General features: G+C 65.8%; 53 protein-coding genes and 1 pseudogene (1 of these 54 cut by a window edge). 41 read left to right on the plus strand and 13 right to left on the minus strand.

What is annotated here, in order from left to right:
* Positions 1-66 precede the first annotated feature (66 nt).
* The 5 genes from ADAD_RS0109785 to ADAD_RS0109805 all read left to right on the plus strand — a co-directional run bounded on the left by ADAD_RS0109785 (position 67) and on the right by ADAD_RS0109805 (position 4,681).
* Positions 67-873, plus strand: coding sequence for a 4-(cytidine 5'-diphospho)-2-C-methyl-D-erythritol kinase (locus tag ADAD_RS0109785; RefSeq protein ID WP_010413256.1), 807 nt, complete (start codon positions 67-69; stop codon positions 871-873).
* A gap of 5 nt (positions 874-878) precedes the next feature.
* A complete protein-coding gene (locus ADAD_RS0109790) occupies positions 879-1,604 on the plus strand; it encodes an N-formylglutamate amidohydrolase (protein WP_010413260.1) in 726 nt (241 codons plus the stop codon).
* A gap of 104 nt (positions 1,605-1,708) precedes the next feature.
* Positions 1,709-2,110, plus strand: coding sequence for a hypothetical protein (locus ADAD_RS0109795; RefSeq protein WP_010413263.1), 402 nt, complete (start codon positions 1,709-1,711; stop codon positions 2,108-2,110).
* 10 nt (positions 2,111-2,120) lie between these two features.
* On the plus strand, positions 2,121-3,491 hold the full coding sequence (locus ADAD_RS0109800; RefSeq protein WP_272941325.1) for an NAD(P)H-hydrate dehydratase: 1,371 nt from the start codon (positions 2,121-2,123) through the stop codon (positions 3,489-3,491).
* Positions 3,488-4,681, plus strand: a complete 1,194-nt coding sequence (locus ADAD_RS0109805; protein WP_010413269.1) for a class I SAM-dependent RNA methyltransferase — start codon at positions 3,488-3,490, stop codon at positions 4,679-4,681. The genes ADAD_RS0109800 and ADAD_RS0109805 overlap by 4 nt, the downstream gene beginning before the upstream one ends.
* On the opposite strand, the gene ADAD_RS0109810 is transcribed toward ADAD_RS0109805, so the two are convergent.
* From ADAD_RS0109810 to ADAD_RS0109825, 4 genes are read right to left on the minus strand one after another with little or no spacing between them, the layout of a single operon-like run.
* Positions 4,678-5,460, minus strand: a complete 783-nt coding sequence (locus ADAD_RS0109810; protein ID WP_010413271.1) for a hydrolase 1, exosortase A system-associated — start codon at positions 5,458-5,460, stop codon at positions 4,678-4,680. The two genes, ADAD_RS0109805 and ADAD_RS0109810, sit on opposite strands and share 4 nt — an antisense overlap.
* Positions 5,457-6,158: a hypothetical protein gene (locus ADAD_RS0109815; RefSeq protein WP_010413274.1), complete on the minus strand. Its 702-nt coding sequence runs from the start codon at positions 6,156-6,158 to the stop codon at positions 5,457-5,459. The genes ADAD_RS0109810 and ADAD_RS0109815 overlap by 4 nt, the downstream gene beginning before the upstream one ends.
* An 11-nt stretch (positions 6,159-6,169) precedes the next feature.
* Entirely contained in the window at positions 6,170-6,475 is a 306-nt protein-coding gene (locus tag ADAD_RS0109820; protein WP_010413278.1) for an acyl carrier protein, read from the minus strand.
* 36 nt (positions 6,476-6,511) lie between these two features.
* A complete protein-coding gene (locus tag ADAD_RS0109825; protein WP_237700807.1) occupies positions 6,512-7,480 on the minus strand; it encodes a GNAT family N-acetyltransferase in 969 nt (322 codons plus the stop codon).
* 63 nt (positions 7,481-7,543) lie between these two features.
* On the opposite strand from ADAD_RS0109825, the gene ADAD_RS0109830 reads away from it, so the two are divergent.
* The 13 genes from ADAD_RS0109830 (at position 7,544) to ADAD_RS0109890 (ending at position 24,486) form a co-directional block, all read left to right on the plus strand.
* Positions 7,544-9,064, plus strand: a complete 1,521-nt coding sequence (locus ADAD_RS0109830) for an acyl-CoA ligase (AMP-forming), exosortase A system-associated (RefSeq protein WP_010413284.1) — start codon at positions 7,544-7,546, stop codon at positions 9,062-9,064.
* A complete protein-coding gene (locus tag ADAD_RS0109835) occupies positions 9,061-10,311 on the plus strand; it encodes a pyridoxal-dependent decarboxylase, exosortase A system-associated (RefSeq protein ID WP_010413288.1) in 1,251 nt (416 codons plus the stop codon). Before ADAD_RS0109830 ends, ADAD_RS0109835 begins: the two co-directional genes overlap by 4 nt.
* 177 nt (positions 10,312-10,488) lie before the next feature.
* Positions 10,489-11,130, plus strand: a complete 642-nt coding sequence (locus ADAD_RS0109840; protein ID WP_029140053.1) for an XrtA/PEP-CTERM system exopolysaccharide export protein — start codon at positions 10,489-10,491, stop codon at positions 11,128-11,130.
* A 13-nt stretch (positions 11,131-11,143) separates the two neighbouring features.
* Positions 11,144-12,652: an XrtA system polysaccharide chain length determinant gene (locus tag ADAD_RS0109845; protein ID WP_010413294.1), complete on the plus strand. Its 1,509-nt coding sequence runs from the start codon at positions 11,144-11,146 to the stop codon at positions 12,650-12,652.
* A gap of 10 nt (positions 12,653-12,662) precedes the next feature.
* Positions 12,663-13,733: an AAA family ATPase gene (locus ADAD_RS0109850; RefSeq protein ID WP_010413297.1), complete on the plus strand. Its 1,071-nt coding sequence runs from the start codon at positions 12,663-12,665 to the stop codon at positions 13,731-13,733.
* A complete protein-coding gene (locus ADAD_RS0109855) occupies positions 13,730-15,535 on the plus strand; it encodes a preprotein translocase subunit YajC (protein ID WP_237700808.1) in 1,806 nt (601 codons plus the stop codon). The genes ADAD_RS0109850 and ADAD_RS0109855 overlap by 4 nt, the downstream gene beginning before the upstream one ends.
* Positions 15,536-15,559: 24 nt before the next feature.
* Complete coding sequence (locus tag ADAD_RS0109860; protein WP_010413301.1) at positions 15,560-16,753, plus strand: XrtA/PEP-CTERM system-associated ATPase; 1,194 nt, start codon at positions 15,560-15,562, stop codon at positions 16,751-16,753.
* A 2-nt stretch (positions 16,754-16,755) separates the two neighbouring features.
* On the plus strand, positions 16,756-17,646 hold the full coding sequence (locus ADAD_RS0109865) for an XrtA system polysaccharide deacetylase (RefSeq protein ID WP_029140054.1): 891 nt from the start codon (positions 16,756-16,758) through the stop codon (positions 17,644-17,646).
* Positions 17,643-18,722 carry a FemAB family XrtA/PEP-CTERM system-associated protein gene (locus ADAD_RS0109870; protein ID WP_010413304.1) on the plus strand — a complete coding sequence of 360 codons (1,080 nt, stop codon included), beginning with the start codon at positions 17,643-17,645 and terminating at the stop codon, positions 18,720-18,722. Before ADAD_RS0109865 ends, ADAD_RS0109870 begins: the two co-directional genes overlap by 4 nt.
* A complete protein-coding gene (locus ADAD_RS15825) occupies positions 18,722-19,975 on the plus strand; it encodes a TIGR03087 family PEP-CTERM/XrtA system glycosyltransferase (RefSeq protein ID WP_010413305.1) in 1,254 nt (417 codons plus the stop codon). Before ADAD_RS0109870 ends, ADAD_RS15825 begins: the two co-directional genes overlap by 1 nt.
* Entirely contained in the window at positions 19,965-21,518 is a 1,554-nt protein-coding gene (gene xrtA / locus ADAD_RS0109880; RefSeq protein ID WP_010413308.1) for an exosortase A, read from the plus strand. The genes ADAD_RS15825 and xrtA overlap by 11 nt, the downstream gene beginning before the upstream one ends.
* 12 nt (positions 21,519-21,530) lie before the next feature.
* Positions 21,531-23,426, plus strand: a complete 1,896-nt coding sequence (locus ADAD_RS0109885) for an XrtA/PEP-CTERM system amidotransferase (RefSeq protein ID WP_010413311.1) — start codon at positions 21,531-21,533, stop codon at positions 23,424-23,426.
* A gap of 133 nt (positions 23,427-23,559) precedes the next feature.
* Positions 23,560-24,486 (plus strand): crotonase/enoyl-CoA hydratase family protein, encoded by a 927-nt coding sequence (locus ADAD_RS0109890; protein ID WP_010413314.1) that lies wholly within the window; start codon positions 23,560-23,562, stop codon positions 24,484-24,486.
* Positions 24,487-24,490: 4 nt separating this feature from the next.
* On the opposite strand, the gene ADAD_RS0109895 is transcribed toward ADAD_RS0109890, so the two are convergent.
* The 4 genes from ADAD_RS0109895 to ADAD_RS0109910 form a co-directional block, all read right to left on the minus strand.
* Positions 24,491-25,189 (minus strand): pirin family protein, encoded by a 699-nt coding sequence (locus ADAD_RS0109895; protein ID WP_010413316.1) that lies wholly within the window; start codon positions 25,187-25,189, stop codon positions 24,491-24,493.
* Between the two features lie 71 nt (positions 25,190-25,260).
* On the minus strand, positions 25,261-26,376 hold the full coding sequence (zapE, locus tag ADAD_RS0109900; protein WP_010413318.1) for a cell division protein ZapE: 1,116 nt from the start codon (positions 26,374-26,376) through the stop codon (positions 25,261-25,263).
* Positions 26,373-26,843: a PaaI family thioesterase gene (locus ADAD_RS0109905; protein ID WP_010413321.1), complete on the minus strand. Its 471-nt coding sequence runs from the start codon at positions 26,841-26,843 to the stop codon at positions 26,373-26,375. The genes zapE and ADAD_RS0109905 overlap by 4 nt, the downstream gene beginning before the upstream one ends.
* Positions 26,844-26,845: 2 nt before the next feature.
* The gene (locus tag ADAD_RS0109910; RefSeq protein ID WP_010413324.1) at positions 26,846-27,628 is read right to left on the minus strand and encodes a succinate dehydrogenase iron-sulfur subunit; all 783 of its coding nucleotides are present in this window, start codon (positions 27,626-27,628) and stop codon (positions 26,846-26,848) included.
* Positions 27,629-27,797: 169 nt separating this feature from the next.
* Here ADAD_RS0109910 and ADAD_RS0109915 point away from each other — a divergent pair, with 169 nt between their 5' ends.
* The gene (locus ADAD_RS0109915) at positions 27,798-28,529 is read left to right on the plus strand and encodes an SDR family NAD(P)-dependent oxidoreductase (RefSeq protein ID WP_029140055.1); all 732 of its coding nucleotides are present in this window, start codon (positions 27,798-27,800) and stop codon (positions 28,527-28,529) included.
* Positions 28,530-28,617: 88 nt separating this feature from the next.
* On the opposite strand, the gene ADAD_RS0109920 is transcribed toward ADAD_RS0109915, so the two are convergent.
* Positions 28,618-29,514 carry a haloalkane dehalogenase gene (locus tag ADAD_RS0109920; RefSeq protein ID WP_010413328.1) on the minus strand — a complete coding sequence of 299 codons (897 nt, stop codon included), beginning with the start codon at positions 29,512-29,514 and terminating at the stop codon, positions 28,618-28,620.
* Between the two features lie 66 nt (positions 29,515-29,580).
* Positions 29,581-32,463: an Rne/Rng family ribonuclease gene (locus ADAD_RS0109925; RefSeq protein WP_010413330.1), complete on the minus strand. Its 2,883-nt coding sequence runs from the start codon at positions 32,461-32,463 to the stop codon at positions 29,581-29,583.
* Between the two features lie 472 nt (positions 32,464-32,935).
* Here ADAD_RS0109925 and ADAD_RS0109935 point away from each other — a divergent pair, with 472 nt between their 5' ends.
* From ADAD_RS0109935 to ADAD_RS0109960, 6 genes are all read left to right on the plus strand, one after another.
* Entirely contained in the window at positions 32,936-33,805 is an 870-nt protein-coding gene (locus tag ADAD_RS0109935) for an N-acetylmuramoyl-L-alanine amidase family protein (RefSeq protein WP_010413332.1), read from the plus strand.
* A 73-nt stretch (positions 33,806-33,878) separates the two neighbouring features.
* Positions 33,879-36,371, plus strand: coding sequence for a penicillin-binding protein 1A (locus ADAD_RS0109940; RefSeq protein ID WP_010413333.1), 2,493 nt, complete (start codon positions 33,879-33,881; stop codon positions 36,369-36,371).
* A 90-nt stretch (positions 36,372-36,461) separates the two neighbouring features.
* A complete protein-coding gene (prfB, locus tag ADAD_RS0109945; RefSeq protein ID WP_010413334.1) occupies positions 36,462-37,589 on the plus strand; it encodes a peptide chain release factor 2 in 1,128 nt (375 codons plus the stop codon).
* 55 nt (positions 37,590-37,644) lie between these two features.
* On the plus strand, positions 37,645-38,406 hold the full coding sequence (locus ADAD_RS0109950) for a class I SAM-dependent methyltransferase (RefSeq protein WP_010413335.1): 762 nt from the start codon (positions 37,645-37,647) through the stop codon (positions 38,404-38,406).
* 30 nt (positions 38,407-38,436) lie between these two features.
* Positions 38,437-39,843 carry an NAD(P)H-dependent flavin oxidoreductase gene (locus ADAD_RS0109955; protein WP_010413336.1) on the plus strand — a complete coding sequence of 469 codons (1,407 nt, stop codon included), beginning with the start codon at positions 38,437-38,439 and terminating at the stop codon, positions 39,841-39,843.
* A 12-nt stretch (positions 39,844-39,855) separates the two neighbouring features.
* A complete protein-coding gene (locus ADAD_RS0109960) occupies positions 39,856-40,587 on the plus strand; it encodes a lipase family alpha/beta hydrolase (protein ID WP_010413337.1) in 732 nt (243 codons plus the stop codon).
* Here ADAD_RS0109960 and ADAD_RS0109965 read toward each other — a convergent pair.
* Both ADAD_RS0109965 and ADAD_RS0109970 read right to left on the minus strand, forming a co-directional pair.
* Entirely contained in the window at positions 40,584-41,882 is a 1,299-nt protein-coding gene (locus ADAD_RS0109965; protein WP_010413338.1) for an ammonium transporter, read from the minus strand. The two genes, ADAD_RS0109960 and ADAD_RS0109965, sit on opposite strands and share 4 nt — an antisense overlap.
* A gap of 120 nt (positions 41,883-42,002) precedes the next feature.
* Positions 42,003-43,028 (minus strand): 2-hydroxyacid dehydrogenase, encoded by a 1,026-nt coding sequence (locus tag ADAD_RS0109970; protein WP_010413339.1) that lies wholly within the window; start codon positions 43,026-43,028, stop codon positions 42,003-42,005.
* Between the two features lie 79 nt (positions 43,029-43,107).
* Between ADAD_RS0109970 and ADAD_RS0109975 the strand changes: the two genes are divergently transcribed.
* Positions 43,108-43,578, plus strand: coding sequence for an SH3 domain-containing protein (locus tag ADAD_RS0109975; RefSeq protein ID WP_010413340.1), 471 nt, complete (start codon positions 43,108-43,110; stop codon positions 43,576-43,578).
* Between the two features lie 21 nt (positions 43,579-43,599).
* Here the strand turns inward: ADAD_RS0109975 and ADAD_RS0109980 are convergent, their stop codons facing one another.
* Positions 43,600-44,796, minus strand: coding sequence for an acetyl-CoA C-acyltransferase (locus ADAD_RS0109980; RefSeq protein WP_010413341.1), 1,197 nt, complete (start codon positions 44,794-44,796; stop codon positions 43,600-43,602).
* Positions 44,797-44,870: 74 nt separating this feature from the next.
* On the opposite strand from ADAD_RS0109980, the pseudogene ADAD_RS0109985 reads away from it, so the two are divergent.
* From ADAD_RS0109985 to nuoH, 15 genes and pseudogenes are all read left to right on the plus strand, one after another.
* Positions 44,871-46,322 (plus strand): annotated as a pseudogene (locus ADAD_RS0109985) (coniferyl aldehyde dehydrogenase); the annotation flags it as partial.
* An 83-nt stretch (positions 46,323-46,405) separates the two neighbouring features.
* Positions 46,406-47,563, plus strand: coding sequence for a hypothetical protein (locus ADAD_RS0109990; RefSeq protein ID WP_237700809.1), 1,158 nt, complete (start codon positions 46,406-46,408; stop codon positions 47,561-47,563).
* A gap of 109 nt (positions 47,564-47,672) precedes the next feature.
* Positions 47,673-48,047 (plus strand): NADH-quinone oxidoreductase subunit A, encoded by a 375-nt coding sequence (gene ndhC, locus ADAD_RS0109995; RefSeq protein WP_010413344.1) that lies wholly within the window; start codon positions 47,673-47,675, stop codon positions 48,045-48,047.
* Positions 48,048-48,080: 33 nt separating this feature from the next.
* Entirely contained in the window at positions 48,081-48,659 is a 579-nt protein-coding gene (locus ADAD_RS0110000; protein WP_010413345.1) for a NuoB/complex I 20 kDa subunit family protein, read from the plus strand.
* Positions 48,656-49,504, plus strand: coding sequence for an NADH-quinone oxidoreductase subunit C (locus tag ADAD_RS0110005; protein ID WP_010413346.1), 849 nt, complete (start codon positions 48,656-48,658; stop codon positions 49,502-49,504). Before ADAD_RS0110000 ends, ADAD_RS0110005 begins: the two co-directional genes overlap by 4 nt.
* Before the next feature lie 11 nt (positions 49,505-49,515).
* On the plus strand, positions 49,516-50,061 hold the full coding sequence (locus ADAD_RS15830; protein WP_010413347.1) for a hypothetical protein: 546 nt from the start codon (positions 49,516-49,518) through the stop codon (positions 50,059-50,061).
* An 8-nt stretch (positions 50,062-50,069) separates the two neighbouring features.
* Positions 50,070-51,287 (plus strand): NADH-quinone oxidoreductase subunit D, encoded by a 1,218-nt coding sequence (locus ADAD_RS0110015; protein ID WP_029140057.1) that lies wholly within the window; start codon positions 50,070-50,072, stop codon positions 51,285-51,287.
* A gap of 117 nt (positions 51,288-51,404) precedes the next feature.
* A complete protein-coding gene (gene nuoE / locus ADAD_RS0110025) occupies positions 51,405-52,073 on the plus strand; it encodes an NADH-quinone oxidoreductase subunit NuoE (protein ID WP_010413350.1) in 669 nt (222 codons plus the stop codon).
* Positions 52,067-52,243, plus strand: a complete 177-nt coding sequence (locus ADAD_RS16990; protein ID WP_010413351.1) for a hypothetical protein — start codon at positions 52,067-52,069, stop codon at positions 52,241-52,243. The genes nuoE and ADAD_RS16990 overlap by 7 nt, the downstream gene beginning before the upstream one ends.
* On the plus strand, positions 52,240-52,428 hold the full coding sequence (locus ADAD_RS0110035) for a hypothetical protein (protein WP_010413352.1): 189 nt from the start codon (positions 52,240-52,242) through the stop codon (positions 52,426-52,428). The genes ADAD_RS16990 and ADAD_RS0110035 overlap by 4 nt, the downstream gene beginning before the upstream one ends.
* Positions 52,428-52,571 (plus strand): hypothetical protein, encoded by a 144-nt coding sequence (locus ADAD_RS17125; protein ID WP_010413353.1) that lies wholly within the window; start codon positions 52,428-52,430, stop codon positions 52,569-52,571. Before ADAD_RS0110035 ends, ADAD_RS17125 begins: the two co-directional genes overlap by 1 nt.
* Positions 52,568-53,863, plus strand: coding sequence for an NADH-quinone oxidoreductase subunit NuoF (gene nuoF, locus ADAD_RS0110045; RefSeq protein ID WP_010413354.1), 1,296 nt, complete (start codon positions 52,568-52,570; stop codon positions 53,861-53,863). Before ADAD_RS17125 ends, nuoF begins: the two co-directional genes overlap by 4 nt.
* The gene (locus tag ADAD_RS16995) at positions 53,863-54,312 is read left to right on the plus strand and encodes a hypothetical protein (RefSeq protein WP_010413355.1); all 450 of its coding nucleotides are present in this window, start codon (positions 53,863-53,865) and stop codon (positions 54,310-54,312) included. Before nuoF ends, ADAD_RS16995 begins: the two co-directional genes overlap by 1 nt.
* Entirely contained in the window at positions 54,305-56,359 is a 2,055-nt protein-coding gene (nuoG, locus tag ADAD_RS0110055) for an NADH-quinone oxidoreductase subunit NuoG (protein ID WP_010413356.1), read from the plus strand. The genes ADAD_RS16995 and nuoG overlap by 8 nt, the downstream gene beginning before the upstream one ends.
* On the plus strand, positions 56,356-56,479 hold the 5' portion of the coding sequence (nuoH, locus tag ADAD_RS0110060) for an NADH-quinone oxidoreductase subunit NuoH (RefSeq protein WP_010413357.1). Its footprint extends 923 nt past the window's final position; 124 of the gene's 1,047 nt are visible here — the first part of the coding sequence; it begins with the start codon at positions 56,356-56,358; the stop codon falls past the right edge of the window. The genes nuoG and nuoH overlap by 4 nt, the downstream gene beginning before the upstream one ends.

Genomic DNA, 56,479 nt, shown 5'->3' on the forward strand with positions numbered 1-56,479 from the left:
CATGATGGATTGCAGGCGCAGCACACCCCTCTCCCAACCCTCTCCCCTGAAGGGGAGAGGGCTTTGATGCGCGAAACCGCCTACGCCAAGCTCAACCTTGCACTGCATGTCCGCAGGCGGCGCGAAGATGGCTATCACGAGCTCGAAACGCTGTTCGCCTTCTGCGAGCATGGCGATGTGTTGAGCGCTGAGCCTGCGGAGCGCGACGAGGTGCGCACGGTCGGCGAGTTCGGCGGCAATGTGGGCGATCCGGGCGACAACCTCGTCGCGCGGGCTCTCTCCGAGCTACCGCATCCCGATGGCCTTGCGATCACGCTCGAAAAGAACCTGCCCGTGGCCGCTGGGCTGGGCGGGGGCTCGGCGGACGCAGGCGCCGTGTTCCGGCTGATCGAGCGAGTGCATGGCCTGCCCGACGACTGGCAGGACCGTGCACTCAAACTCGGTGCGGATGTTCCCGCCTGCGTCCGCTCCGAAATGAGTGTCGGGCGCGGGGTGGGGGAGGAGCTTGCTCCTCTCGAGAACGATCTGGCGGGCGCGCCCGTGCTGCTGGTGAATCCCCGCGTCGCGCTTTCGACCGGGCCGGTGTTCAATGCATGGGACCAAGAGGACCGCGGCCCGCTCCCCGAAGGCACCGCGCGCGCCATTGCGATGCAGGGCCGCAACGATCTCGAAGCGCCTGCGGTCTCCATCTGTCCCGTCATCGCAGACGTACTCGCCGCGCTGCGTGAGACCAAGCCGATGCTCGCACGCATGTCCGGCTCGGGCGCGACGTGCTTCGCCCTTTACGACAGCGACCAGGCGCGCGACGCCGCCGCAATCGAAATCGCCACGCACCAGCCGGGGTGGTGGCGGATGGCGAGCGTTCTTAGGTAGGGCGCATGAGCGAGCAACCTTTTATCCGTATCGGAAGTCCCACCCGTGGCGGCATCATTGCGATTGCCGACCATGCCAGCAATCACGTGCCAGAAGGCATGGAGCTGGGCATCCCCGCCGAACTGATGGACCAGCACATCGCCCTCGATATCGGCACGGCAGGGGTCGCAGAGCGGCTCGCGCGCAAGCACGGCATCGCCGCGCAGATCGCGCAGGTGAGCCGGCTGGTGATCGACCTGCACCGCAACGAAGGCGAAGATGCGCTGGTCGTCACCAGCAGCGACGGGCACACGATCCCCGGCAATATCGGCGCCGATATCGAACGGCGCACCGCGCTCTATCATCGCCCGTATCACGAGGCATTCGCGCAGATGGTGGCCGAGGCGCAGCCATCGCTGATCCTCGCCATTCACAGCTTCACCCCGGTGATGGGCTCGACCGGGGAAGAGCGCCCGTGGGATGTCGGTCTGCTGCATAATCAGGATGATCGCGCGGCGCGCATCGCTATCGACCTGTTCGCGGAGATGGGGCTGACCGTGGGCGACAACGAGCCTTATTCCGGCAAGCAGCTGAACGCGACGATGGACCGGCACGCCGAAGCCAACGGCATCCCCTACCTGACCATCGAGATGCGGCAGGATCTGATCGCACGCCGATCGCAACAGGCGGTCTGGGCAGATCGCGTGGCGCTGGTGGCCGACCAGACGCTTGCGGCTCTTTCCTCGGCCTAGCCCTGTCCTGCGCGTAAATCGGAAACGCGTTGATTACCTTTTGCCGCTAGAGCCGGGTGCTCTCCGGGTCGCAGGAGACGGTTGAACCGCGGTTGGGAAAGGCCATGGAAATGCGAATTGCCGATGCAGCGGTCCTCGCAGGCCTCGCATTCGCGATGATTGGTTGCGGAGGAGGGCTTGCGCCGGATGCTGCCGCCGAAGCCGCTGCAGACGAACCCTCGACAGCCTCAAGCGCAGGGCCCGGCACTTTCTCGATTCCCTGCGCGCTGGATGGCGCAACCAGCTTCGACAGCACGTGCGCGGTGGAACGCAGCAAGGTCGACCAGTCGACATTGCTGGCGGTGATCCATCCCGACGGCGGTTTCCGCCGGTTCGAGCAATTGCCGGACGGATCGGGCCTCGCAGCGGTTGCGGGCGCGGACGAGGTGGCGCAAACGCTGAGTGGTGACACACTCGAAATCTCCATCGCCGCAAACCGATACCGGTTCCCCGCCACCGCGCAGTAGCGCGCAGGTCCTGACAACATCGCAGATGCGCGAAGCCGAGGCCGCGCTGATCGACAGCGGCGTGGAGGAATGGGAGCTGATGCAGCGCGCAGGGCGCGGCGCGGCGGAATGGATCGCGCGGCTCGGGGCAGGCAATCAGGTGACGATCCTGTGCGGCCCCGGCAATAATGGCGGCGACGGCTATGTTGCGGCAGCTGCCTTGCACGCGCGCGGCGTGCCCGTGCGCGTGGTCGCTCCGATACCTCCCAAGAGCGAGCAGGCCCGTCGGGCGGCGGACGGCTTCCATGGCGACGTGTACGAAAACGCCGATGGGCTTTCGGGCATGGTCTTCGTGGATGCCCTGTTCGGGATCGGCCTTTCGCGGCCCCTGACGGACGAGCATCGGGAACTGATCGCGCAGCTTTCGGCCTCGCACCGCCTTTCCGTCGCGTTGGACGTGCCCAGCGGCATCGACGCAGATAGCGGAGCGGGGCCCGAGGGGCTGCCCGATTTCGACCTGACGCTGGCCTTCGGCGCCTGGAAACCCGCCCACTTTTCGGGGCCTTCGCTCAAGGCTGTCGGCGCGGCTCGCCTTGTCGAGATCGGGGTGCCGGACCGTGACACGGCGATGCATCTGGACACCACAAGCCGCATCCGCGCGCCCGAGTTTGCTGCGCACAAGTATAGCCGCGGCCTGGTCGCGGTGGTCGGCGGCGCGATGCCCGGCGCAAGCCTGCTTTCGTCGCGCGCCTGCGCCCTGGCGGGTGCGGGTTACGTCAAATGGATGAGCGAGCATGACCATCCCGGTCATCCGCCCGATCTGGTGAAGGACGATAGCGCGCTGGATCAGGCCCTGTCGGACGAGCGCATATCCGCCCTGCTGATCGGGCCGGGGCTGGGGCGCGACGATACTGCGCGCGCGCGCCTGAAAGCCGTGCTCGCGGCGGGCAAGCCGGTTGTGCTCGATGCCGACGCGCTGCACCTGCTCCAGCCCGCGATGCTGGCCGAGGATGGTCCGCCCATGCTGCTCACGCCGCACGAGGGCGAACTCAGCCGGCTGTGCGAGGCATTCGGCGTGGAGGAAGACACCAAGCGGGCAAGGGCGCAGGCCCTGTCGAGCAAGGCAGGCTGCGCCGTGCTGGCCAAGGGCGCCGATACGCTGCTGGCTTCGGGGGGCGTGGTCCGCTTCTTCCCGCCCGCCTCGCGCTGGCTTTCGGTTGCAGGCAGCGGTGATGTGCTTGCCGGCATTGCCGCTGCCCGGTTGGGAGTGACGCAGGATGCAGGCCAAGCCGCATGCGAGGCGGTGCAGCTGCACGGACGAGCCGCACGCTATGCGGGCAAGGGCTTCACCGCGGCAATGCTCGCCGAAGCGGTCCATCCGGCGCTGGCGGATTTCCTGTGAGCGATCCGGTCACGCGCATTGCCGCCAAGGGCGACGGATTGACGGAAGGCGGCCAGCACGTCGCGGGCGGCGTACCGGGAGACGTGCTGGCGGCGGATGGAACGCTGGTGCGCGGCCCCCATCACGTCGATCCGCCTTGCCGCCACTTCCCGCAATGCGGCGGGTGCCAGCTGCAGCATGCCGACGACGCAGCCCTGGCGCAGTTCGTCAGCCATCGGGTGAGCTTCGCCGCCGAATCGCAGGGCCTCGTACCCGGTACGCTTGCGCCGCCGCATCTCTCCCCGCCGCGCACCCGGCGCCGTGCGACGCTGCATGCCGCGCGACTGGGCAAGAAGCTGGTGATCGGCTTTCGGGAGGGCGGATCGCACCGGATCGTCGACATGACCGAATGCCACATCCTGCACCCCCGGCTGTTCGCCCTGGTCGATCCCTTGCGCAAGCTGCTGGCATCATGGGGCGGCAAGCTGGCGGCGGATATTCAGCTGACGCTGGTCGACACCGGTATTGCGGCCGAGATCAAGGGCATCTCTGCCGAGAACCTTGCCCAGACCGAAGCCCTGCTCGATTTCGCGCGCGAGCATTCGCTGGCAAGGCTTTCGGTCGACGAGGGGTTCGGCCCCGAACCCGTGTGGGAGCCCGAACCGGCCACGGTCACGCTTGGTGGTACGCCGGTCGCGTTCCCGCACGGCGCCTTCCTGCAACCGACGGCGGACGGCGAAGCGGCCTTGCTGTCGGCTGCGCGCGAATGGTGCAGCGGCCACGGCATCGTGGCGGACCTGTTCGCCGGCCTTGGCACCTTCGCTTTCGCCCTGGCAGGCCCGGCCAAGGTACTGGCGGCAGAGGCCGACCGCGGGGCGCACCTCGCCTGCCAGGCCGCCGCAAGAGCTTCGGGCAAGCCGGTTCACGCGTTGCACCGCGACCTGTTCCGCGATCCGCTGACCGCCGATGAAATCTCGAAATTCGGCTGCGTCCTGCTCGATCCGCCGCGCGCAGGCGCACGCAACCAGGTCGATGCGATCGCGCAGAGCACGGCGTCACGCGTGGCCTATATCAGCTGCAATCCGCAAAGCTGGGCGCGCGATGCAAGGCGGCTGGCGGATGCGGGCTTCCGGCTCGCGGAGCTACGCCCTGTCGGCCAGTTCCGCTGGTCGACTCACGTGGAATTGGCGAGCCTGTTCCTGCGCGACTAACCGCGCAACGCTTCCAGAACCTTGGTTTCCAGCCATTCGCGCGCCTGCGGCTCCACGAAGGCATGACTGGCCCCTTCGCAGCGCGACACGCGGGGGTCGCCCTTCGGCCATGCGCCTTCGAAGACCTGTGCCGTGCGGTCGGCGCTTGCGAGGAGTATCTGAACCGGTCCCTCGAACCCGTTGAGCGATGTGCGCATGCGGGTCGCCAGATTGCCGACGGGCGGGGCAGGGCGGACCGCGCGGACAAGCCCGCGGCCCAGCTTGCGCAGGTTCACCCCTCCGCTCACCAGACGGGCGACCTCGCGCGGATTGCCGAGCTTTTGAAGGTAACGCGCGCGGATGGCCTGGGGCGGCGGCGTGGTGTCTTCCTCGTCGGTCTCCTCGATGGTCCACGGGTTGCTGAGCACCAGCCCGTCGCATCCCGCGCCACCGGCCAGCATCAGCGCACTGGCTGCGTCGCAATTGCCGATGCCGACCACGCGGTTGACCTGCGGTGCGATGGCGCGGAACGCCTCCATCGCGGCAAGAATATCCGGCTCGGAATGTTCGAAGCCCAGGTTCTCCCCCTCGCTGTCGCCCACCCCGCGACGGTCGTAGCGGAAGACGGGGAAGCCGCGCTTGGCGATCGTCTGCGCCAGTCGCGCCTGCCCGCGAAAGGCGCCCGAGCGGATCTCGTTGCCGCCGCTGACCAGCAGCAGGCCGGTGGTGAGCGGCGCTGTGTCCAGCGTCGCGGCCAGCGTGCTGCCCTCGCAGTTGAAGGTGAGGTGCAGGCGGCTCATTCCGGCTGCCTCATGGCCACCGCGATGATTGCGGCGAGCGCGTCTGCCTGGTCCGCGTCGAAGTCGGGCTCTGCACGCAGCCACGCGGGCCGTCCGCCGATGGTTTCGTGTTCGATTACCGTGACGCCGTCTCCGCGCGTCGCGAGTTCGGCCGCTTCCAGCGCCGCGAACAGCGCGGGGCCGATGTGCCAGCCTGCCAGCGTGATACCCTCGGCGCGGCCATTTGCCTCTATGGCGTCGCGGGTCTCCTCGCTGCCGGCTTCCCTGCTTGCGATGATCCGCGCGCGGATCATGCTGCGCAATGTCTTCGGCCCGTCCTGCGGGGCATAATCCCAGCCGGGCACGTTCGACGGTCGCAGCAGCGCACCGCTACGCACCGTCAGCACGCCGGTTGCGCCGAAGTGCGCCGTCGCCGCCGCTGCTGCCGCCCGCCAGTTTTCCAGCGTCTGTTCCGCGAGTGGTGCAAGGCTTTCGTTGCAGCCGGGAAGATCGGGCAGCACCCCGTCGATCCCCGAGGCGTCGAGCCTGCGCAGCACTTCTACCAGAGTGTGGCGCAGCTTGTTCGCCTCGTCGAACAGCGGTGGGATGACCAGCAGGCGGGATTCTCGCCCACGGTCGAAGACCAGCGCCGCCTCGCTGCGCGTGTCGCCGCCAACGACGGGACAGGGCCACTCGACGAACTTGAAGGGCGTAGTCATTTTCCGAGCCGCTAACGGGTAGCGGTCTTCGCCTCGGCGAGGGCAAGGAGGCCGCCATAGGTTTCGAGGTGATCGCCGTCGATCTCGTCATCCTCTATGATGATGTCGAACCGGTCTTCCATCTCGGTCAGCAGGTCGGCGACGGCCTGGCTGTCGAGCTCGGGCAGGTGGCCGAACAGGCCGCTGTCGGGCGTGAGTTGGGCGGCGCGTTCGCTCGACAGGCCGAGCACGTCGCGCAGGATGGCGCGCAAGGTCTCGTCGATCGTGCTGCGTGCGGGCCCGGTCGGGTCCGTCTGCGCGGAGGTCTGGGCGGTCATATTTACCGTAAAGCTGCCGTAAATCTGGCCGTGGCCCTAGCGCCGGGCCTGCGCGCTGGCAAGGATCGCCCGGACAGCGCGTTTGGCGAGGGGAATCCAGGCGGCGGGCTGGCGCGGGTCGAGCGCATCGAGCATGAAGCGCGGGCGCACCTCTTCCATCCAGTCGCGCTTGTAGGCATCGGAGCCGGTGCCGAAGTCGACCAGCTCCACTCCATCGCGGTCGATCACGTGTTCGAACAGCGCCGCGCTCAGCGTGGTGCCGGGCGAGACAGGCTTGGCGCTTTCCAAGTGCGCGAGCTTGTGGATGTACGCGATGCCGTTCTCGACCGTCCAGAACTGCGCGGCGACCGGCTTGCCATCGGCGCGTGCGATACCGAAGCGGATGCGCCCGGCCGCGCCTTCTGCCTGCGCAAAACGGCGTAGCAGATCGGGCTCGTCCTCGCTCGGCTTCCAGCTTTCGGAGTAGATATTTTCGTAATCCTGCCAGAGCTTTGCGTCGAAATGCTCGACGATCTCGACATCAACCTTCTTTGCCTTGCGCTTGAGCGTGGTGCGCAGCCTGCCGGGGCGCCCGGCCCAGTATTCGGCGAAGCTGCGGCCCTCGACGTGCAGCACATGGTTTTCGTCACACCGGCTCAGCGCGACGGACCATCCCGCCTTGCGGAAGGCGTCGGCCAGCCGTTTGGCCGAGCCATCCTCCTCCGGCAGCGGCCAGAGCGTGACGCGCGGAGCCTCGTGCTTCAGATCCTTCGCAAGCCGCTGGAGTGCGGTCTCGCCGGTCGCTCCGTGCGGCACCAGCGGGCGCCAGGTGAAGGAATACCAGTTGCGAAGCGCCTCCAGCCGGCCATCCGCCCGGTTGAGCGGCATGCTGACTGTCGCATCGTCCTGCGTCGCGCTCGCGGTGAAGGCGCCCGGCCGCGATTCGGCCAGAAGCGCGAACCACTCGGGCCGGTCGAACGGCGACACACGCGTACCCCCCCAGGCTTCGCCATCTGCTGCTTGCACAATGGTAACCTCCTTGTGATAGCCACCGGTTTCCGCGTTCACGAGGCTTGCACTCCCATCTCCATGACCCAGCCCGATCCGACCCCTTTTCCGCTCGACCATGTGATCGAACGCGGCGCGGACGCCGATCCGGCGCTGGCCTTGCGTGACGAGACCCTTAGCTATGCGGACTTAAGAACCCGTGTCGGTCGGCTGGCGGCATGGCTGCAAGCGCAAGGCTTCCCCGCCGGCGCGCGGGTGGCCTCATGGGGCGCCAAGGGTGAACTGACCTGCCTGCTACCGCTTGCGGCGCCTCGCGCGGGGCTGGTCCACGTGCCGATCAACCCGATGCTCAAGCGCGCACAGGTCGCGCATATTCTGGCCGATAGCGGCGCAAGCCTGCTGCTGGGCACCCCCGCAAGGCTGGCGACACTGGAAAGCGGCGATCTGCCCGGCACCTGCGATGCCATGGCCGAAGGCGATGTGCTGGAGGCCTCGCGCGGATGTGACGCCTTGCCGCCTTCGGACGGCGATCCGCAGGATCTGGCGGCGATCCTCTATACGAGTGGCTCCACCGGCAAGCCCAAGGGCGTGATGGTTAGCCATGCCAACCTGTGGCTCGGCGCGGTGAGCGTGGCGCATTACCTCAAGCTCGCGAGCGATGACGTGACGCTCGCCGTGCTGCCGCTGGCGTTCGACTACGGGCAGAACCAGCTGCTTTCCACGTGGTATGCAGGCGGCTGCGTTGCCCCGCTCGATTACCTGATGCCGCGCGACGTCACCAAGGCGGTGGCAAAGCACCAGGCCACCACGCTCGCTGCCGTTCCGCCGCTCTGGCGTCAGCTGGTGGAGGCCAAGTGGGAAAACGGCGCGGGCGACAGCCTGAGGCGGCTCACCAATTCGGGTGGCGCGCTGACCGTGGACCTGATCGACGCCATGCGTGAAACCTGGCCGCAGGCGGACATCGTCCCGATGTACGGGCTGACCGAGGCATTCCGGTCCACCTTCCTGGATCCTGAGCTGGTGGCCGAACATCCCACCTCCATGGGCAGGGCCGTGCCCTTTGCCGAAGTGCTGGTGGTGAACGACGCGGGAGGGCCTGCGTCGCCCGGCGAAGAGGGCGAACTGGTCCATTGCGGGCCGCTGGTCGCGCAAGGCTACTGGCAGGACCCGGAGCGCACGGCGGAACGATACAGGCCCGCGCCCGCGCATTCGCACTATGGCGGCACGGCGGTATGGTCGGGCGATTACGTGAAACGCGACGAGGATGGGCTGCTGTTCTTCGTCGGGCGGCGCGATGCGATGATCAAGAGCGCGGGCAACCGTATAAGCCCGCAGGAGATAGAGGACGCCGCGCTTGCCACGGGGCTGGTCGCTGATGCCGTTGCTTTCGGCGTGCCGGACACGAAACTGGGGCAGGCGGTCTATCTTGTTGTCCGGGGCGAGGGGCAGGAAGAGGCGCTGGCCACAGCGCTGAAGCGCGATCTGCCCAGCTTCATGCAGCCGCACCGGATCGAATGGCGTGCCGAGCTGCCGCTCAATCCCAACGGCAAGATCGATCGGACCGCGCTTTACCGCGAAATTTCGGAAGGGGGCTCGGCATGAGCAGACGCGATCCGAACGCCGCAAAGCCGCTCGGCCCGATCCCACATGGGTTCGAGACCATCGATGGCGAACTGGCCATCGGCGGACGCAAGGCGAGCGATCTGGCCGATGAGGCGGGCGATACCCCGCTGTTCGTCTATTCGCGCAGCATGCTCGACGCCCGAATGGCACAGTTGCGCGCTGCCATGCCCGCGAGCCTTGCGATCCACTACGCGGTCAAGGCCAATCCCCACCCCGACGTGATCCGCCACATGGCCGGGCTGGTCGACGGGTTCGATCTCGCTTCGGGTGGGGAACTGGCGATCCTGCAAGGCGTCGGGATCGACGGCGCGCACATCAGCTTCGCCGGCCCGGGCAAGCGCCCGCGCGAGATTAGCGCCGCTATCGAAGCGGGCGTGACGCTGAATTGCGAGAGCGAGACCGAGGCGGCGCGCGCGCTGGAAATCGGCGCGGAACTCGGCGTGCAGCCCAAGGTGGCGGTGCGCGTTAACCCCGATTTCGACATGCGCGGATCGGGGATGAAGATGGGCGGCGGCGCCAAGCAGTTCGGGCTGGACGCAGAGCGTGTTCCCGCGTTGATCCGCACTCTGATCGAGGGCGGGGCGGACTGGCGGGGCCTGCATATCTACACCGGCAGCCAGACGCTGGAAGCCGACGCGGTGATCGAGACACAAGGCCACGTGCTCGATCTGGCCGCACGCATCGCAGGCGAAGTCGGCAAGCCATGCCCCGCGCTCAACCTGGGCGGCGGCTTCGGCATCCCCTATTTCGCGGGTAACGAACCGCTCGATGTTGCCGCCGTCGGCGCGGCGCTGGGCGAGCGGTTTGCGAATTTGCCAGACGAACTCGGCGAAACCGAAATGGCGATAGAGCTGGGCCGCTACCTCGTGGGAGAGGCAGGGGTTTACCTCGCCCGGATCGTCGACCGGAAGGAAAGCCACGGCGAGATTTTCCTGATCACCGACGGCGGCCTGCATCACCAGCTGGCGGCGTCGGGCAATTTCGGCGCGGTCGTCAGACGCAACTACCCCCTCGCAATCGCCAGCAAGTATGGCGAGCAAGCGGTTGAAATTGCGAATGTTGTCGGCTGCCTGTGCACTCCGCTCGATCGCCTGGCGGACAGGGCCGAGCTGCCACGGGCGGAGGTGGGCGATCTGGTCGCCGTCTTCTGCGCCGGGGCCTACGGGGCCAGCGCATCGCCCATGCATTTCCTCGGCCAGGGCCCTGCGATCGAGATGCTCGTCTAACGCGGCGTTAACTTCTTCCGGCCCCGCGTCCCGCTACGGGACCGGCGCAAGACAGGTCCCGTAGCTAACGGGATATTCACCCTTTTTGGCGAGGAACGATCCCAAATCGTCGGCCAGCAAAGGTGGCGCGCTTCGCGGGCGTGCCATCGGGCGGACATGAATGGAAGGATCGATCCCATGCGCAATCGCGCAACTGCCAGGTTTCTAAGCCTAATTCTCGGCCTTTTCGCTCTCGCCGGGTGCGTTGGCGGAGGCGGCCCGGAACTGCCGCCCGCCGCCTTCGTGGCGACGCAGGAAGGGCCGAGCCAGGAATATGTGATCGGCCCGCTGGACGAACTTTCGATCCATGTCTGGCGCAACCCCGAACTCGGGGCGACCAATATTCAGGTCCGGCCCGACGGGCGGATCACGATTCCTCTGGTCACGGACATGCCCGCCGTGGGCAAGACCCCGGCGATGCTGCAGGAGGATATTCGCCTGCACCTGTCGCAATTCATCGAACAGCCGATCGTGTCGGTGATCGTGACCAAGTTCGCGGGTACGTTCAGCCAGCAGGTGCGGATCATCGGCGCGACCGAGAAGCCCGCCTCGATCCCCTACCGCGCCAACATGACCGTGCTCGACGCGATGATCGCGGTTGGCGGCCTGTCCGAATTCGCGGCGGGCAACCGCGCCAAGCTGATCCGGTTCGATCCGCGGGTCGGCCGCCAGCGCGAGTATTCGCTGCGCCTGTCCGACCTGCTTCGGCGCGGTGACAGCGATGCGAACGTGATGCTCGCGCCCGGCGACGTCATCATCATCCCCGAAAGCGTATTTTGAGGGCGTTGCTCACGTGAACGAACTTTTCGACGAGGTGCGCGCAGCGCTCTATGCCGCCTGGAGCCGCAAGTGGCTCGCGCTGGGCGTGGCCTGGGGCGTTTGCCTTGCAGGCTGGCTGTTCGTCGCCTCCATCCCGAACACGTATGAAAGCCGCGCGAAGATCTTCGTGCAGCTGGATGACGTGCTCTCGAAGCAGATCGGCATCGCGGGCAGCGACATGACCGATATTGCGCGCGTGCGGCAGCGGCTTTCCAGCGCCTCCACGCTGGGCCAGGTGATCGAGTCGACCAAGCTGGGAGAGAACATCAATTCTCCGCGTGCCATGGAAGGCGCGATCACCAGCCTGGCCGAGAACGTGAAGGTGCGGAGCGAGGAGGACAATCTCTTCGAAATCACCGCCCAGATGGGCCGCAGCGATTATACCGATGCCGAGAACGCGAAGCTGGCGCAGGACGTCGTGCTCAAGCTGCTCGAGATCTTCCGGCAGGCCAATGTCGAGGGAACGCGCGGCGAGGTGAGCGATGCGGTTGCGCTGCTCGACCAGCAGCTGGACCTGCGCGCCAAGGACCTGGAGGCAGCCGAAGCGCGGCGGACCGCGTTTGAGGCAGAGCATCCCGAACTGATCGGCGGCTCGGCGGCCATCTCCAGCAAGCTTCAGCAGGCCCGCACCGAAATGCGCGGCGTGGAAGCCGATATTGCAGGTGCGCAAAGCGCGCTCGCCGCGATCAACGGCCAGCTGGCGGGAACGCCGCAGACCCTGTCGGGCGGGGCAGGGGGCGGCAGCGCGCTCGAGCAGGCAGAGGCACAGGTTGCCCAGCTGCGCGCGCGCGGCCTCAAGAACAATCACCCGGACATGCAGGTCGCGCTGCGCCAGCTGCAGTTGCTGCGCCAGTCGGGCGGTGGCGGTTCGGCCGGGGGCATGCCCAATCCGGCTTACAGCTCGCTCGTCTCGATCCGGGCGGAGCGGCAGGCCAACGTGCAGGCGCTGCTGGCGCGCAAGGCGGCGCTGCAGGCCGATATCTCCATGATGATCGCCGATCAGGCGAGCGAACCGGGCCTTGCCGCCGAAGCGCAGCGGATCGGGCGCGATTACGAAGTTCTCAAGAACAAGTACGACGAGCTTCTGCAGGACCGCGAAGAGATGGAACTGCGCAGCCAGGTGGAAAGCGAACGCAGCTCCTTCCGCTTCGATATCATCGATGCGCCCGGCGTATCGAGCCGCCCCGCAGCGCCGAACCGGCCGCTGCTGCTGCTGGCAGTGGCGGTGCTGGGCGCGGGCGCGGGGCTGGGGAGCGCCATCGCGCTCACCATGCTGCGCTCCACATTCTCGACCAGCGCCGGGCTCGCCAAGGCGATCGGCCTGCCGGTTATCGGCACGATCTCGCGCAGCGTTCCGCCGATCCGGAAGGCTGCCGAGGATCGCCAGCTGCGGCTGTTCTACGCCGGAACCGGGGCGCTTGGCGGTTTGCTTGTCATCCTGCTCGGGCTCGAGTTCGTCCAGGTTGGCCAGGTGATGGCGTGAGGAGGCCCGAATGACCGAACATCGCCCCATCAAGCCGCCGAAAGAGGGCGAGCAAAAGGAAGAGAAAAGCTCTCTTCTGGAGCGCGCCAGCGGAGCCTTCGGGCTGAACGATCTGGGCGCGGCCCCGATGCCGCGCAGCTTCGACGACGTGCCGATGAAGCGCGCGAGGCCGCTCCGCAAGCCCGCCAGCGAACCGGCCCCCGAAGCCGCGCCTGCAGCTTCGCCTGAGCCAGTCGGCCGGGATATCCCGGTGGAGAGCGAGATTTCGCAGGCCAGCCTGCCGGTCCCCGCGCCGGCGCCCGCTGCGCCGCCGCACGCTGCACCCCCAGCGGTGATCGATGGCAGTGCCAATGCCATCGCGCTCGCCGGGCAGAGCGTGGAGGTCGATTTCAATCGGCTGCGCGAACGCGGTTTCATCGATCCCAACGGGCAGGCGTCCGGCCTGGCCGAGGAATTCCGCATCGTGAAGCGCCAGATCCTGGAGGCGGCGCGCGCCGCGGGAACCGGCCTGTCGCGCCGCATCCTGATCACCTCGCCGCATGCGGACGAGGGCAAGACCTTCTGCGCCGTCAACCTGGCGCTGTCGCTGGCTGCGGAGCGCGATCTCGAAGTGGTGCTTATCGACGCGGACATGGCCAACCCGTCGATCAAGGAGGTTTTCGGCCTGCCCGAACACACGGGGCTGATGGATGTGCTTGCCGACAGCGAGATCCGCGTCGAAAATCACGTGCTCAGGACCGATATCGACGGTCTCTGGCTGCTGCCGCCCGGCCGCAACGCAAGCCATGCGAGCGAGGCTCTTTCCAGCCGCAGCACTGCCGAGCTGTTCGAGCGGCTGACCGCGCAGGCCCCGAACCGGATCGTGCTGGTCGACAGCCCGCCCGCGCTCGCCGCGTCGCCCGCTGCCGAAATCGCCAAGCATGTCGGCCAGACGATCCTCGTCGCGCGCGCCGACCGCACGGGCAAGAGCGCGCTGGAGGATGCAGCCCAGCTGCTGAGCGCGTGTCCGGACATCAAGCTGGTGCTCAACAACGCGATCTTCAGTCCGAGCGGCCGCCGTTTCGGGAGTTATTACGGATGAGGACTTCCACCATGACCCGCCTGCCCGTGATCGCCGCGCTGCTGAGCGCTGGCGCACTGCTTCCGGCGCCCGCGTTCGCCCAGTATAACTGGAGCGACGATCAGGTGACTGGCGGCCGCGAAACTGCATCCGCGCCCGCATCCACATCGCCCTATGGCGCCGATCCCGGCGGCCAGGGGTACGAGGACGGCGAAGGAGACAGCTACGGCGGCGGCGACGGTTCGCGGCCCAGCGGCGCACCGACACGCCAGCGGCTCCGGATCGATCCCTATATCGAAGCCAACCAGATCGTCACCCAGCGGATCGAGCCCGATAGCGAAACCTCCGTCTACGGTTCGGTGGCAGCCGGTGTCGATGCGTCGGTCCAGGGCCGCCGCGCCGGAGGCTCCGTCTCGCTGCGCTACGACCGGGTCATCAGCTACGGAGACGACCTGTCCCCGAATGTCGGAGACGGCGACAGCCTGTCGGGCGTTGCCCGTGGCTATGGCGCGATTGCGCCGGGCGTAACGATCGAGGCGGGCGGCCTTGCCGCGCGCACCCGCGTCGACAGCGGTGGCGGGGCAACCGTGGCGAGCGGCCAGCCGATCGACGCCGACAACGAAGCGCGCGTCTATTCGGTCTATGCCGGGCCCAATATCTCGACCCGCATGGGCGCGGCGGAGGTCAGCGCGAACTACCGTTTCGGCTATAACCGCGTCGAAGAACCCGCGGTGGGCGTGGTGGACAATACCGTGACCCCGATCGACGTCGCGCAGGAAAGCGTCGTCCATTCCGCCAACGCGCGGGTCGGCATCGCTCCGCAAGCGGTGCTGCCGGTTGGCGTCGGCATCGGCGGGGGCGCATACCAGGAGGACGTTTCCAACTCCGACCAGCGCGTGCGCGATCTCTATGCCCGTGCCGATGTGACCGTACCGGTAGACCCCGGTCTCGCCGTGGTCGGCGGGGTCGGCTACGAGAATGTCGAGGTGTCGAACCGCGATGTGGTGCGCGATACCAATGGCGATCCCGTCCTGGGGGCTGACGGCCGCTACCAGACCGACGAGAACAGCCCGCGCCGGATCGCATTCGAGACCGAGGGGCTGATCTGGGATGTGGGCGTGATGTGGAAGCCTTCGCGCCGGACCCAGCTCGAAGCCCATTACGGTCGCCGTTACGACAGCGATTCCTACTACGGTACCTTCAGCTGGCAGGCGTCCTCGCGCTCGGCAGTCAACGCGGCGGTCTACAACTCGATCAGCGGTTTCGGCGGCGTGATCACCAATTCGCTGGCCAATCTGCCGGTCGGCTTCGAGGCGTCGCGCAATGCGCTGACGGGCGACTTTACCGGCTGCGTCACGGGCACGGGCACCGAAGGCTCGGCAGACTGCCTTGGCGGCGCGCTGTCCTCCGTGCGCAGCGCTGCCTTCCGCAACCAGGGAGCAAACCTTGCCTATTCCACCCAGATGGGCCGCCTGAGCACCGGGCTGACCCTGGGCTATGACCGCCGCGAGTTCTTCGGCGCGCAGGGCACGCTGCTTGAACTGGCGGATGGCACGGTCGACCAGAGCTACTATGCGAATATCAGCGTTGGCGGTCCGCTCGATCCGTTCTCGGGCTTCAACCTGAACGCCTATGCCAGCTATCTGGACAAGGGCGGCAGCGACCTTGCCGATGCGCTTCTGCTGGGTGCGTCCGCCGCCTACAACCGCACGCTCTTCAACAACCTGTCCGCGCGCGCCGCCGTCTCGATCGACAGGATCGACAGCGATCTCGTGGACGAAACCAACGCGTCGGCCCTCATCGGCCTGCGCTACGACTTCTAGATACCCAGGGGACCGCCACAAGCCATGTTCGATCAGTACTACGGTTTCACGGGCCGACCATTCCAGCTCACGCCGGACCCGACGTTCTATTTCGAGAGCATCACGCACCGAAAGGCGCTGAGCTATCTCGGCTACGGGATGTCGCAGGGGGAGGGCTTCATCGTCATCACGGGCGAGATCGGTTCGGGCAAGTCGACCATGGTCGCGCACCTGATGAAGAAGGTGGACCCCGAACAGATGACCGTCGGCCAGGTGGTGACGAGCAACCTCGATGGATCGGAGCTGGTTCATCTGGTTGCGCAAAGCTTCGGCCTGGATGTCGCGGGCAAGGACAAGGCAACTGCGCTCGGCGCGATCGAGACCTTCCTGCACGAGGAAGCCCGCGATGGCCGCCGCTGCCTGCTGGTGGTCGACGAAGCGCAGAACCTCAGCTTCGAAGCGCTGGAAGAGCTGCGGATGATGAGCAATTTCCAGCTCGGTTCGCATCCGCTGCTGCAGCAGCTGCTGCTGGGCCAGCCGGAATTCAAGCAGACGCTCGCCGGGCATGACCGGCTGGAGCAGCTGCGCCAGCGGGTGATCGCCGCGCATCACCTCACCCCGATGGAGGTGCAGGAAATCGCGCCCTACATCGAACACCGGCTGTCGCTGGTGAACTGGAGGGGCACTCCCTCCTTCGATCCCAAGATCTTCCCGAAGATCCACGAGGCGAGCGGAGGCATCCCGCGCCGCGTCAACCAGATCGCCACGCGCCTGCTGCTGATGGGTGCGGTGGAGCAGCGTACGCATATCGATTGCGCGATGCTGGACCAGGTGGTCGAGGAAATGGCACGCGACAACCGCAGCGAGGCGCAGAGCGAACGCAGCCGCCCATTTGCCAATCCCGCAGCAGACATGGCGTCCGCACCCGCACCCGCGCCGACCCCGGCGCCCGCTCCTTCCCCCGCGCAGGAGGCGACGCCGCAGCCCCGGCGCGAAGTTGCGGCCGGCGCGCCGGACAGGCCTGCGGGCGAGGATATGGACGATCTGCGCGCTGCCATCGCCACCTTGTCGCGCGCAATCGAAGAAGGCCCGCGCAAGGGCGATGGCGGGCTTGCGGATCGCGTCGGCGCGCTCGAGGCGCGCCTGGAGGAACAGGAAGAAAGCACCCGCTATCTCCTGCGCCTGCTGATCGAATGGCTCGATGCCGACGGGCGCCAGAAGGAAAACCGGGCGGCGTAACCATGGACCTCGCCCCGGCATCCCAACCCAGACGCATCGTGAATGGCCTGTCCGTCGACGTTGAGGACTGGTTCCATGTGGGCGCATTCGAGAATACGATTGCGCGCGGCGAGTGGGATGCATGCGATTTCCGCGTCGAGCGCAATGTCGATTGCGTTCTCGCGCTGTTCGACAGGGCAGGGGTGAAGGCCACGTTCTTCACGCTGGGCTGGGTGGCAGAGCGTGTTCCGCAGGCTATCCGCGCCATCGCCGATGCCGGGCACGAGATTGCCAGCCATGGGTACGATCACCAGCGCGTGTTCACCATGGATCGCGCCGCCTTTGCGGAAGACCTGCGCAAGTCCCGCGAGATTCTGGAAGATGCCAGCGGCCAGGCCGTCACCGGCTACCGCGCGCCGAGCTTTTCCATCGATGCGCGCAACCTCTGGGCGTTCGAGGAGCTGGCACAGCAGGGCTATGCCTATTCCTCCAGCGTGGCCCCCATCGCGCACGACCATTACGGCTGGCGCGAGGCCCCGCGCTTCGCGTTCCGGCCGGTTGAGGGAGCGCCGCTCGTCGAGCTCCCGGTCACGACCGCTATGCTGGGCAAGCGCCGGATGGCGGCAGGTGGCGGCGGTTTCTTCAGGACCTTGCCCTACGGTTTCTCCCGCTGGGCGATCAATCAGGTCAACCGCGAGGAAGGCCAACCGGCGATCTTCTATTTCCACCCGTGGGAAGTGGATCCGGGCCAGCCGCGTGTGGCCGGTGCTCCGCTGCGCTCGCGCCTGAGGCACTACACCAATCTGTCGGCCATGGAGGCCAAGCTGGAACGGCTGCTGGGCGATTTCTCCTGGGGCCGGATCGACGCCATAGCGCACAATGTCGCGCCCGATACGCAGGCGGAGGCCGCATGAACGCCCCTTTCCGTCCCGCATACCCGGGAAGCCAGGCCGAAATCTCGATTGCCGATCTCGGCGACGACGATGTAGCGCAGGCCATCACCGCCTTCGTGCATGTTCAGGGCGGCAGCCCGTTTCACCTGCCCGCATGGCTGATCGCCGTCGAACGCGGCACCGGCCAGCGTGCCAGGGGCATCGTCGCCACGCGGGACGGGAAGATCGTCGGCTGGCTTCCGTTGACGCTGGTTCACTCGCCTCTTTTCGGCCGCGCGCTGGTGTCCAGCGGCTTCGCGGTCGACGGCGGCCCACTGGCAGAGGATACGCATATCGCAGAGGGGCTTGCCCGCGCGGCGCAGGAACTGGCGCTGCGCCTCTCCTGCGGTGAGGTCGAACTGCGCGGCGGGGAGGTTCCCGCTGGCTGGGAGGCGATCACCGGGAAGCACGCCGGCTTCGTGACCGATCTTGCCGAGGACGATGAAGCACAATTGCTCGCCATTCCGCGCAAGCAGCGCGCCGAGGTGCGCAAGAGCCTGAAGAACGACCTCACCGTCACGGTGGGCACGAAGGAGGCCGACCGGGTGGCGCACTATGCCTGCTACGCGGCTAGCGTCCATAATCTGGGCACGCCTGTCTTCCCGCGCAGCCTGTTCGACGCGGTTCTGCGCGGGTTCGATGACCGGGCCGATATCCTGACGGTGTGGGAAGGCGAGCAACCGCTCGCCAGCGTGCTGACCCTTTATCATGGCGGCACGGCCTTTCCCTTCTGGGGTGGCGGCGTGTGGCGCGCGCGAGCGACGCGGGCCAACGAACGCATGTATTACGCGCTGATGTGCCATGCGCGGGCAGAGCGCGACTGCACGCACTTCGATTTCGGTCGTTCGAAAACCGGCAGCGGGCCGTATAACTACAAGAAGAATTGGGGGTTCGAACCCGAGCCGCTCGCCTATGCCCGCTGGACCGCCCCGGATGCCGAGGCGCGCGATGTCGATCCCACCAGCGATGCTTTTGCGCGCAAGATCGAGCTGTGGAAGCGCCTTCCTCTGCCCGTGGCCAATCGGCTCGGCCCCATGATCGCGCGGGGGCTGGCGTGATGGGTGAAACGCTTTTCCTTGCGCATCGCGTGCCGTTCCCGCCCGACCGCGGCGACAAGATCCGGTCCTACCATGTGCTGCGCGCGCTTGCGCGACTGGGTCCCGTGCATGTCGGCACTTTCGACGATGCATCGGGCTACGGCGACCAATTCCTGTCCGGCATCGCGGAGAGCCATTATCTGGTCCCGCAGCGGCGGCACGACATGCTGGCCGCAGTCCGGGCGATGGCAAAGGGGCAGCCGATCAGCCTCACCGCCTTTGCCCATGCCGGATTGCAGGAATGGGTCGACCAGGTCCTACACTACCGCCCGATCGACGCGATCTACGTATTCTCCGGGCAGATGGCGCAATATGTCTCGCCCCATTTTCCGGGCCGCACCGTGCTCGACCTGTGCGACGTCGATAGCGCCAAGTTCGAAGCCTACGGCGAAAGCGGCAGCGCGCCCAAGGCTTGGGTCCATGCGCGCGAGGGCAGGCTGCTCGCAGCCGCGGAAGAGCGCTTTGCGCGTACCGCCGATACCACGCTGCTGATCAGCGAGCACGAGGCGAACCTGTTTCGCACCCGCCTATCCAGCCCCGGGCAAGTGGATATCAAGGTGATGCGCAACGGGATCGACGCGCAGTTCTTCGCGCCCGAGGCCGTGGCCCCGCAGCCCACGCTGTTCGGGCCCGGACCGAATATCGTTTTCACCGGGCAGATGGATTATGCGCCCAATGTCTCTGCGGTGGAACGCATGGTACAGCGCATCCTGCCCGGCATTCGCGAAACCCGCGCGCGCGCCGAGTTCCACATTGTCGGCCGCGCACCGACGCCTGCGGTCAAGGCGCTGGGCAGGCAGGACGGCGTGACCGTGTGGGGCGAAGTGCCCGACGTGCGGCCCTTCCTCGCCGAGGCGGATATCGTCGCCGCGCCGCTCACCATTGCACGCGGCATCCAGAACAAGGTGCTCGAAGCGATGGCGATGGCCAAGCCCGTGCTGCTCTCGCCCGAGGCCGCCACCGGCATCGACGCAGAGGATGGCGTGCATTTCGCGGTGGCCGAGGGTGACCGGATGATGGTGGGACGCGCGCTCTCGCTGATCGAGGATCGGGCGAGGGCAAAGGCCATGGGCGATGCGGCTCGCGCATTCGTGCTCGCCGAACAATCATGGTCGGCCATGCTCGGCGGACTTGGCGAGCTTTTGCGTCCGTCGGCCGAAGCTGCTGCAAACAGTTCTCCCGCAGCCGACGATCCGGTGCGCAATGCCGCCTGAGCTGACCCGCGACCGCAAGCGGCCTTCCGCCGCAAGCCTGCTCCAGCGGGTCCCGGCAGGATGGGCCTCCGCGCTCGGCTGGCTCGCGTTCGTCCTTGTGGCAGCAGTGCTTCTCACCGCGCAGCAATGGGTCGACATGGCGCGCCAGTGGCTGACCGTGTCCGCCTATCAGCACATCCTCTTCGTCCCGCCCATCATCGCCTGGCTCGTGTGGAACCGGCGCGAGGTGCTTGCGGGGATGTCGCCGCAGGCCTGGTGGCCGGGGGTGGCGCTGGTCGTGCCCGCACTGTTCATCTGGTTAATCGGATCGCTCACCTCGCTCGATATCGTGGCGCAGGCGGGCGCCGTGCTGATCCTGCAAACCGCAACCATTGCGTTGCTTGGGCCACGGGTTGGCGCGGTATTGCTGTTCCCGCTGGCCTTCGCGGCCTTTCTGGTGCCCTTCGGCGAGGAAATCGTTCCGCCGCTTCAGATGCTGACGGCGGACATGGTGATCGCGCTGACCCATCTCAGCGGGATCGAGGCAGAGATCGACGGGGTCTTCATCGATACGCCCGCAGGCCTGTTCGAAGTGGCCGCAGCATGCGCCGGGGTGCAGTTCGTCGTGGCGATGGTGACGCTTGGCGTACTCGCAGCGAAGGTCGGCATGGAACGCTGGAGCCGCCGCATCGCGCTGATGGCCCTGTGCGTCATCGTTCCGATCCTGGCCAATGGGGTGCGGGCCTGGGCGATCGTTGCCATCGCGCAGTATGTCGGGGCAGAGCGCGCAGGCGGCGTCGATCACATCGTGTACGGCTGGCTCTTCTTCGCCATCGTCGTTGCGCTGGTGCTGGCGATTGCATGGCGCTGGTTCGACCGCGACCCGGAGGCCGAGGGCCGGGCCGCGGCACGGCTGGCGGACGATCCGCTGGTGGTGGCGCTAGACAAGATGCCGGCGCGCGCAGTCACGCTTGCGCCGCTGCTGGTCGCGGCGATTGTCCTGTTCGGCCTGTGGGGAGGGCTGGCGCACGCCACCGGCGCACCGCCGCAGGCGCTACAGGCACCGGACATTGCGGGCTGGACGCAGGTGGAACAGCGCGAGCCGGTGCGCTGGCAGCCGGAGGGGGCGGGCGCGCGATCTCGCATGCATGCGATCTATCGCGATGGCGCGGGCCACGAAGTCGATCTCTACCTCGCCGAGTATGGCGCCATAGGCGATCCTACGGCGACCGGGGAGGGGGCCGTCCCGCCCGATTCGCCCTGGCGCGAAGTCGGGCCGGTATCCGCCCCGGCTAACATGCTCGGGACCGAGATAATGGCCTATGGAACGCAGCGCAGGCTGGCCTGGACGAGCTATGTCGGGGATGGGTCCGCCACGTCCGATCCGCTCCACTTTCGCCTGGCAGGATTGGGCAAGCGTTTGTTTCTGCGTCCCGAACCGCGCTGGCTGGTGATTGTCTCGGCCGACGCTACGTCCGGCGGGGCTGGCCGGGATGCATTGGATCGCTTCCATGCGGACGCGAAGGGTCCCGAGAAGCTGGTCGCTAGCGCGGTTTCGCGCTAAGGAACTTAACAAATGTGCGGCATTGCCGGCCTCTTCGCGCGCGACCGTCAGGCGCCTGTCGACCGATCCGTCCTGACCCGGATGCGCGATTCCATGACGCATCGCGGGCCGGACGGGGCGGGGCTCTGGCTGGCGCAGGGCGTGGGCCTGGCCCACCGTCGCCTGTCCGTGATCGATGTCGAGGGTTCGCCCCAGCCGATGCATTCGCGGGACGAGCGCACGGTGATCGTCTTCAATGGCGAGATATACAACTACCGGGCCCTGCGGCGCGAACTGCGGCAGAATGGCCATCGCTTTTCCACCGAAGGCGATACGGAGGTGATCCTGGCCGCATGGCGCGAATGGGGCAGCCGCTGCCTCGAAAGGCTGGACGGGATGTTCGCCTTCGCCATCTACGACCGCAATTCGCGCAAGCTCTTCCTCGCCCGCGATCGCTTCGGAGTGAAGCCGCTCTTCACCGCGACCCTGCCGGACGGCACCTTCGCTTTTTCTTCTGAACTCAAGGGTTTGCTGGCACATCCTGCGCTGGAGCGTGAAGTCGATCCACTGGCGATCGAGGATTACTTCACGTGGGGCTACGTGCCCGATCACCGGTCCATCCTGAAGGGCGTGGAGAAGCTGCCTGCCGGGCATTTCATGGTCGTCGAACACGACATGGCGCCGCGCCCGCCGGAGCGCTGGTGGGACATTTCCTTCGCCGATCGCCATCACATGCACGAGGCGGACGAGGCCGAGGTCATCCACTCCCACCTGTGCGATGCGATTGAATCGCGCATGGTCAGCGACGTTCCGATCGGTGCCTTCCTGTCCGGCGGTGTCGACAGTTCGACGGTGGTCGCGCTGATGTCCGACCTGTCCGATCGGCCCGTGACCACCTGTTCGATCGGCTTCGACGTCGCCGGACTGGACGAGACCGCCTATGCGCGGCGGATTGCGTCGCAGTTTTCGACCGATCATCACGAACGGATGGTCGACCCGGCGATGTTCGACCGGATCGATGCGCTGGCCGCGATGTTCGACGAGCCCTTTGCCGATGCCTCGGCCTTGCCCACGGCCGAGGTCTGTGCGCTGGCCCGGCAGCACGTCACCGTCGCGCTGTCGGGCGACGGCGCGGACGAGGCCTTTGCGGGCTATCGCCGCCACGTGTTCCATGCCGGTGAGGAAAACGCCCGCAAGTGGCTCCCGGCAGGATTGAGGCGGAAGGTTTTCGGCCCGCTGGCGGCGATCTACCCGAAGGCGGACTGGGCGCCCCGCCCGCTACGGGCGCGGTCTACCCTGCACGCGCTCGCCCTGTCGGGCGAGGAAGCCTATGCAAGCGCGCTCAGCGTGATGGGCCCACGGGATCGCGCCGCTATTTTCTCGCCTTCGATGATGCGCACACTCGGCGGATACCGTGCCGAGCAACCTCTGATCGACCTCATGCGCGCGGCCCCTGCGCGCAACGGGCTGGACCGGGCGCAATACGCCGATCTCAAGTTCTGGCTCCCCGGCGATATCCTGACCAAGGTGGATCGCACCAGCATGGCGGTAAGTCTGGAGGCGCGCGAACCTTTGCTCGACCACCGGCTGGTCGAATTCGCGGCCTGCCTGCCCAAGGCGCGCCGGGTCTTCGGGGGGGAGGGCAAATATGCCCTCAAACGCGCGATGGCTGGCGATCTGCCGGCCGATATCCTGCATCGCCCGAAGCAGGGTTTCGTGCTGCCGATCGCGCAATGGTTCAGGACCGATCTGCGTGACACCGCCCGCGCTGCAGTGCGCAGCGAGCGCTTGCTGGATAGCGGGTGGTTCGATGCGGATGCGCTGTCCGGCCTGGCGGAAGACCATATCGCGGGTCGGCGGGACCACGCGCGCGAGCTGTGGCAATTGGTCATGCTGGAGCGAAATATGAGTCTTTTAAGCAACAATTAGACTCGGCTCATCGCAAAAATGATTCAGAACGCCGAATATAGTAAATAAATTATTGCCCCACGCCCCCTCGAATGCGAGTCTTGATTGACGCGGGGGGCTCAGTCCTTCCGGTTCAGCATGAAGCGGGGGCGCAATGAACCGGGTCAGCACCAATTTCGAACAGCACATCATCCTTGATGAGGCGGGCGATCCGATGATCCTGGAGGGCGCGCCTTCGATCGCGCCTGCCTTGTTCGGCCTGAACGAGCTTCGGGTCGAATACGACGCGGATACCAAGGCTCTTTGGACCCACATGGTGCCTCAGGGGCGGCCCAGCTTCACCCCGGCGATGCTCGCCGACTTCGAACGCTGGCAGGATCTGATCCAGGCGAATTTCAACGCGGGCGACCTGCATTTCCTGGTGCTGGGCAGCCATGCGCCGGGCGTGTTCTGCTATGGCGGCGACTTGGCGCTGTTCCGCCAGCTGATCCTGAAGGGCGATCGTGCCTCGCTGGTCGATTACGGCCATCGCTGCTGCCGCATCCTTCACCGCAACATCAACACGCTGGGCCTGCCGCTTCTCACCATCGGCCTGGTTCAGGGCGATGCACTGGGGGGCGGGCTCGAGGCATTGCTATCGTTCGATTTCATCATTGCCGAGGAAAGCGCCAGTTTCGGCCTGCCGGAGATCCTGTTCGGCCTGTTCCCCGGCATGGGCGCGCATGCCTTCCTCAGCCGCCAGCTTGGCAGCGTCGCCGCGGAAAAGCTGATCACCTCGGGGAAGAACCTGACCGCGCGCGAGATGCTGGCCCTCGGGCTGGTGCATGACGTGGTACCCGACGGGATCGGCGAGGAAGCGGTGCAGGCCTTCATCGAGAAGAACGCGCGCCGCCATGCCGGGCTGCTGGGATCGCGCCGGGCGATCAAGCGCAGCTGGAACCTCTCTCTCGCCGAGCTGACCGAGATTACAGAGATCTGGGCCGATACCGCGCTCAAACTGACCGAGCGCGACCTCAAGCTCATGGGCCGGCTCGCCAGCAAGCAGAGCCGTGCGGTCGAGAAGGTGCGCGAGGACGCGTGACCCGCTAGCGCGAGTCGACCAGCACGATCTCGGCGTCTTCCAGCGCCTCCACCCGCAACACGCCTTCGTCCTTCGTCGCAATCCCGTCGCGCGGGCCTGCCTCGTGCCCATTCACGCGGATGCGACCGGTCTGCGCGACCAGATACTGGTGGCGCCCCGGCGTGGCCTGCCATTCGGCCGTCTGACCCGCCTTGAGCGTCGCCGCTGCCACTTTGGCATCGGCCCGTATGGAGAGAGCCTCGTCCGCTTCCGGTGTGCCGCTGGCAAGGATCACGAAGCCGCCATCGCGGCTCGCCCTGGGGAACTCGCGCTGGTCCCAGGCCGGGGGTTCGCCCTGGCTGTCCGGCAGAATCCAGATCTGGAAGATCGTGGTCGTCTCGCCTTCCAGGTTGAATTCGGAATGCCGGATGCCGGTGCCCGCGCTCATCACCTGAACGTCGCCAGCCACGGTACGGCCCTTGTTGCCCAGCGAATCCTCGTGCGTGATCGCGCCGGTGCGCACGAAGGTGACGATTTCCATGTTGTCGTGCGGATGGGGCGGAAAACCGCTCTTCGCCGCGATCGTATCATCGTTCCAGACGCGGATGCGTCCCCAGCCCATGCGCTGGGGATCGTGGTAGCTGGCAAAACTGAAGTGGTGCCTGGCATCCAGCCAGCCGTGGTTGGCAGCGCCGAGACTGTCGAACGGGCGGATATCGATCATGTCAGTATCTCACATCGGCGGGGTTGTTGAGCCGCCGGGAAGCCACCGATTTAGGTCGATCGCCCCCCGTTTCAATCGGCGCCGTGGCCCAGCGCCATGTACTCCGCGCTCTGCATTTCGCGCAGACGGCTGACGGTGCGCGCGAATTCGAAGCTGCCGTCGCCCGATGGATAGAGCGCCTCCGGTTCGGCGGAGGCGGTGGCGAACAGCTTCACCTTGTGTTCGTAGAGCGCGTCGATCAGCTTGGTGAAGCGGATCGCCTCGTTGCGGTTCTCCGGGCTCAGGATCGGAATGCCCACCACGATCACCGTGTGGAAGGCCCGCGCGATGGCGAGGTAGTCCGATGCTCCCCGGTTCTCGCCACACAGCCGCTTGAAGCTGAAGACGCCCACACCCTTCAGGCTCTTGGGCACGTGCAGCGTGCGCCCCCCGCCGAGATCCAGCTCTCCGCTGGGAACATGGGCTGCATCCTCCGGCTCGTAATCGGTCAGGCGGAAGAAGGCCTCTCGCACCTGCGCCGTGGCTGCATCGCCCAGCGGCACGTGCCAGCTTTCGAGCCCGCCCAAGCGGTCCATCCGGTAATCGGTCGGCCCGTTGAGCGAGAGCGTATCCAGCTCACGCTCGATCAGTTCGATGAAGGGGATGAACAGCGACCGGTTCAGCCCGTCCTTGTACAGATCGTGCGGCGGGCGGTTGCTGGTGGTGACGATGGTGACACCGTGATCCTCGATCAGCGGGGTGAACAGCCGCGCCATGATCGCCGCATCGGCGGTGTTGTTCACCACCATCTCGTCGAAGGCGAGGCAGCGCGTCCCTTCCGCGATGCGGGCGGCAACCCGGCGCACGGGGCCTTCCGCCTTTTTCGCACGTTCTTCGGCGATCATCGCGTCGACTTCGAGCATGAAGGCATGGAAGTGGACGCGGCGCTTGCGATCAATGTCGAGGCATTCGAAGAACAGGTCCATCAGCATGGACTTGCCGCGCCCGACGCCGCCCCACATGTAGAGCCCGCGCACCGGCTGTGGCTTCTTGCCGAGCAATCCGCCCAGCAGGCCCTTGCGCGCGCTGCCAGCCTCCAGCTCGCTCTGCACACGCTCCAGCTGCACCACTGCCGCGCGCTGGTCCGCGTCCTTGCGCAGTTCGCCCGCGGACAGCAGCTCTTCGTATCGGGCGAGAACGCTGGTCAACCGGCTGCCTTGCCACTGGAAGAGCGCTTGCGCACGATGCCGGAATAGCTGGCGACAACCTCGTCCTCCTGCACCACCTGCCCGCGCACGAACACCATGCGGCCGGTTTCGCGCACGATCTCGGAGACCGCGTCGAGCGGCTTTTCCGGATCGCCCGCGCCCACGAACTGCGTTGAAAGCTCCAGCGTCAGCGACGGGCCGGGCTCCCCTTCGCCCAGCACGTGGACGGCAGCGAACAGCGCGATGTCGATCAGCCCCAGAATGGTCGCGCCGTGGAGCATCCCCTGCAGGTTGGTGTGCTTGTGCTCGGGCACCATCCGCAGGCGACACGCATCGCCTTCCCGGCGGGTGACGAGATCGCCCATGACCACCGCGTTGAAGCGCGTCTGGTCATGCGGATTCCAGCTATACCAGCCGTCACCGCCCGGGATTTCCCGGTAGTCGAAGAACGGATGCGGGCGAACCACGCTCAGATGGCGCGTTCGGCGATCATCTTCTTGGTCTCGGCAATCGCCTTGGCGGGCGACAGCCCCTTGGGGCACACGTTCGCGCAGTTCATGATCGTGTGGCAGCGATACAGGCGGTACGGGTCTTCCAGCTGGTCGAGCCGTTCGCCGGTCATCTCGTCACGGCTGTCGGCGAGCCAGCGATAGGCCTGCAGCAGGATCGCCGGGCCGAGGAACTTGTCCGAATTCCACCAGTAGCTGGGGCACGCGGTGGAGCAGCAGGCGCACAGGATGCACTCGTACAGGCCATCCAGATTCTCACGCTCTTCCGGGCTCTGCAGCCGCTCCTTGCCGCTCGGCGTCGGGGTGACGGTCTGCAGCCAGGGGCGGATCGAGGCATATTGCGCGTAGAAGTGCGTGAAATCGGGCACCAGGTCCTTCACCACTTCCATGTGCGGCAGCGGGGTGATGCGGATTTCGCCGCCCAGATCCTCGATCGCGGTGGTGCAGGCGAGCGCGTTCGAACCGTTGATGTTCATCGCGCACGATCCGCAGATGCCTTCGCGGCAGGACCGGCGGAAGGTCAGCGTCGGGTCGATCTCGTTCTTGATCTTGAACAGTGCGTCCAGAACCATCGGGCCGCAGGCGTCCAGATCCAGTTCGAACCGGTCGTAATGGGGGTTTTCGCCGCTATCGGGGTTGTAGCGATAGATCTTGAACTTCTTGATCCGTCCGCCGTCGGGGGCGGTGTGGACTTCGCCCTTGTCGCGGATCTTGGAGTTCTTGGGGAGGGTGAAGGTCGCCATCGATCAGGTCCTGAATTTTGCTTGGGTCTCACCTAGCGCCTGCAGCGCAAGGTGCAAGGGTGGTCCTTGGTCCTCCTGACACACCTGACACAGTGTCTAAGGGTAGAAAACGAAGGGGGCGCAAGTTGCGGGCGGGGTGCGTCGGGAATGTACGAGCGAGGTAGCGGCTATGGCGAGTGTAGGACAGGCGATTGAACGGGCCGTCGTGTTCGGGGCTTCGGGCGGCATCGGCGCCGCGCTGGTGGAGCGCTTGCAGGCGCGCGGCGCAGCAGAGGTGTTCGCCGCATCGCGCAGGAAGCCGGACGATCTGCCCGACGGTATCCAATGGGTGCACTTCGATCTCGATGACGAAGACACCATCGCGCAAGCCGCAGAGAAGGTGGGTTCGCCGCTCGATTGCATCATCGTCGCCAGCGGGGTTCTGACGCTGCACGACGGGTCCGGGCCGGAACGCAGTTATCGGCAGATCGACGCAGAGGCGATGGCGCGGGTCTTCCACCTCAACACCATCGGCCCGGCGCTGGTGGCCAAGCATTTCCTGCCGCTGTTGCCGCGCGATCGGCGCGCGGTGTTCGCGGCGCTTTCGGCCCGCGTGGGCTCCATCGGGGATAACCGCATCGGCGGGTGGCATTCCTACCGGGCGAGCAAGGCAGCGCTCAACATGCTGGTGCGCAATTATGCGATCGAGCTGGATCGTACGCACAAGAAGGCCATCTGCGTCGCGCTGCATCCGGGCACGGTCGACACGGCATTGTCGGAGCCTTTTCAGGCGAACCTGCCGGAGGGGCAGCTGACGCCGCCTGCCGAGGCCGCCGCGAACCTGCTGGACGTACTCGACGGGCTGACATCGCGCGACAGCGGGCAGCTGTTCGACTGGAAGGGCGAGCGGGTGGAGTTCTGACCGGCTTGCGCCGGTGAAACAGGCACGTGTGTTCCGCGCGGTTGTTCTCCGCTCTGCATGACCGGGTGTCAGAGGGGTTTTACGAGCGCTAAACCCCGGCTCGCTGCGCCGTTTCGAGGATGACGGCGGCGAAGCCTTCGGGATCGTCTTCCTGGATGAAGTGATGGCCCTTCAGCGTGCGGTGCAGGGGATTGTCCTTCGCGCCGGGCACGGTCTCGCGGAATTTCGCATCGCCGCCGCGCGTGATCGGATCCCCGTCGGAAAAGGCGCAGGTGAAGGGCTTGTCGAAGGATCGCAGCTTTTTCCACGCCCGTTCCTGATCGGGCACCGCCTCGTTCCGGCCCAGCGGGACCAGTGAGGGGAAGATTCGCGCGCCCGCCTTGCTTTTGCCGGTTGGGAAGGGGGCCTCGTAGGCGGCGACCTCCGCCTTGCTCAGTTCGCGGATGGTGGCTTTCTGGAGGATCGTGCCGACCGGGAAAACGGGGCTGAACCGGGAGAATCTGCGCCATCTTCCGAAGGCGCGCGGGGCAGGTTCGCCCGCAGGTAGCCCGCCGTTCGAAAGCACCACCCCGGCAAACAGATCGGGCGTGTCCGCCACCAGCCGCAGGCCGATCAGCGATCCCCAGTCCTGGCAGGCGAGGACGATGTTCTGCAGATTCAGCGAATCGAGCCAGTCGCGCATCCATGCGACATGCAGCGCGTAGGAATATTCGCTTTTTTTCGTGAGCTTGTCCGACTTGCCGAAGCCGATCAGATCGGGGGCGAGTACGCGGTAGCCTGCCTCCACCACCGGGCCGATCATGTGGCGGTAGAGATAGCTCCAGCTCGGTTCGCCATGCATCATCAGCACGGGCGTGCCGTCGCGCGGGCCTTCGTCCAGGTAATGGACGCGCAGGCCTTCGCGCAGCGTGTAGTAGTGAGGCCGGAAGGGGAAATCCGGCAGGTTCGAAAAGCGGTGATCGGGCGTGCGGTAGGCGAGGGGCATTGGTCGAATATCCCTTCCGCTTTCCTACCGCACGCCCATCATCACAGGACGGTCAGGCCCTGCCGATCACGCTCCGAAGGTGCGCTGCCACCAGCCGCGACGCGGCTTGCCGTCGTCTTCGCCAGCGCCGTTCGCATCATTGGCGCCGTTCGCATCGTTGGCGGCACCCGGGGCGGGCTCGGGCTTGCTGCCTTCGTCCTTCTGCGCCGCTTCCTGCGGCTCGGTGGGCGTGTCCTCCGGCCCGGCAACCACTGCGATATCCTCGGTCAGCTGCTCGGTCGTGTTCTCGCTGGCGGACGGCTCACCGGCCTTCTTGCGGGGCTTGCGTGCGGCAGGCTTCTTTGCCGTGTCCTTGGCAGCGGCCTCATCGCCCTGGTCGGCCTTCTTGGCGCGGGTCCGACGGGGCTTGGGCTTTTCGTCCGCGGTTTCCGCCGGGCTTTCCGTGCCACTGTTCTCGCCGCTTTCGTCCTTGGCCGGAGCCTTCCTTGCACGTGAGGCACGCTTCTTGGGCGCAGGCTTCTCAGAATCCTCGGACTTGCCATCCTTGCCTTCGGCCCCGTCGGCCGGTTGATCGGCCTTCTTGGCGCGAGAGCGACGCGGCTTGGGCTTTTGCTCCGCCTTGTCGTCCGCGGCAGCTTCGGCGGTCTCGGGCGTATCCTCGGGCCCGGCCACTACGGGCATGTCTTCCACCACCTGTTCGGACACGTCTTCCTGTGCCTCGTTCGGAGTGGTGTCGTCGGACTTCTTGCGCCGCCCGCGCCCGCCACGGCTGCGGCGCTTCTTGGGCTTGTCTTCGCCCGTGTCGCTGTCATCCGAATTGGCATCGTCCGAGCTGGAACCGGAGGTTTCGTCATCGGACGAATCGTCGCTCGACCCGTTATCGTTGCTGTCGTTGTCGTCGCGCCGCTTGTTGCGGTTGCGCCCGCCACGCCGCCGCCGGCGCTTCTTCTTCGGTCGTTCGTCGTCGCTGTCGTTGTCGCGGCCCTGTTCCTCGTCCGAATCGTCGTTGTCGTCCTCGATATCGTCATCGACATCGTCGACCACGATCGGCTCGAACTTGGGTGCGTGCGTGGGCTTGGGGCCGGAGCTGGAGACGCTCATCTTCGCGCCTTCGTCCTCGCCTTCCGGCACGACTTCCACGGTCACGCCATAGCGCTGCTCGATTTCCTGCAGCTCGGCGCGCTTTTCGTTGAGCAGGTAGACCGCCGCTTCGGTGCTGGCCGACAGGCGAATCTGCGTGCCCTTGCCCTTGGCCGCCTCGTCCTCGATCAGGCGCAGCGCCGAAAGGCCGGCGGAGGATGCGGTGCGGACCAGCCCTGTGCCGTCGCAGTGCGGGCACTCGCGCGTGCTCGCTTCCAGCACGCCGGTGCGCAGGCGCTGACGGCTCATCTCCATCAGGCCGAAGCCCGAAATGCGGCCCACCTGGATGCGCGCGCGGTCGTTCTTCAGCGCGTCCTTCATCGCGCGTTCGACCTTCCGGACATTGGAGTTGTAGTCCATGTCGATGAAGTCGATCACGACCAGGCCCGCCATGTCGCGCAGGCGCAGCTGGCGGGCGATTTCCTTGGCCGCTTCCAGATTGGTGGCAACTGCGGTCTGCTCGATCCCGTGCTCCTTGGTGGAGCGGCCCGAGTTGATGTCGATGGAGACCAGCGCCTCGGTCGGGTTGATGACCAGGTAGCCGCCCGATTTCAGCTGCACGACCGGTTCGTACATCGCGCGCAGCTGGTCTTCCGCGCCGTAGCGCTGGAACAGCGGGACCGGATCGGAATAGGGTTTCACCCGCCGCGCGTGGCTGGGCATCAGCAGCTTCATGAAGGACTTGGCGGATTTGTAGCCCGCTTCGCCTTCGACGACGACTTCCTCGATCTCGCGGTTGTAGATGTCGCGGATGGCGCGCTTGATGAGGTCGCTGTCCGAATGGATCAGCGATGGCGCGCTGGAGCCCAGCGTGCGTTCGCGGATCTCGTCCCACAGCCGGGCAAGATAGTCGAAGTCGCGCTTGATCTCGGTCTTGGTGCGGCTGAGGCCCGCAGTGCGCACGATCAGGCCCATCGAACGCGGCAGGTTGAGATCGCCGACGATGGTCTTGAGCCGCTTGCGGTCGCTCGCGCTGGAAATCTTGCGCGAAATGCCGCCGCCGCTGCTGCTGTTGGGCATCAGCACGGTGTAGCGACCGGCGAGGCTGAGATAGGTGGTCAGCGCGGCGCCCTTGTTGCCGCGCTCTTCCTTGACGACTTGGACGAGCAGCACCTGGCGGCGCTGGATGACGTCCTGGATCTTGTAACGGCGACGCAGCGCCTGGCGCCTTGCGCGCGCTTCGTCGACTTCCTTGGCCCGGCTGCGGCCCTTGCCGCCCTGCCGGCGCGGACCGCCGCGACCGCGACGCTGGCCACGACCGCGGCCGCTGTTTTCGGAGCCGCCATCCTCGTCGTCGCTGTCGTCATCGTCGTCGTCGTCATCATCATCGTCCGAGGATAGCTGGCCTTCCTCGATCGTGGAGACGCGGTCCTTGTCCGACGTGTCGATTTCCTCGAGCCCGTCTTCGGCGAGGTCTTCGGCCAGTGCTTCGGAGGATTCATCGTCCTCGGCGTCGTATTCGTCGCCCGGCATGTGCCCGGCTTCTTCTTCCTCGGCGCGCAGACGCTCTTCTTCTTCCGCCGCCTCAGCCTCTTCGGCGAGCAGTGCGTCGCGGTCTTCCTTGGGAATCTGGTAATAGTCCGGGTGAATTTCGCTGAAGGCGAGAAATCCGTGCCGGTTGCCGCCGAAATCGACGAAGGCTGCCTGAAGCGAAGGTTCTACCCGCGTAACCTTGGCGAGGTAGATATTACCCTTGATCTGTTTGTGGTCGGCCGACTCGAAGTCGAATTCTTCTATCCGGTTGCCCTTGAGAACGGCCACGCGGGTTTCTTCCGCGTGGCGCGCATCGATAAGCATGCGCTGTGCCATGTAGGTGTCTCCACGCGCATCGAAAGCCGTGTCCGCCCTTTGGGGGGGAGGTCTCGAAGCGCGCTATCTGTCATGAAAGATCGCCCGGCGGTGTTCGCCCGGCGTAATGGAAAGTCCGCCGCGCGTCCCTTGAGGGACATGCGGGGAGCGTGTGCGTCTGCGACCAAGCGGACGGCTGCCATGTTCTCGGCCCTCGCCAGGCGCTCGTCCGCGAGACCGATCGGCCTGGCGGTTTTGAGCGGGTGGGGGGTGCGCATTGGTCGCATCAACCTGTGAATGTTTTCGGAAACCGTGCAGGCCTGTGCCCGCGCAGCAATGTCGTCGTCCCAATCGCTCGGCATTCGTACGGACCGGAAAAAATCGGTCTTTGTGAAGGGCCTCGCGCCTTGTGACCCATTATGGCTAGCATCGCGGAAGAAGCGCGGCAACTCTATTGCGCATAAGGGGCACGGCATTTTACTGATGCGAACGCATGCTGCGCTTTTTCCAAATCCTGGCGATCTTCCTGTTTCCGGTGCTGCTGGTCGGTGGGCTGTACCTATTCGGCCTGAGGCTTCCGGTGCCGCATCTGGGGCGCGACTACGTGATCAGCCTCGTGCTGCCGGAGGCAGGCCAGCCGGTCGATCTGCCCACGATCTACGGCCCGCCGGACAATTCGCGCCCACTGGTGGTGATCGATGCGGGCCATGGCGGGAAGGACCCGGGCACCGTCTCCGGCGGGCGGCGAGAGAAGGATGTTGTCCTCGCGCTTGCATTGGCGCTGAAGGATCGGCTGCTGGAAGAAGGGGGCATCCGCGTGGCTCTGACGCGGGAGGACGACAGGTTTCTGGTTCTTCAGGAGCGCCCGGAAATCGCGCGACGGCTGAATGCGGACCTGTTCATATCGCTGCATGCGGACAGCGCGGGCGATTACACCCAGGCCTCCGGTGCGAGCGTCTATACCCTGTCGCGCGAGGCTTCGAGCGAAGCGGCGGCACGCTTCGCCAACCGCGAGAACAATGCCGACCTGCTCAATGGCGTGGTGGTCAAGAACCAGAGCGATCCGGTGAACGACATCCTCGTCGAGCTGTCGCAGCGGCGCGTGCAGGAAACCAGCCGCGAATTCGGCCAGCTGATCGAGCGCGAAGGGCAGGGCCGCCATCGCTTCCACTCGCAGACCCAGCGCTCTGCCGCGCTCGCCGTGCTGCGCGCGCCCGACGTGCCCGCCGTGCTGTTCGAGGTGGGCTTCCTGACCAACCCGGACGATGCCGACAGGCTTGCCTCGAGGGAAGGGCAGGAAGAACTTGCCGATTTCGTCGCCCAGGCAATCCGTGTCTTTTTCGCCCGTCAGTCCACCGATTGATCGGCACCATCACGATGTTCACCATTGGTTATGGCAGTCCGCGCGAGGAGCGTGCTAAGGGCGCTGCCGCATCATGACCGAAATCAACGTCGAACATATCCGTTACCGGCTCCAGCGCGGATCGTCGGACGCATTTGCCGAGTTCAGGCAGACCTGGCGGGACAACTGGGCCGTGCGCTGGATCGTCTATGGCACCGCCGCGCTGCTGGTGCTGTTTGCCATCGCCTGGTTCCTGATCGGGCGCGATCTGCCCAACGCTGCGGCCCTGCAGGATTACGAGACACCGCTGCCCACCGTGGTGCGCGGCAATGACGGCGAGATCGTGGGCAGCTATGCGCGCGACCGGCGCGTGCAGCTCGATTTCGTCGATTTCCCCCGACCGCTGATCAACGCCTTCCTCGCGGCGGAGGACGAGACGTTCTGGAGCCATAACGGCGTCGACATTACCGGCACGGCCAATGCCGTGATCGACTATGCACGCAAGGCCGGCACGGACGAGCGTGCGGTGGGCGGCTCCACGATCACCCAGCAGGTCGCCAAGAACGTCCTGCTGAGCGACGAGTATTCGATTACCCGCAAGCTGCGCGAAATGCTGGTTGCCCGGCGCATCGAACAGACGCTGAGCAAGCAGGAAATCCTGACGCTCTATCTCAACGAAATTCCGTTGGGGCGGCGCAGCTTCGGCGTGCAGGCCGCCGCGCGCGCCTATTTCGGCAAGGATGTGGGCGACCTCGACCTGCACGAGATGGCGTTTCTGGCGATCCTGCCCAAGGCGCCCGAGCGCTACGGACGCGAACGCTACGAGGATATGGCGATCACGCGCCGCAATTACGTGCTCGACAAGATGGCGGAGAACGAATGGGCGAGCGAGGCTGCGGTTGCCGCGGCCAAGGCGGAGCCGCTGGGCCTGACATCGGGCGCCACCTCGATCCGCAACGCGGACGCAGGCTATTTCATCGAGGAAGTACGTCGCCAGCTGCTCGACCGGTTCGGCGAAACCGCCGACGACGGGCCGAACAGCGTCTATGCCGGCGGCCTGTGGGTGCGAAGCTCGGTCGATCTCGAATTGCAGGACGCGGCGCGCACCGCGCTGCGTCGCGGCATGCAGCGCTATCACGGCAATCGTGGATGGAGCGGCCCGGTCGCCACGCTGGACCCGGATAACGGCGATCTGACGAGCCAGCTGGCGAGCGCCAACATCGGCATCAATTACGACGACTGGCGCGTGGCGGTGTTCACCGGCTCGGGCACGATCGGGTTTTCCGATGGCGAGACCGCGACGCTCAACGGGGCGCCCAACTCGCTGCGTGCGGGCGATGTGCTCGCGGTGCGCCCCTCGGGCAACGCGTGGCGGGTGGCCGTCATCCCCGACGCATCCGGCGGCATCGTGGTGGAGGACCCGCAGACCGGCCGCATCCTTGCGATGCAGGGCGGGTGGGACAGTCGCCTCGAAAGCTTCAACCGTGCCACCCAGGCCAAGCGCCAGCCGGGCTCGACCGTGAAGCCCTTCGTCTATGCGACCGGGCTGGACCAGGGACTGACGCCGGCGAGCCAGGTCGATAACAGCAGCTTCTGCGCCTATCAGGGTGCGCGCTATGGCCGCAAATGCATCCGCGGTGGCCGGGCGGGCACCTACACGCTGCGCTACGGGCTCGAGAATTCGCAGAACGTGATGACCGCCAATATCGCCAACGAGGCGGGCATGGCGAATGTCATCAAGACCTACGAACGCGTCGGCATCGGTTCTTACGACCCCTACATCTCCTTCGCGCTGGGCGCGGGCGAGACCACGGTGGAGAAGATGACCAACGCCTTCTCCACGCTCGCCAATCATGGCCGCTACAACGATCCGACCGTGATCGATTACGTGCAGGATCGACGCGGCAAGGTCATCTGGCGCGCGGACAAGCGCGAATGCGCCGAATGCAACAAACCCGAATATGACGGTGCGGCGATGCCCCGGCCCGGGCCGCTGGGCCGCCAGATGATGGATGCTCGCACCGCATTCCAGATCAGCCACATTCTCGAAGGCGTGATCACGCGCGGCACCGCGAAGGTGCTGCGTGGCACCGGCCTGCCGCTGTTCGGCAAGACCGGGACGACCACCGGCCCCAAGGACGTGTGGTTCGTCGGCGGGACGCAGCAGATGATGGTCGGCACCTATCTGGGCTTCGATCAGCCGCGCAACATGGGCGGCTATGCACAGGGCGGCACCATCGCCGCGCCGATCGTGAAGACCTTCATCGAGGAAACGCGCGACCGCTGGCGCGCGACGCCTCCCGTGGCGCCGGCCGGGGTCCGCATGGTGCGGATCGACCGGCGCACGGGTGGCCGCGTCTTCGACCAGTGGCCGGGCACGGACGAGAATGCGGCGATCATCTGGGAGGCTTTCAAGCCCGATACGGAACCGCCCCGTTCGACCCGCGCGTCCGAAATCGCGGCGCAGCGGCAGGAACTGCTCGATCTCATCCGCCGCGCCCGGCGTGCGCAGGCCGAGGGGCAGAGGGCCGTCGAACGCGAGGAACCGCCCGAAGACTTCGTCGAGGAACAGGGCGGCATCTACTAGCGCCGTCGGCCCCGGGCCGGGATCGCGGGTTGCCATGCAGGGCAGGCGGCCCTAGCGCTGCCTGCCCCAATTCGTGAGAAAGATCAGCCTATGCGTGCCGAAGGGCAGGCCCATATAGACCGTATCGAAGCCGCGCTTGCGCTGGTGCGCCAGTCGCTCGACTGGGAGCGCGCGCTGCGCGAACTCGACGAGCTGAACGCGCGCGTCGAAGACCCGACCCTGTGGGACGATCCCAAGCAGGCGCAATCGATCATGCGCGAGCAAAAGCGCCTTGAAAGCGCGATTGGCACGGTCAACACCATCTCGTCCGAAATGGCCGATGCCATCGAGTTCATCGAACTGGGCGAGGCAGAGGGTGACGACGACACCGTGAACGAAGGGCTCGCCAGCCTCGAAAAGCTGGCCGTGCGCGCCGATGCGGACAAGGTGCAGGCGCTTCTTTCGGGCGAGGCGGACGCGAACGACGCCTATCTGGAAGTGCACGCGGGCGCGGGCGGCACGGAAAGCCAGGACTGGGCCGAAATGCTGATGCGCATGTATGTGCGCTGGGCGGAAAAGCGCGGCTTCAAGGTCGAAACGGTCGAGTATCAGGCGGGCGAGCAGGCCGGGATCAAGTCGGTCACACTGCTCATCAAGGGCGAAAACGCCTACGGCTACGCCAAGACGGAGAGCGGCGTGCACCGGCTGGTGCGGATCAGCCCGTATGATTCGAGCGCGCGGCGGCACACTTCGTTCAGCTCGGTCTGGGTCTATCCGGTGATCGACGACGATATCGAGATCGAGATCAACGAAAGCGACCTCAAGATCGACACCTACCGCGCTTCCGGCGCGGGCGGGCAGCACGTCAACACGACCGATTCCGCGGTCCGTATCACCCACCAGCCCACGGGCATCGTCGTGGCAAGCCAGAACGACCGCAGCCAGCACAAGAACCGCGCCACCGCGATGAGCATGCTGAAGGCACGGCTGTTCGAGCGCGAAATGGCGGAGCGCGAGGCGGCGGCTTCGGGCGAATATGCCGAGAAGACCGAAATCGGCTGGGGCCACCAGATCCGCAGCTACGTGCTGCAGCCCTATCAGCTGGTGAAGGACCTGCGCACGGGCGAAACCTCTACGGCCCCGGGCGAAGTGCTCGACGGCGCGATCGACCCCTTCATTTCCGCCGCGCTCGCCCAGCGGGTGACGGGTGAAGCGGTCGAGGTGGAGGACGTGGAGTAACGCCACGCGATTGGCGCTTGGCCAAGCGGGCCTCGCGCGGCTAAGGGCCTCGGATATGATCGTGCGGCTTGGACTACTGTCGGTTCTGGGATGGGCCCTCGCGCTTGCCGCCTGTGGCGAGGCCGAGAACGCGGGCGACCGCCCCGAAAGTGCGCGCGCCTTTCCCCAGCCCGACCGGCCCGTCTCCGATCTGGGCGCCAACCAGTTCAGCACCGAAGACAAGCGCGACAGCCAGGGCGAGGCGCGCAAGGTCATGGACATGGCCTCGATCGCCCCGGGCATGACGGTAGCCGATATCGGCGCGGGCGAAGGCTATTACACGGTCCGCCTGGCCGAACGCGTGGGCGAAGACGGCCGGGTGCTGGCGCAGGATATCGATCGCGGCGCGCTGGAGCGGCTCGGCCGCCGGGTGGAGCGCGAAAGGCTCGACAACGTGTCGATCAAGTTCGGGGCGGAAGACGATCCGCGCCTGCCCGAAGACAGTTTCGACCGCGTATTCCTGGTCCACATGTACCACGAGGTGGCCGAGCCTTACCCGTTCCTGTGGCGCCTGTGGCCGTCGCTGACCGAAGGCGGCAAGGTGATCGTGGTCGATATCGACCGGCCGACCGATCGCCACGGCATCCCGCCGGCGCTGCTCGCCTGCGAGTTCGAACGGGTCGGATACAGGCTCGACCGGATCGAGCATGCGCCCGAGCTGGCAGGATACTTTGCACAATTCAGTCGCGGCGCTACAAGGCCCGACCCGGAAGACATTGTCCCTTGTACGGGGGACGACCGCGCCGCTAACGCCGAAGGGGCATCACCGCAGGGCTAGGCGCTTCCAGCTGAACAAATTGGGAAATTCATGGCATTCAAAGGGCTGCGGCCGATTAATTACGGCGGACGTGAAGTATGGCCGCTGATCGAGGGCGGTAAGGGCGTTTCGGCAACCAACCACGCCAGTTCCGGCGCGTGGGCTGCTGCGGGCGGCATCGGCACCGTCAGCGCGGTCAACGCGGACAGCTACGACGCGGAAGGCAAGATCGTACCCCAGGTGTACGACGCGCTGACCCGCAAGGAACGGCACGAGCAGTTGATCCAGTACGCGATCGACGGTGCGGTGGCGCAGGTCCAGCGTGCGCACGAGATTGCGAACGGCAACGGCGCCATCAACATCAACGTCTTGTGGGAAATGGGCGGCGCGCAGGCGGTGCTCGAAGGCGTGCTGGAGAAGACCCGCGGCCTCGTCACCGGCGTCACCTGCGGGGCGGGCATGCCCTACAAGCTGGCGGAGATCGCGGCGCATTATAACGTCAGCTACCTGCCCATCATCAGCTCCGCCCGCGCGTTCCGCGCGCTGTGGAAGCGCAGCTATTCCAAGGTGCCCGAACTGATGGCTGCGGTGGTCTACGAAGACCCGTGGCTCGCGGGCGGCCATAACGGCCTTTCCAACGCGGAAGACCCGCGCGAGCCGCAGGACCCTTACCCGCGCGTCAAGGATCTGCGCGCGACGATGCGCAAGGAAGGCGTATCGGAAGACGTGCCCATCGTGATGGCGGGCGGCGTGTGGTACCTGCGCGAGTGGGAAAACTGGATCGACAACGAGGAACTCGGCCTGATCGCCTTCCAGTTCGGCACGCGCCCGCTGCTGACCGAGGAAAGCCCGATCCCGCAGGAATGGAAGGATGCGCTGCGCAATATCGAGGAAGGCGATGTGCTGCTGCACAAGTTCTCCCCCACGGGCTTCTATTCCAGCGCGGTGAAGAACGATTTCCTCTACGATCTGATGCACCGGTCCGAACGGCAGATCCCGATCTTCAAGAAGGGCGAGATGGAAGGCACCGAGCCGCTCGCGGACGAGGGCAAGGCGCGCAATTTCTGGGTCAAGCCGGAAGACCGCCCCAAGGCGCGCGAATGGATGGCGAAAGGCTTTACCGAAGCGCTCAAGACGCCGGACGGCACTGCGGTGTTCGTGACGCCCGAGAGCCGCGACATCATCCGCAAGGACCAGCAGGATTGCATGGGTTGTCTGAGCCATTGCCAGTTTTCCAGCTGGAAGGATCACGACGACTACACGACCGGGCGCCTCGCCGATCCGCGCAGCTTCTGCATCCAGAAGACCCTGCAGGATATCGCCCATGGTGGACCGGTGGACGAAAACCTGATGTTCGCAGGCCACGCGGCCTATAGGTTCAAGAACGACCCGTTCTATTCCAACAATTTCACCCCTTCGGTGAAGCAGCTGGTGGACCGGATTCTGACCGGAGACTAGGAGCCAGGCGCGATGCCCGAACCGAGAGACGATCATCTGGCACCGTCTTTCGGCACCTGGCTGCGCGAGCTTCCCAATCTGCCGAAGATCTGGTCCAGCCCGATCCGGCGTGTGCGACTGCCTGCCGATGCAGGTGAGATCTCGCCGGACAAGGACCGGGCGCCGGTCCTTGTCCTGCCGGGCATCATGTCGAACGACGGCGCAACCTCGCTCATGCGCCGCACGCTGAACGCTGCGGGCTATGACGCGTTTCCCGCCCGGCTCGGCATGATGGTCACGGGGATAACGCAGGCCTTCTTCGACCGGGCCGAAGCGCGCCTGGACGAGGTTCATGCGCAGACCGGGCAGAAGGTCGTCCTGATCGGTATCAGCCTTGGCGGGCTCTACGCCCGCGTGCTCGCCCAGCGCCACCCGGAAAAGGTGGCGCTGGTGATGACGCTTGGCACGCCGTTCTCGGGCGACAGGCGGGCGAACAATGCGTGGCGGCTCTACGAGGCGATCAACGATCACAAGGTGGACAACCCGCCGCTGCCGGACGATCCTCGGCAGAAGCCGCCGGTCCGTACGATTGCGATCTGGTCTCCGCATGATGGCGTCATCGCGCCTGCGTGTTCGCGGGGCGAGGAGGGCGAATGCGACCGCGCGATCGAGGTGCCGGAGAGGCACTTCGAATTTTCCGCCAGCCGCGCCTCGGTTCAGCGCGTCCTCACGATTTTGAACGAGGAAATGCGCGAAATCGGCTAGTCGCCCAGATGCCAGGCACGCTCGCCATGGCTGGTGATGTCGAGCCCTTCGATCTCGTCCTTCTTGCGCACCCGCATCGGAGCGATGATCCCGATGCCCAGCGCCAGAATGGCGGTCATCACCGCGCTCCACAGCGCGACCACGCCCACGCCCAGCGCCTGTGCGCCCAGCTGCGCGCCCGGCGTCATGCCCTGAGCGTAGCCGACCCCGCCCAGCGCGGAGGATACGAACAGGCCGAGCAGAAGCGAGCCCATAATGCCGCCCACGCCGTGGACCGCGAACACATCGAGCGAATCGTCAATGCCCCATTTCCTGATCTGGAGAACCGCGAAGTAGCAGACCACGGCAGCCAGCGCGCCGAACAGGATTGCGGCTCCGGGCGAGATGAAGGCTGCGGCCGGTGTGATCGTGGCGAGGCCGGCGATGGCGCCCGTGGCCCAGCCGACCATGGTCGTCTTGCCGAAGCCGATTCGCTCTATCAGCAGCCACACCAGCGCCGCCGTGCTCGCGGCGACGTGGGTGTTGATGATCGCCGTGGAGGCATCGTCGGTCGCGGCAAGGGCGGACCCGCCGTTGAAGCCGAACCAGCCGACCCACAGCAAAGCGGCGCCAACCATGGTAAGGCCCGGCGCATGCGGCAGCATCGGCTTGTCGGGAAAGCCGCGCCGCGCCCCCATCATCACCGCGACCACCAGGGCCGAGACCCCGGCGGTGGTATGGACAACCAGACCTCCCGCGAAATCGAGCGTTCCGGAGCTCGCCAGCCAGCCGCCGCCCCAGATCCAGTGCGCGACGGGCGCGTAGACCACCAGGCTCCACAAGGCGCAGAAGACGACGACCCAGGAAAACCGGGCGCGATCCACCCAGGCACCGATCATCAGCGCGGGGGCGATGATGGCGAAGGTCATCTGGAACAGCACGAAGGTGCTTTCGGGGATGGTCGTGCCCAGCCGCACGTTGGTCAGCTCTATCAGCATCCACGCGCGTCCGTTGCCGACCCAGCCGCTGGAGACGTCCCCGAACGCGAATGTATAGCCGACCACGATCCACAGCACCGAGACGATGCTGGCCACCGCGCCGGTCTGCAGTGCGACCGAAAGGAAGTTCCTGGACCGCACGAGCCCGCCGTAGAACAGCGCGAGGCCGGGCAGGGTCATCAGCAGGACCAGCGCGCTGGCGGTGAGTATCCAGGCCGTATCGCCAGTATCGTTCGCCACGATCGCGCCAATGTCCTGCGCGGAGGCGGGGGCGGCGATAAGAGCCGCGAGCAGGAGTGCCGAAACGAATCTGGTCATCGCGCGAAGGTCCTCCGGGAATGGGTAGCGCGAGAATGAGAGTATCCGCGCGCGCCGGACAAGCCCCTTAGCCGGACTATCCCTACAAGACGTAAATCGGATGGCCGAACCGATGGCGGGTCAGATCAGCGCGTCGAGCACCTGATCGGGCGGGCGATGGCCGTCGGCCCAGAAGCGGATATTGGCAATTACCTTCTCGCCCGAGGCCGCACGCCCTTCCGCCGTGGCGCTGCCGATGTGGGGCAGGGTCATCACGTTGGGATGGGCCAGCAGGCGCGGATCGACCTTGGGCTCCTCGGGATAGACGTCCAGCCCCGCGCCCGCGAGATGCCCGCTTTCCAGCGCCTCCACCAGCGCGTCCTGGTCCACCAGATCGCCGCGGGCGGTGTTGATGAGGCAGGCATCCGGCTTCATCCGCGCGATCGCCTGCGCGTCGATCATGTGATGGCTTTCGGGGTTGGAGGGGCAGTGCAGGGTCAGGATGTCGGTCTGCGCCAGCAGATCGTCGAGGCTTTCGACATAGCTTGCGCCGAACATCCGCTCCACCGCTTCGGGCAGTCGCTTGCGGTTGTGATAGACCAGATCGAGGCCGAAGGCCTTGGCGCGGTGCGCCACCGCCTGCCCGATCCGGCCCATGCCCACGATGCCCAGCGTCTTTCCGGCCAGCTTGCGGCCCAGCATCGCGGTGGGCGCCCAGCCGCTCCATTCGCCGCTGCGGACCAGCGACACGCCCTCGCGCATCCGGCGCGGCACGCCGATGATCAGCGCCATGGCGAGGTCTGCCGTATCCTCGGTAAAGACGCTGGGCGTGTTGGTGACGGTGATCTTGCGCGCGGCTGCGGCTGCCAGATCGATATGATCGGTGCCCGCGCCGAAGCTGGCGATCAGCCGCATGCGATCACCTGCTGCGTCGAGCATTGCGGCATCGATCCGGTCGGTGACGGTGGGCACCAGCACGTCGCATTCGCGCATTGCGGCGATCAGGGCGTCGCGGTCCATGGGCTCGTCGCTTTCGTTGAAGCGACAATCGAACAGCTCGCCCATGCGCTCCTCCACGACGGGAGTAAGTGCGCGGGTGACGATTACGCGGGGCTTGCCCTCTACGCGGCGGGTGGATTGATCGGACTGGCTGGACATTGCCGCCATGCTTGGCGCCTGCGGGAAATGCGGTCAAGCGACCGTGCTTCTTGCCAGTGGGGCAGGGCGTGCAGTATTCTGCCCGGCGATGCTGAAACGCGCCGCCATGCTCGCCGCAGGGGTTGCCCTGCTCGGTGCCACACCCGCCGGGGGGCAGAACAGCGATCTGCCCTACTGGGCCACGGTCGACGTGACGGAGGCGAACATGCGCGTGGGCCCCAGTCAGGAATACCGGATCGACTGGGTGTACAAGCGCAAGGGCCTGCCGGTGAAGGTGCTGCGCGTGCGCGAGGGCTGGCGCTTGGTGGAGGACCCGGCAGGTGACAAGGGCTGGATCGCGGCCCGCCTGCTCAGTCGCACGCGCGGGGCCATCGTGATCGGCGAAGGCCTGGCGGACATGCGCGAGGGCGCAAAGGTAGGCTCAGCGCTCAAATGGAAGCTGGAACCGGGCGTGGTCGGCAAGCTGGGCGACTGCGAAGCGAACTGGTGCGAATTCTCGGTCGGCAAACGCGCCGGCTTTGTCGAGGCGAACCGCCTGTGGGGCGCGGGCGAGCCCTGAGGCCCGCCCGCGGCGCCAAAATCACATCATCTCGACCGCGACGGCCGTGGCTTCGCCGCCGCCGATGCACAGTGAGGCGATGCCCTTTTTCTTGCCCTGTTCCTTCAGCGCATTGAGCAGCGTCACGATGATCCGCGCGCCGCTTGCGCCAATGGGGTGACCCAGCGCGGTGCCGCCGCCGTTCACGTTGATCTTGTCGTGCGGGATGCCGATGTCGCGCATGGCGAACATCGCAACGCAGGCGAACGCCTCGTTCACTTCCCACAGGTCGACATCGTCCGCGCTCCAGCCGGCATTTTCGAGCACCTTCTCGATCGCGCCGATGGGCGCGACGGTGAACTTGCTCGGCTCCTGCGCGTGAGCGGCGAGGGCGACGATTTTCGCCACCGGCGTCTGGCCGTTTTCCTTGGCGACACTCTCGCGGCTGAGGACCAGTGCGGCGGCGCCATCCGAGATCGAGCTGGAGGTTGCGGCGGTGATCGTTCCGTCCTTGGCGAAGGCGGGGCGCAACTGCGGGATCTTGTCCGGCTTGCCCTTGCCGGGTGCCTCGTCATGCTCGACCGTGGTTTCGCCCTTGCGCGTCACGATGGTCACCGGGACGACTTCGCCATCGAACGCACCGCTTTCGATCGCTGCATTGGCGCGGCGCAGCGATTCGATGGAATAGTCGTCCATCTCCTCGCGCGTCAGCTGGTATTCGTTGGCGGTGTCCTGCGCGAAGGTGCCCATCGCGCGGCCTTCCTCGTAGGCGTCTTCCAGCCCGTCGAGGAACATGTGGTCATAGGCGGTGTCGTGGCCCAGCCGGGCGCCGCTGCGGTGCTTTTTCAGCAGGTAGGGCGCGTTGGTCATGCTCTCCATGCCGCCCGCGACCACGTAGTTCACCGTGCCGCTGGCCAGCGCTTCGGAGCCCATGATGACGGTCTGCATGCCGGAGCCGCAGACCTTGTTCACCGTGGTGGCCTGAACCGACTTGGGCAGGCCTGCCTTGATCGATGCCTGCCGCGCCGGCGCCTGGCCGAGGCCTGCGGGCAGCACGCAGCCCATGTAGGTCCGGTCGAACTGATCGGGTGCAACGCCGGAGCGGTCGACGGCGGCCTTTACCGCCGTGGCACCGAGATCGGTCGCGGTGGCGTCTGCCAGCGCCCCCTGCATCGCGCCCATCGGGGTGCGGGCATAGGAGAGAATGACGATCGGATCGGCTTCGGAAAACTGGGGCATTGGTACGTTCGTGCCTTTCTGCTGTCGCAACGCTTTGGCGGATTTCGCGTTCGATGTAATACCCGTGCCAAGAAACACAATCGGAGAGCCGAGAGATGACCGACACCGCCACCCAGACCCTTGAGCGCATTCTGGAAACCCAGCGCAGGGCCTTTACCGCGGCCCGGCCCGAAGCGCTCTCGGTCCGTCGGGACCGGATCAAGCGGGCGATGTCCATCCTCTCCGAACACGGCGAATCGCTGGCCGAGGCGATGAATTCCGATTTCGGCAGCCGCAGCTTCGAAGGGTCGATGATGACGGATATCGTCAGCACGATCGGTTTCGGGAAATATTGCCTCAAGAACCTCGATCACTGGGCCGCACCGGACAAGCGCTCGGTCCGCTTCCCGCTCGGCCTGATGGGCGCCAAGGCAGAAGTCCGCTACGAACCCAAGGGCGTGGTCGGGATTATGAGCCCGTGGAATTTCCCGGTAAACCTCAGCTTCGGGCCGCTGATGCAGGTGCTCGCGGCGGGCAACCGCGCGATGATCAAGCCGAGCGAGTTCACCCCCGCCACCAGCGAGCGGATGCGCGAGCTTGTATCGGACGTTTTCGCGGAAGACGAAGTGGCCGTTGTCACCGGCGGGCCGGATGTGGCGCAGGCGTTCTCCTCTCTGCCCTTCGACCACCTTGTGTTTACCGGATCCACCGAAACGGGCCGCAAGGTGATGGAAGCGGCGGCGAAGAACCTGGTGCCCGTAACGCTGGAACTGGGCGGCAAGAGCCCGACGATCATCGGCAAGGGCGCCGATCTGACCCGAGCCGGAGAGCGGATCGCGCTGGGCAAGATGCTGAATGCGGGGCAAATCTGCCTCGCCCCCGATTACCTGCTGGTGCCGGAGGATCAGGAAGAAGGCGTCATCGCCGCCGTGCAGCTGGGCGTGCACGAGATGTATCCCAGTCTGCTCGACAACGAGGATTACACCGCGATCATCTCGGACAAGCACTTCGAACGGCTCAAGGGGCTGGTGGAAGATGCAAAGGCCAAGGGCGCAGAGGCGATCGAGGTGAATCCTGCGAACGAGAGCTTTGCCAGCGCCAACACCCGCAAGATGCCGCTGACCATTCTGCGGGGCGTCACCGACGACATGAAGGCGATGCAGGAGGAAATCTTCGGGCCGGTCCTGCCGGTGAAGACCTACAAGGCGGTGGACGAGGCGATCGACTATATCAACGATCACGACCGTCCTCTGGGGCTCTATTATTTCGGGTCCGACAGCAAGGAGCGCGAGCAGGTGCTGGACCGCACGATTTCCGGCGGCGTCACGGTCAACGACGTGATCTTCCACATCTCGGTGGACGACATGCCCTTCGGCGGCGTCGGCCCCTCGGGGATCGGCTGCTATCACGGGCCCGAGGGCTTCCGCGAATTCAGCCACGCGCGCAGCACCTATCAGCAGTCCAAGATCGACATTGCGAAGCTGGCAGGGCTGAAGCCGCCCTATGGCGATGCGGCAAAAAAGGCGATCGCCCGAGAGATGAAGTAGTGCGCCCGGCCGCGCTCGCCGCCGCGTTGGCGCTGGCCAGCATTCCGGTAGCTGCGTACGCCGATTCTCCAGAAGGCGGGGAGATGGCCGAGTGGCGCGCGGTCGATGCCGAAATCGGGAAGATCGCCGATATCGAGGGGATCGAGCAACTCGCGCGGGACTTCCCGGACAGCGGATCGGTCCGCTTGCGGCTGCTCAATGCGCAGCTTGGGGCAGGGCAGCTGGATGCAGCGCTCGAGACGCTCGCCTGGCTGAAAGCGCGCGGCCACGTCTTCAGCGCAGCGGCGCAGGCGCAGATCCCGCAACTTGTGGGCGAAAGCCGTGCCGCGGCAGCCCGCGCGCTGCTTCTACCCGAGGCAGAACCCGTCGAGGCGAGCGAGGTGATCGCGGCCGTTCCCGCTGAGGCGGGCCTGATCGAAAGCGTGTTCGCGGCCCCGGCCGGCGACACACTGATTGCCACCTCCGTGACCCGGCAGGCACTCTGGATACGCGAAGCGGGCGACTGGCGGCGCGCGGACCTTGCGCTGGCGGATGATCTTTCGGGCATCCTTCAGGACGAAACCCACAACATTGGCTGGATCGCTTCATCGAATATCGACGGTTCGGAGCAGGACGAGACGCGGTTCTCCGGCCTGATCGGGCTCGGCCCGCTCGACGCGCGGCTTTATGCGACCGCACCGGAAGGTGTGCGCGTTTCCGACCTGGCGATGGGTCCTGACGGCACGGTCTATGCCAGCGATCCTCTCAGCGGAGGCGTCTATACCAAGGGCGTATGGGCGGAGGATCTGACGGTCCTCGTGCAGCCCGGCACCTTCCGTTCGCCACAGGGGCTGGCCGTGAGCGAGGACGGCGCGCGCCTCTATCTGAGCGACTACCGCTATGGCCTTGCGATGATCGACCTTGCCACCGGGCGCGTGGCACGGCTCGAAAGCGATGTTCCGGTGCTGCTCGACGGGATCGACGGGCTCTGGCGCTCCGGGAGCGAACTGATTGCGATGCAGAACGGCGCCTCGCCCATGCGGATCGTGGCCTTCACCCTGTCCGGCGACGGCACGCGCATCGTCGCTGCCCGGGTGCTCGAACAGGCGCACCCGGACTGGACCGAACCGCTTGGCGGGAGCATTGCCGACAATGCGCTGGTCTACGTCGCCACCGGCCAGTGGGATCGGTATGACAAGGGCCAGCCCGTCGAGGGTAAACCGCCCCAGCCCACGCAAATCCGGCGCCTGCCGCTCGACTGAACGAAAAAAAGGCAAGGGAATGCGCAGGAAATGCACGATTCGCTCCCTTGCGCGCGGGCAGTGCCCGGCCTAGAGGCGAGCGCTGAGAGCCAGACTTCCGGAAAACGACGTGATCGATCTCGAGCAATATCTTCCCATCCTCCTGTTCCTCGGCGTCGCGCTGGCGATTTCGTGCATCTTCGTGTTCCTGCCGATGGGCGTCAGCCGCCTCACGGGCACGCACAATCCGACGGCAGAGAAGGTGAGCGAATACGAGTGCGGCTTTCCCGCCTTCGAGGAACCGCGCAGCCAGTTCGACGTGCGCTTCTATCTGGTTGCGATCAGCTTCATCATCTTCGATCTGGAAGCTGCGTTCCTGTTCCCCTGGGCGGTGAGCCTGGACGATACGGGCTGGATTGGCTGGGGGGCGATGATGACCTTCCTCGGCATTCTTGCGATCGGCCTGACATACGAATGGAAAAAGGGCGCGCTGGAGTGGGAGTAGTTCCCGGCTGCGGCATGCCCGATTGGATTTGAGATGAGCCAGAACCAGACGATCACCCCCGCGGGCCGCGACCCGCGCCTGCAGCCGACCGCGCAGCCGGGCGAGGTGCGTGCACCCGACCAGGACTATTTCAACGCGCTCCAGACAGAGGTGAACGACAAGGGTTTCCTCGTCACGTCGACGGAAGAGATCTTCCAGTGGGCGCGCACCGGCAGCCTGTGGTGGATGACCTTCGGTCTCGCCTGCTGTGCGGTGGAGATGATCCACGTCAACATGCCGCGCTACGACATGGAGCGTTTCGGCGTCGCCCCGCGCGCAAGCCCGCGCCAGAGCGACGTGATGATCGTCGCCGGCACGCTGTGCAACAAGATGGCGCCTGCCCTGCGCAAGGTCTACGACCAGATGTCGAACCCCAAGTACGTCATCTCCATGGGTTCCTGCGCGAATGGCGGCGGCTACTATCACTACAGCTATTCCGTGGTGCGCGGCTGCGACCGGATCGTGCCGGTCGATATCTACGTGCCCGGCTGCCCCCCGACCGCCGAAGCGCTGCTCTACGGCGTGATGCAGCTGCAGCGGAAGATCCGTCGCAGCGGGACGGTCGAACGATGAGCGTTCTCCACTCCGCCCCGAAATTCACCCGTATCGACGGGCTGAAGGATACGCTGGCCGGAGCGCTAGGCGCGATGCTGGTCGATGTCCGGGAAGAACACGGCGAGCTGCTGCTCACCGTGCATCGCGATTCCATCGAGGATGCGCTGCGGCTGCTGCGCGACGAGCATGGTTACCAGCAGCTCATGGAGATCGCCGGAGTGGATTACCCGAGCCGCGCGGAGCGGTTCGAAGTCGTCTACATGCTGCTAAGCCTCACGAAGAACAGCCGCATCATCGTGAAGGTGACGGCAGCCGAAGCGACGCCGGTGCCCACCGTGACGACGCTGTGGCCCAATGCAGGCTGGCTGGAGCGTGAGGTGTTCGACCTTTACGGCGTGGTCTTCGCGGGCAATGCGGACCTGCGCCGCATCCTGACCGACTACGGCTTCGAAGGGCATCCCTTCCGCAAGGATTTCCCGCTGACGGGCTATGTCGAACTGCGCTATTCCGAAGAGGAACAGCGCGTGGTGTACGAACCGGTGGAGCTGGCGCAGGACCTGCGCAGCTTCGATTTCCTCAGCCCCTGGGAAGGCGCGGACTACGTCCTGCCCGGCGACGAGAAGGCGGATACGCCGCCCGTCGACGAAGCGAAGACGACCGACAGCCCGAAGGAAACCGGGGCCGGGGCAAAGACCGACGAGAAGGCCGACGAGAAGGTGAGTGCGGCCGCTCCGGCCGAGGAACAGACCGGCAAGGACCGCACGCCCGCGCCCGAGCCGACCGAAGATCGCAAGGATCGGCCCGAACGCAAGGGCGATACGAAAGATACGGCTGCGGCGACCCAGCCGAAGAACAAGGACTAGGAGAAGGCGAGATGAGGACGTTGCTTACGATTTCCGCTGCCGTTCTGCTTGCGGCTTGCTCTCAGGGCGAAGACACCGCCGAAAGCGGTGACGATTTCGCGGCACGGGTCGGTTCGGGCGAGGGCGGCGATGCGCCTGCGCCCACCGGAACGGTCGCTCCGGCGGAAAGCACCATAGCGCGCACCTCGGCAGTGCCTGCGGGTGCGAACCCGCTGCAGCTCGAAAAGCTGGGCAACATCGCCCGGGTCGATCTTGGGGCCAGCGACGGCCGCTGCACCTTCAGCAAGGATGCGGTGGAGATGCTGCTGGTCGCCGCGCCGGACGATACGGCAGTGATGGGCAGGGGCGTCGTGCGCATCGGGGGAGAGCTGATCAACCTCAGCGCCGAAGAGGGCGGGCTGGGCGCCGTCTATGGCGGCCCGACCATGACCGCCGAAGGCGTGACCGTTCGCGTCGTGCCCGCCGCTGGCAACGACTCTTTGCGGACCGCGGACCTGTACGTTGCGGCGAATGGCGAACAGCGCAAGATCGCCGGCGGCAAATGGGCCTGCGGATAGGAAACGAGATGGCACACGGACTGACGATCGAGGAATCGCCCACCACCGGCGACGACGAAATCACCAACTACACGATCAATTTCGGGCCGCAGCACCCTGCGGCGCACGGCGTGCTGCGCATGGTGATGGAGCTCGACGGGGAGATCGTCGAGCGCGTCGATCCCCATGTCGGCCTGCTGCATCGCGGCACCGAGAAGCTGATCGAGCACAAGACCTACCTGCAGGCGCTGCCCTATTTCGACCGGCTCGATTACTGTTCGCCGCTGTGCCAGGAACATTCCTACGTCCTGGCGATCGAGAAGCTGCTCAACCTCGAAGTGCCGATCCGCGCGCAGTACCTGCGGGTTCTGTTCGCCGAGCTGACGCGCATGTCGAACCACTTCCTCAACATCGGCGCGCACGTGATGGATGTCGGCGCGATGACGCCGAACCTGTGGGTGTTCGAACTGCGTGAAGACTGCATGAACTTCTTCGAGCGCGCTTCGGGCGCGCGCATGCACAGCGCCTGGTTCCGCCCCGGCGGCGTGCATCAGGACGTGCCGGAGAAGCTGCTGGTCGATATTGGCGAATGGCTCGACAACCGCGTGCCCGAACTCTTCGGCGACGCGATGAGCCTCGTGATGGACAACCGCATCTTCAAGCAGCGCAACGTCGATATCGCCGTCGTCAGCCGCGAAGACGCAATTAAGTGGGGCTTTTCCGGTCCGCTGATCCGCGCCGCGGGCGTTCCGTGGGACCTGCGCAAGTCGCAGCCCTACGACGTCTACGACCGGATGGATTTCGAAATTCCGGTGGGCACCAATTCGGATTGCTACGACCGCTTCATGGTCCGCGTGCAGGAAGTCTACCAGAGCGCGAAGATCATCAAGCAGTGCCTGGCGGAAATGCCTTCGGGCCCGATCGCCAGCGACGACCGCAAGGTCTCCCCGCCCAAGCGCGGCGAGATGAAGCAGTCGATGGAAGCGCTGATCCACCACTTCAAGCTCTACACCGAAGGCTTCCACGTGCCCGCAGGCGAAGTCTACGTGGCGACCGAGAGCCCCAAGGGCGAGTTCGGCGTCTACCTGGTCAGCGACGGGTCGAACAAACCCTACCGCTGCAAGATCCGCCCGACCGCGTTCTCGCACCTGCAGGCGATGGACATGATGACCAAGGGCCACATGCTGCCCGACGCGACCGCCATCCTCGGCGCGATCGACGTCGTGTTCGGGGAGTGTGACCGGTGATCAATATCGCTTCAACCGTCATCCCCGCGAAGGCGGGGATCCCGCTGCTCTTTTACATTGCCCTCGAAGAAAGCGGGACCCCCGCCTTCGCGGGGGCGACGATTCTGGAAAATCGCCGTGGCTGATCGTCAACCCGCACCCGACACGCCCGAACTGCGCGAGCGGTGGGGCAATTTCGCGTTCTCGCCCGAGTACGAGGCGAAGGCGAAGAAGGCGCTTGCCCGCTATCCCGAAGGCCGCAGCAAGTCGGCGGTGATGCCCCTGCTCGATCTCGCCCAGCGCCAGGTCGGCGAGGAAACCGACACGCAAGGCTGGCTGCCGCTGCCGGTGATCGAGTATGTCGCGAACTATCTCGACATGCCGGTGATCCGCGTGCTCGAAGTCGCGACGTTCTACTTCATGTACAACCTCGTGCCCGTGGGTAAGTACCACGTGCAGGTGTGCGGGACGACGCCGTGCATGCTGCGCGGCAGCGACGACATCATCGCGGCGTGTAAGGCGCGCGGCATGAAGAAGGGCGAAGTGTCCGAGGATGGCCTGTGGACGCTCACCGAAGTCGAATGCATGGGCAATTGCGCGACCGCGCCGATGGTCCAGATCAACGACGATAACTACGAAGACCTGACGCCCGAGCGGCTCGACGCCGTGCTCGACGCGCTGGCCAAGGGCGAACAGCCCAAGACGGGCACGCAGGAGCCGGGCCGTCACACCAGCGAACCCAGCGGCGGGCCGACCACGCTCAAGGAAATGGTCACCGAAAACCACGATTACCGGGGTGAATGGTGATGTCCGCAGCGGTCAACAAAGGCTTTCCGGTCGTCGGGGTGATCTTCCTCGTGCTGGCGGTGGCCAAATTCCTTCAGGGTGACGACTGGGTGGTCTGGGCCATTCTGGGCTTCCTGTTCGGGGGCTTCGGTGTCTTTGGTGCCCGGTCCAGGAAAGAGGGTGACCAGTGAGCGGCCAGTCTGGTAACAACAGGGCGCTCGGCATCTCTTTCCTGACGATCGGCATTGCCCTGACGGTGTCTTTCGCCCTGACGCTCGGCCCGGCCTTTTTCGGCCTGGGCCTGCCATTCATGGGGTTGGGCCTGATTTTCCTGGGCCGCAAGCGGGCGGATAACGCTGACGAAAGGGGTGCGTGATGGAATTTAGCATCGTCACCGTCATCGTTGCGCTGATCGTCGTTGCTATTGCGTGGAAGGTCTTCTCGGGCCTGTTCAAGACGCTCGCGCTGCTCGCGATCCTCGCCGTGGCGGCCTTCGTTGTGTTTGGAGTTATGGCATGAGCCTGGCCGATAAGGACCGCATCTTCACCAACCTCTACGGCTTCCAGTCCGCCGGGCTGAAGGCCGCGCAGGCGCGTGGCGACTGGGACGATACCAAGGCGCTGCTGGCCAAGGGGCAGGATGCGATCATCGAGGATGTGAAGGCCAGCGGCCTGCGCGGGCGCGGCGGTGCGGGCTTCCCGACCGGCATGAAGTGGTCCTTCATGCCCAAGGAATCGAAGGACGGCCGCCCAAGCTTCCTCGTCATCAATGCCGACGAATCCGAACCGGGTTCGTGCAAGGACCGCGAGATCATGCGGCACGATCCGCACAAGCTGATCGAGGGCGCGCTGGTCGCGGGCTTCGCGATGCGTGCGCGGGCGGCCTATATCTACATTCGCGGCGAATATATCCGCGAGGCCGAGGCGCTGCAGGCCGCGATCGACGAGGCGTATGACGCCGGGCTGATCGGCAAGAACGCCTGCGGTTCGGGTTACGACTACGACGTTTTCCTGCATCGCGGCGCGGGCGCCTATATCTGCGGCGAGGAAACCGCCCTGATCGAGAGCCTTGAAGGCAAGAAGGGCCAGCCGCGCCTCAAGCCGCCGTTCCCGGCAGGTGCGGGGCTTTATGGCTGCCCGACCACGGTCAACAACGTCGAGAGCATCGCGGTCGTCCCGACGATCCTGCGGCGCGGGCCTGCCTGGTTCGACGGCTTCGGGCGCGAGAAGAACTCTGGCACGAAGCTGTTCCAGATCAGCGGGCATGTCGAAAAGCCCTGCGTGGTCGAGGAAGAGATGAGCATTCCCTTCCGCGAACTGATCGAGCGGCACTGCGGCGGCATTCGCGGCGGGTGGGACAATCTGCTGGCGGTGATCCCGGGCGGTTCGTCCGTTCCGCTGGTTCCGGCCGAGCAGATCATGGACGCCCCGATGGATTTCGACGGGTTGAAGGAACTGGGCTCGGGCCTCGGCACCGCAGCCGTGATCGTGATGGACAAGTCGACCGACATCGTCCGCGCGATCAGCCGCATCAGCTATTTCTACAAGCACGAGAGCTGCGGCCAGTGCACGCCGTGCCGTGAGGGCACGGGCTGGATGTGGCGCGTGATGAAGCGGCTCGAGACGGGTGACGCGGATATCGACGAGATCGACATGCTCCACACCGTGACCAAGCAGGTGGAAGGCCACACGATCTGCGCACTGGGCGATGCCGCCGCATGGCCGATCCAGGGCCTGATCCGCCATTTCCGCCCCGAGCTGGAGCGGCGGATTACGGAGCGTGCTGACGCCATGCAGGAGGCGGCGGAATAATGCCAACAAGCGCCTCAAAAGCCGAATGGGCTCAGGTCGGGATTGGTATCCTTGCCCTCGTTGTAAGTCTGGTTGCCATTTATCTGGCTGTGAGCGCACAGCGAGAGAACGTGCGACTTGCTAGCATCGTCGCGGCCCGCGAGGACTGGTCTGACTTAATGAATTCGGCAATGGACTACCCTCATTTTAGCCTAGGCCGTCCCGAGGACGCTCAGCCGGGGACCCCGGATGGGGAGCGGTACGAATGGTACGTCTCTAACATTCTCTATCGTTCCGAAAGCGTCCTTGACCTAGACTCGTCAGTCGCTTGGGAACCGGCGGTACGCAATCAAATCGGATATCACAAAGCGTTCATCTGCGGACCGAACTTCAGCGATGCGAACGAGTACAGCGAGCGTGTCCAAGAGTTGATCAAACAAGAATGCGCGCAGGTGGGAAATAATGCCTAAAGTCACCGTAGACGGACAGGAAATCGACGCGCCCGAAGGCGCGACCGTGCTGCAGGCGTGCGAGCTTGCGGGCAAGGAAATCCCGCGTTTCTGCTATCACGAACGGCTGAGCATCGCGGGCAATTGCCGCATGTGCCTGCTCGAGGTGAAGCCCGGGCCGCCCAAGCCGCAGGCAAGCTGCGCGCTGCCCGCGACCGAAGGGCAGGAAATCCGTACCGACAGCGAAATGGTACGCGCGGCACGCGAAGGGGTGATGGAGTTCCTCCTCATAAACCACCCGCTCGACTGCCCGATCTGCGACCAGGGCGGCGAATGCGACCTGCAGGACCAGTCGATGTATTATGGTCGCGGCGCGACGCGCTATCACGAGAACAAGCGCGCGGTGACCGAGAAGTACATGGGCCCGCTGATCAAGACGATCATGACCCGCTGCATCCACTGCACCCGCTGCGTGCGCTTCTCCGAAGAGATCGCGGGCGTGGACGAGATCGGCGCGCTCTATCGCGGCGAAGACATGCAGATCACGACCTATCTGGAGCAGGCAGCGCAGCACGAGCTGAGCGCCAATGTGATCGACCTGTGCCCGGTCGGCGCGCTCACCAGCCGTCCCTATTCGTTCGAAGCGCGCCCGTGGGAGCTGAAGAAGACGCTCTCCATCGACGTGTCCGATGCGGTCGGTGCGAACATCCGGCTCGATAGCCGCGGGCGCGAGGTCATGCGTGCGCTTCCCCGGATCAATGACGACGTCAACGAAGAGTGGCTGTCCGACAAGGCGCGCTACCAGGTCGATGGCCTCACGCGGCGCCGGCTCGACAGCGTGTGGATGCGTGCGGTCAGCGGCGAACGTGCGGGCAAGCTGGAACAGGCCAGCTGGCAGGACGCCTTCGACGCCATCGTAAAGGCGGCCAAGCAGGGCGGGGAGGGCTCCATCGCCGCAGTTGCGGGCGATCTGGTCGATTGCGAGACCATGTTTGCGGCCAAGCGCCTGCTCGCCGAACTGGGTTCGGACAAGCTCGAAGGCCGTCAGACCGGGCTGGACTATGATTGCTCCAGCCTCGCGGGAATCGCCTTCAATTCGACGCTGGCGGGGATCGAGACGGCCGACGCCATTCTGATCGTTGGCAGCCAGATTCGCCACGAAGCGCCGCTTATCAACGTGCGCCTGCGCAAGGCGGCGAAGCGCGGGGCGAAGATATTCCTGATCGGGCCCGAGTGGGACACGACCTTCGCGTGCGAATTCCTGGGCGAGGATGCAGGCCTGCTGCACGAGCTGCCTTCGCATGTCGCCGACGCGTTCAAGGACGCTGCCCGACCCGCGATCATCGTCGGCCCCGGCGGCCTTGCGGCCAATGCGCTGCACCCGGCACTGGTGCTCGCGAACGAGTGGAACCTCGTGCGCGATGTGGACGGCCCGGACGGCAAGGAAGCCTGGAACGGCTTCAACGTCATCCACACCGCCGCCGCCCGGATGGGCGCAGTGATGCTCGGCTATGCGCAGAAGGGCGGCATCAAGGATGTGGTCGACGCCGCGCCCGCCGTGCTCCTGTCGCTCGGCGCGGATTCGCTCGACTATTCGAAGTTCGACAACAGCCTGAAGGTATATATCGGCCACCACGGCGATGCTGGCGCGCATGCGGCGGACATCATCCTGCCCGCCGCGAGCTACGCCGAGAAGGACGGGACCTACGTCAACACCGAGGGCCGCGTGCAGTTCGCCGAAAAGGCGGTGTTCGCTCCCGGTGACGCGCGCGAGGACTGGACGATCCTACGCGCGCTGGCAGATGCCTTTGGCGTCACCGTCGGTTTCGACAGCTTTGCACAGCTTCAGTCTGCGATGATCGAAGCCGTGCCCGCGCTGGGCGAGGAAGGTCTTGCGCCGCTGGGCAAGCTGCCCAAGGGCAAGAAGACCCCCAAGGCGAAGGGCGCGATCACCTATCCGATTACCGACCCTTACCTGACCAATCCCATCGCCCGCGCGAGCGAGACGATGCAGCGCTGCTCGGCCGAACTGGTCCATGGGGAAGAGCTGCTGGAGGCCGCGGAATGACCGAATTCTTCCAGAACCTCGGCATGAACTACGAATGGGCGTGGTTCATCGCCACGATCGTCGGCATCCTGCTGATTGCGCTGCCGCTGATGCTGGCGGTGGCCTACGTCATCCTGATCG

The sequence above is a fragment of the Citromicrobium sp. JLT1363 genome, assembly GCF_000186705.1.
GTDB lineage: Bacteria > Pseudomonadota > Alphaproteobacteria > Sphingomonadales > Sphingomonadaceae > Alteriqipengyuania.

Coding starts and splice junctions, on each gene's coding strand:
- ADAD_RS0109785 (WP_010413256.1), top strand. CDS start 67: ATGCGCGAAACCGCCTACGCCAAGCTCAACCTTGCACTGCATGTCCGC.
- ADAD_RS0109790 (WP_010413260.1), top strand. CDS start 879: ATGAGCGAGCAACCTTTTATCCGTATCGGAAGTCCCACCCGTGGCGGC.
- ADAD_RS0109795 (WP_010413263.1), top strand. CDS start 1,709: ATGGAAATGCGAATTGCCGATGCAGCGGTCCTCGCAGGCCTCGCATTC.
- ADAD_RS0109810 (WP_010413271.1), bottom strand. CDS start 5,460: ATGAGCCGCCTGCACCTCACCTTCAACTGCGAGGGCAGCACGCTGGCC.
- ADAD_RS0109815 (WP_010413274.1), bottom strand. CDS start 6,158: ATGACTACGCCCTTCAAGTTCGTCGAGTGGCCCTGTCCCGTCGTTGGC.
- ADAD_RS0109820 (WP_010413278.1), bottom strand. CDS start 6,475: ATGACCGCCCAGACCTCCGCGCAGACGGACCCGACCGGGCCCGCACGC.
- ADAD_RS0109830 (WP_010413284.1), top strand. CDS start 7,544: ATGACCCAGCCCGATCCGACCCCTTTTCCGCTCGACCATGTGATCGAA.
- ADAD_RS0109835 (WP_010413288.1), top strand. CDS start 9,061: ATGAGCAGACGCGATCCGAACGCCGCAAAGCCGCTCGGCCCGATCCCA.
- ADAD_RS0109840 (WP_029140053.1), top strand. CDS start 10,489: ATGCGCAATCGCGCAACTGCCAGGTTTCTAAGCCTAATTCTCGGCCTT.
- ADAD_RS0109850 (WP_010413297.1), top strand. CDS start 12,663: ATGACCGAACATCGCCCCATCAAGCCGCCGAAAGAGGGCGAGCAAAAG.
- ADAD_RS0109855 (WP_237700808.1), top strand. CDS start 13,730: ATGAGGACTTCCACCATGACCCGCCTGCCCGTGATCGCCGCGCTGCTG.
- ADAD_RS0109860 (WP_010413301.1), top strand. CDS start 15,560: ATGTTCGATCAGTACTACGGTTTCACGGGCCGACCATTCCAGCTCACG.
- ADAD_RS0109865 (WP_029140054.1), top strand. CDS start 16,756: ATGGACCTCGCCCCGGCATCCCAACCCAGACGCATCGTGAATGGCCTG.
- ADAD_RS0109870 (WP_010413304.1), top strand. CDS start 17,643: ATGAACGCCCCTTTCCGTCCCGCATACCCGGGAAGCCAGGCCGAAATC.
- ADAD_RS15825 (WP_010413305.1), top strand. CDS start 18,722: ATGGGTGAAACGCTTTTCCTTGCGCATCGCGTGCCGTTCCCGCCCGAC.
- xrtA (WP_010413308.1), top strand. CDS start 19,965: ATGCCGCCTGAGCTGACCCGCGACCGCAAGCGGCCTTCCGCCGCAAGC.
- ADAD_RS0109885 (WP_010413311.1), top strand. CDS start 21,531: ATGTGCGGCATTGCCGGCCTCTTCGCGCGCGACCGTCAGGCGCCTGTC.
- ADAD_RS0109890 (WP_010413314.1), top strand. CDS start 23,560: ATGAACCGGGTCAGCACCAATTTCGAACAGCACATCATCCTTGATGAG.
- ADAD_RS0109895 (WP_010413316.1), bottom strand. CDS start 25,189: ATGATCGATATCCGCCCGTTCGACAGTCTCGGCGCTGCCAACCACGGC.
- ADAD_RS0109910 (WP_010413324.1), bottom strand. CDS start 27,628: ATGGCGACCTTCACCCTCCCCAAGAACTCCAAGATCCGCGACAAGGGC.
- ADAD_RS0109915 (WP_029140055.1), top strand. CDS start 27,798: ATGGCGAGTGTAGGACAGGCGATTGAACGGGCCGTCGTGTTCGGGGCT.
- ADAD_RS0109920 (WP_010413328.1), bottom strand. CDS start 29,514: ATGCCCCTCGCCTACCGCACGCCCGATCACCGCTTTTCGAACCTGCCG.
- ADAD_RS0109925 (WP_010413330.1), bottom strand. CDS start 32,463: ATGGCACAGCGCATGCTTATCGATGCGCGCCACGCGGAAGAAACCCGC.
- ADAD_RS0109935 (WP_010413332.1), top strand. CDS start 32,936: ATGCTGCGCTTTTTCCAAATCCTGGCGATCTTCCTGTTTCCGGTGCTG.
- ADAD_RS0109940 (WP_010413333.1), top strand. CDS start 33,879: ATGACCGAAATCAACGTCGAACATATCCGTTACCGGCTCCAGCGCGGA.
- prfB (WP_010413334.1), top strand. CDS start 36,462: ATGCGTGCCGAAGGGCAGGCCCATATAGACCGTATCGAAGCCGCGCTT.
- ADAD_RS0109950 (WP_010413335.1), top strand. CDS start 37,645: ATGATCGTGCGGCTTGGACTACTGTCGGTTCTGGGATGGGCCCTCGCG.
- ADAD_RS0109955 (WP_010413336.1), top strand. CDS start 38,437: ATGGCATTCAAAGGGCTGCGGCCGATTAATTACGGCGGACGTGAAGTA.
- ADAD_RS0109960 (WP_010413337.1), top strand. CDS start 39,856: ATGCCCGAACCGAGAGACGATCATCTGGCACCGTCTTTCGGCACCTGG.
- ADAD_RS0109965 (WP_010413338.1), bottom strand. CDS start 41,882: ATGACCAGATTCGTTTCGGCACTCCTGCTCGCGGCTCTTATCGCCGCC.
- ADAD_RS0109970 (WP_010413339.1), bottom strand. CDS start 43,028: ATGGCGGCAATGTCCAGCCAGTCCGATCAATCCACCCGCCGCGTAGAG.
- ADAD_RS0109975 (WP_010413340.1), top strand. CDS start 43,108: ATGCTGAAACGCGCCGCCATGCTCGCCGCAGGGGTTGCCCTGCTCGGT.
- ADAD_RS0109980 (WP_010413341.1), bottom strand. CDS start 44,796: ATGCCCCAGTTTTCCGAAGCCGATCCGATCGTCATTCTCTCCTATGCC.
- ADAD_RS0109990 (WP_237700809.1), top strand. CDS start 46,406: ATGGCCGAGTGGCGCGCGGTCGATGCCGAAATCGGGAAGATCGCCGAT.
- ADAD_RS0110000 (WP_010413345.1), top strand. CDS start 48,081: ATGAGCCAGAACCAGACGATCACCCCCGCGGGCCGCGACCCGCGCCTG.
- ADAD_RS0110005 (WP_010413346.1), top strand. CDS start 48,656: ATGAGCGTTCTCCACTCCGCCCCGAAATTCACCCGTATCGACGGGCTG.
- ADAD_RS15830 (WP_010413347.1), top strand. CDS start 49,516: ATGAGGACGTTGCTTACGATTTCCGCTGCCGTTCTGCTTGCGGCTTGC.
- ADAD_RS0110015 (WP_029140057.1), top strand. CDS start 50,070: ATGGCACACGGACTGACGATCGAGGAATCGCCCACCACCGGCGACGAC.
- ADAD_RS16990 (WP_010413351.1), top strand. CDS start 52,067: ATGGTGATGTCCGCAGCGGTCAACAAAGGCTTTCCGGTCGTCGGGGTG.
- ADAD_RS17125 (WP_010413353.1), top strand. CDS start 52,428: ATGGAATTTAGCATCGTCACCGTCATCGTTGCGCTGATCGTCGTTGCT.
- nuoF (WP_010413354.1), top strand. CDS start 52,568: ATGAGCCTGGCCGATAAGGACCGCATCTTCACCAACCTCTACGGCTTC.
- ADAD_RS16995 (WP_010413355.1), top strand. CDS start 53,863: ATGCCAACAAGCGCCTCAAAAGCCGAATGGGCTCAGGTCGGGATTGGT.
- nuoG (WP_010413356.1), top strand. CDS start 54,305: ATGCCTAAAGTCACCGTAGACGGACAGGAAATCGACGCGCCCGAAGGC.